We start from the raw sequence: 57,671 nt of genomic DNA on the forward strand, positions 1-57,671 counted from the left end.
CAGCGCGGCGGGGGTGGAGGCATTGCCCTTGCCGAACAGGCCGAAGTTCATCGGCAGCGATTCCAGCGCCTGCATCATGCGGCCGATGTGCCACGCACCCGGCGTGCAGGTGGTGGCGAGCGTGCCGTGCGCCGGGCCGGTGCCGCCGCCCAGCATCGTGGTGATCCCGGAATTCAGCGCCTCTTCCACCTGCTGCGGGCAGATGAAGTGGATATGCGCGTCGATCCCCCCGGCGGTGAGGATGCGCCCTTCGCCGGCGATGATCTCGGTGCCGGGGCCGATGGGAATGTCCACGCCCGGCTGCACGTCGGGGTTGCCCGCCTTGCCGATGGCGCTGATCCGCCCGTCGCGCAGGGCGACGTCGGCCTTGATGATCCCCCAGTGATCCAGGATCACCGCATTGGTGATGACGGTATCGGGCGCACCTTCGGCCCGGGTCATCTGCGACTGGCCCATGCCGTCGCGGATCACCTTGCCGCCGCCGAACTTCACTTCCTCGCCGTAGACGGTGCGGTCTTCCTCGATGCGGATCAGCAGCGAGGAATCGCCCAGCCGCACGCGGTCTCCCACGGTGGGGCCGAACATCCCGGCATAGGCGCGGCGGTTCATCGTCACCGGCATCAGAGGTCTCCCATCACGGCGGCGCGGAAGCCGAACACGCGGCGCGCGCCGGCATAGGGAACAAGCTGGACCTCGCGCGTCTGGCCCGGTTCGAAGCGGACCGCCGTGCCCGAGGCGATGTCGAGCCGATATCCGCGCGCCGCCTCGCGATCGAAGGATAGCGCGGGATTGGTCTCGGCGAAGTGATAATGGCTGCCGACCTGGATCGGCCGGTCGCCGGTATTGGCCACGGACAGGGCGATCGCCTCGCGCCCCTCGTTCAGCACGATTTCGCCCTCGGCCGGGATGATTTCGCCCGGGATCATCGGATCGGCCTGTGCACGGTGACGAGCTTGGTGCCGTCAGGGAAGGTCGCCTCGACCTGGATGTCGTGGATCATCTCGGCAATGCCGTCCATCACCTGGTCGCGGGTGAGGACATGGGCGCCGCTGGCCATGAGTTCCGCCACCGGCCGCCCGTCCCGCGCGCCTTCCACCACATGGTCGGAAATGAGGGCGATGGCCTCGGGATGGTTGAGCTTCACGCCCCGCTCAAGCCGCCTGCGGGCGACCATGGCAGCCATGGCGATGATGAGCTTGTCTTTTTCGCGACCGGTGAGGTTCATTGGCCCTAGCAGTAACAGATGGAGGGAAGGCGTGGCGAGAGGCCGAACACGGCGGACCTCAGGATTTCCGCGCAGCGAAGCGCGATATCGCGGACCCGGCGCGGATCCGGCGCCGTCATGCGCAGGATCAGCATGCCGTCGAAACAGGTTGCGCCGCCGTGCGGGGCGGGGATCAGCGTGCGGGCGCGCTCCAGATGATCGGCGGCGTCCGGGCCGACGTAGACCAGGGTGAGAACCGCACTTGCACCGCCGAAGCCGAAGGGGCGGGCGGCGGTTCCGGCCACGTCACCGCCGATGTGAAGCGTGTCCGCCCAGATCAGGCGTCCGCCCCGGCGAATGCGCCATGAATCGTGGATGAGGCCGCTCTCGAAGGTTTCGCCCATGGCGCCCCGGCCCAGCACGATCATCTCGCTGGCGAGCAGGCGCGCATCTGCCGCCATGTCCACTTCCAGCGAGCGGCGCATGTGGCTGCGGTCGAACAGGATGGCTTCCTGCGCCAGCCATTCGCAGCGGCTGGCCGCTCCAAGGGCGATGCGTGTCTCGATGCGGGTCGGCGGGTCGTCTGGCAGGGCGCGGTAGATCTTTTCCGCTGCCTGGGGGATCACCGTGGCGGCAGCATCGTCGTCCACCTTGATGTCCAGCGCGAGCCGGTCTCCCCCCGTCAGCCCGCCGCTGGTGGTGACGGTGACGGCAAGCGGGAATTCGCCCGCGTCGCCATCGGGAAACAGCAGGCGCGCCGGGGCGATCTGGCTGAGGTCGCGCAGGCCGCGAGGGCCGAAGTGGACCATCGCGGCGCCGTCCACCCGCTGCAACCGCGACCGCGCGGGCGGCGCGGCTTCTGCGGGGCGGTTAAGGAGGTTTGCGACCATGGCCTAGCTACGCTTGCGGCGGGAAAACGGGGCATGGGGCATTTGACGTATGGGCGGGAGGCCCACGTGAATCGCGCGGATCTCTGCAGGAGCGGGCCTCGTCCCGTCTCCGATCCGGGACGAGGCTTCCTGCGATCGGTTCAGATCGGTTTGCGGCGGCCGAAGTTCGGATCGACCTTCTCCGCCTTGCCGGCCTTTGCCGCGCGTTCTCCGTTACCGGGCTGGCCATGCTCGGTGGTCAGGTCGGACAGGTAGCCCACTTGCCTGATGCCTTTCCTGCGCATGGCCACGCCGGTCAGGCAGGCGTGCATGATGGTGTTGGCGTTCAGCGCGCTGCGGTATGTCGGGTCGAGCACGGGGGCCAGTTCGACGATCTCGAAGCCCACCAGTTCGTTCTCGGCGCAGAGGCGGCGCACGATGGGGATCGCCTCCCGCATGGTCAGGCCTCCCGCAACCGGGGTGCCGGTGCCGGGAATGAAGGCCGGATCCAGCACGTCCACGTCGAACGAGACGTAGAGCTTCTTGCCGCTTTCCCGCGCTTCCTTGAGCGCGCGTTCCATGACGACCTGCCAGCCGCTTTTCTCCACTTCCGGCATCGCGTGATAGCGCACGCCGTTGTCGCGCATCCATTCGAAGCCTTCCGCACCCGGCCATGACCCGCGCAGGCCGACCTGGATGTAGTTCCGGCCCAGCACGTGGCCTTCCTTGACCGCGCGGTAGACCGGGGCGCCATGCGTGATGAAGTGGACGCCGCCCTTGCCCGCATCATAGTGCGAATCGAAGTGGACCACGCCGAAACTGCCCTTGCCGTGAACGTCGGCCAGGCCGGCTACGTCGGCATATTCCAGGCTGTGGTCGCCGCCCACGATGAAGGGAATGGCGCCGGTCCGGGCGATTTCCGCCACGCGTTCGCGCACATGCTGGACGCTGCGTTCGGTGCTCATGTTGTCGATGGCGATATCGCCGTAGTCGACGATGTTCAGCTCCTTGCTGGGATCGACCATGGTGTACATGTCCACCCCGCCCGCGCCGTACTGGCTGCGCATGGCAGAGGGGCCGCCCTTGGCCCCGCGATAGCCCGAGCCCATGTCGAGCGGCGCGCCGACGATGGCTACGTCCACTTTCCCGGCGACCAGATCGTCCGGATAGATCGCCACCGGGGCGCCCGCGAAAGTGGCGATGCCGCCTGCATACATGCCCGCACCGCGCCCATTGGCGTAGTAGCTCAGTTCGAAGGGCCCCGGTTCGCGCCGGGGATCGAGCCCCTTGGGGCGCATGGCCTTCCAGCCGTTGAAATCCTCGTTCTCGGTATCGAGGGCGATTTCGCCCATGTCCTTGCCGGGATGGAACTTGGCCGCTGCCACCGAATCCATCATCGCCTCGATATAGGCGTCGATTTCCTGCGGGGTCTTGGTGGAAAGCCGCTGGAACAGCTTGTCGAACGAACCGGCGAAACCTTCGGCCTTGTCCGAGACGAGGAATTCGCGCTTTTCCTTGGTCAGTCCGCCGATCCTGGCTTCCAGCGCGGCGGGAATCTCCGGCCGGTCGGTCTGCGCGATGACCGCGCCGGAAAGGATGGCCGCAAGAGCGCATGCCCCTGCCAGCAGCTTGCGTTTCGCGTTCACTAAGTACCCCCGTCTTCTGGCCTCGTATGGGCTGGGAAGTGCGGGGAGGGGGCGCTGTGCGGCAATGGGGCGATTGACGTAGGGGGGCAGGGAAGGGGCCGGGCGCGGACAAAAAAAGGAGGTCCGGACGCGGGGTCCGAACCTCCCTTGTAGTTTCGTCAGAGTGAAAATCCGGCAAAGATGGCGAACGCCCGGTGCCCCGCGTCGTGAGGGCGAAGCGCGGGAGGACGTTCCTTTGCGAAAACCACTGACATCGTTTGTAGCGCCCGGTTTGCGGAACGCCCTACGTCAAACGGCGTATGCTGCGATTTGCTCCGCCCTCCTAGGATGGGCCGGTCATGCTAGTCGCTTTGCTGTTCCTGTTCGGGCTTGGCGTCATCCTGCTCGCGGTCGCCGTCCTGGCGATGCGGCGGCAATTGCGGCTCACCCGCCAGTCGCTCACCCCGGTAGACCGGATCTCCCTTGCCGGCGATGCGCGCGAGCGTGAAACGGCGCCGATCGTCAGCGCCCCGGCCGTCTCGGGCGAGACGCTGACGATCGGCGGCCTCAGCCGCGATCCGCGCCTGCTGCTGCTGCTGTTCATAGAGGCGGATTCCGCGCTCTGCGAGACGGTGGTGCGCGATGCGGTGGAACTGTGCGCGGACGCCGAAGTACGCCTGCTGCTGCTTGGCGACGGTCAGCGGGAGGACTACGCCGCGCTGATCGCACGCAGCGGCCTCGGCGCGGACGACATCATTCTGGACGCCGCCGTGGGAGAGGACTTCCACATCGGCCCGGTCCCTTCCGCAGCCCTGATCGATCCGAACGGGCACCTGCTTGCCCGCGGCACCGTGCAGCGCAGGGAACAGCTGGAAGCCTTGTTGGCGGCAGTAGGACAAGGCGCGGCACCGGCGGACGAGGACATTCGGCAAGTACAGGTTTCAGGGAGTATCGTGACGTGATTGCCAGCAAGATGCGGTCGATGGCGGTGGCCGCAGGTGCGCTCATGACAGGCGCAGGGATAACGGGCGCGGCGCTCCTGGCGGGGCTTGCGGCGCATCCCGCCCCGCTGCGGGCGCAGGCCGCGCCGAAGGCCTGGGCGGCCAATTGCCAGTCCTGCCACAAGGCCGACGGCAGCGGCATGCCGGGCATGTTCCCGCGCCTTTCCGGGCGGGTGGGGCCGATGGCCGGCAGCAAGGATGCGCGCCAGTGGCTGATCTCCACCGTGCTTTACGGCCAGTCCGGCGCGATCACGGTGGATGGCAAGCCGATCCGCGGGGCCATGATGCCTTTCGGCCGCCTGCCCGACGCCGATGTCGCCGCCGCGCTCAACTGGGTGGGCAAGGGAGGCAAGCCCTTTACCCCGGCCGAAGTGGCCGCCGTTCGCTCGGCGGGCGGCGGCAGCGCGGCGAAGAACGCGGAGATGCGAAAGAAGCTCGAAGGCGCGGGACAGGTAAGGTAGCGTCGCGCGCGGGCATATCGATACGGAACGACTGAGGGGGCAACGGGCACATGGCAATCCGCTTCACGCTGAACGGCGCAGCGAGGGAACTCGACACCGATCCGGAGAAACCGCTGCTCTGGGCCCTGCGTGAGGACATGGGCCTGCCGGGCACCAAGTTCGGCTGCGGCGCGGGGCTCTGCGGGGCCTGCACCGTCCATCTCGAAGGCGCCGCCATCCGTTCCTGCCTGACGCCGGTAGGCGCGGTCGAGGGGCAATCGGTCACCACTATCGAAGGCGTGGCCGCGCTTGACGCAGGACGCCGCGTGGGAGCGGCCTGGCGCGAGCTCGACGTGCCCCAGTGCGGATATTGCCAGGCGGGCCAGATCATGAGCGCCGTGGCGCTGCTTACCGAGACGCCCGATCCGGACGATGCCGCCATCGACGCGGCCATGGCCGGAAACCTCTGCCGCTGCTCGACTTATGTCCGCATCCGCGCCGGTATCAAGGCCGCCGCGAAAGCCCGGGGGGCAGCGGCATGATGGCAGCAGATATCTCACGCCGCCGCTTCGTCGGCGCCTCGCTGCTGGCCGGCGGCGGTCTCCTCCTGGATATTGCGATCCCGCTGCCGGCCCATGCCGCGCAGGCATCGGCCGGAGAACCCCGGGTCCTCACCGCCTTCATTCGCATCCTGCCCGGCAATCGCTTCGTGATCGGCGGGAAGAACGCCGAGATCGGGCAGGGCGCCAAGACCTCTCTGCCGATGATGATCGCCGAGGAATTCGACGTGGACTGGGATCAGGTCACGGTCGAGCAGACACACGCGGACCAGTCGCTGTTCGGCGCGCAGAGCGCGGGCGGAAGCCGCACCACGCCGCGCGAATGGCTGCCGATGCGGCAGGCGGGCGCGGCGGCGCGGGCCATGATGGTGGCGGCGGCGGCCCGCCAATGGAATGTCCCGGAAGACGGCCTGACAACCGGCAGCGGCATCGTCACCGACCGGCGCTCGGGCCGTTCGGTGGCCTATGTCGATCTCGCCCCGATCGCCGCGGCTCTGGCCGTTCCCGATCCCGCCTCGCTGAAGCTCAAGGATCCGGCGGACTTTCGCGTGATCGGCAAGCCGATTCCCGGTGTCGATACACCGGCCATCGTCGCGGGACAGCCCCTGTTCGGGATCGACCACCGGCAACCGGGCATGCTCCACGCGGTGCTGGAAACCAGTCCGGCGGTCGGCGGCAAGCTGAAGAGCGCCAATCTCGACGAAGTGCGCGCCTTGCCCGGCGTGCGCCACGTCGTGACCATCGCCGGAGACGGTCAGGCGGAATCGCTGTTCGACGGGGTGGCGATCCTGTCCGAGAGCTTCTGGTCCGCGAACAAGGCGCGCGAGAGCCTGAGGGCCGAGTGGGACGACAGCGCGCAGCTGGGGTTCTCCACCCAGGGCTATGCCGTTCAGGCCGCGGAAGCGCTCAAGGGGGCGGGGGCGGGCGAAGTCCTGCGCAAGGGGGATATCGATGCGGTGTTCGCCGGAGCGGCGAAAACCGTGACGGCGCGCTATGAATATCCATTCCTGGCGCACGGCACGCTGGAGCCGCAAAACTGCACGGCCCTGTTCCGCGACGGCGCCGTCGAGATATGGGCGCCCACCCAGAACCCCGAAAGCGGACGCGGGCTGGTAGCCAAGGCGCTGGGGATCGCGCCGGACAAGGTGCGCATCAACCTCACGCGGATCGGCGGCGGCTTCGGGCGGCGCTTGATGAACGACTACATGGTGCAGGCCGCCGCGATCGCCGCCAGGGTGCCGGGCACGCCGGTGAAGCTGCTCTATACCCGGCAGGACGATTTCCGGCGCGATTTCTACCGTCCGGCAGGATGGCACGCCTTTGCCGCCGCGCTTGACGGGCAGGGGCGGCTGGTGGGATTGCGCGATCATGCGGTCAGCTTCGGCAAGGACGGCACACCGACCCGCGCGGGGGAACTGCCCGCTGCGCTGGTGCCGGCAAACCTCGTGGATGCGGTGCTGCTCGAACAGACCCTGCTGGCCACCAACCTGCCCACCGGCTGGTTGCGGGCGCCGGGATCGAATGCGCTCGGCTTCGTTTCGCAGGCCTTTCTCGATGAAGTGGCGCAAGCGGCAGGGAAGGACCTGCCGTCGCTGATGCTGGAACTGCTCGGCGCGCCCCGCAGCCTTCCGGGCGAAGGGCGCGGGCCGGTGTTCCAGACGGGGCGGGCGCGCGGCGTGATCGAGAAAGTGATGGCGATGGCCGACTGGCAGGGCCGCGCGAAGCTGCCGAAAGGGCGCGGCAAGGGATTTGCCTTCTATTTCAGCCATGCCGGATACTTCGCCGAAGTGGTGGAGGTTTCCGTTTCGGAAGGCCAGGTCGCGGTTCACGAAGTGTGGGCGGCGGGCGATGTCGGCAGCCAGATCGTCAATCCCCTCAACGCGCTGCACCAGGTGCAGGGCTCGGTGATCGAGGGGCTGGGGCAGGCGCTGGCGGGGCAGAACGTCACGCAGGTCGCAGGCGTGGTGGAGCAGCAGAACTTCGATGCCCATCCCTTCCAGCGCATCGACGCGACGCCGAAGATCAACGTGGAGTTCGTCACGACCGACAATCCTCCCACCGGCCTTGGCGAACCGGCGCTGCCGCCGGTAATCCCGGCCATGGTCAACGCGATCTTCGCGGCAACCGGACGGCGGGTGCGCAGCCTGCCGGTCGATCTGTCGGCACCGGCCTGATTCCCGCGCCCGCGCACTGCCTATGCGTCATTTGACGTAGGGGGCACTGGCCCCCCGCTGGCGTAGCTTCCTGCCCAAGGATCGGCTCCGTTCCGGGGCGGGGGTAAAGGGTTTCGCAGCCAATGGGTCACATGATCGCCGCCATTCGCCAGCGGGCGCCACGCGATCCCTTCGTCGTCTTCCTGATCTCGGCGGCTGCGATCTTCGCGCTCTACTGGGCGGTCGCCGGCCGCAAGGAGACGATCGAGGTGCCGCTTTCGGTGCAGCGCAGCCTCGATGACGACTACAGCCTGATGACCGGGCACCAGCCCGATGCCCGGGCGCGGCAGAAGCTGGTGGACGATTACGTCGGCAACGAACTGCTGTTCCGCGAGGCGGTGCAGCGCGGCATGCACATGACCGACAAGACCACCAAGCAGCGCCTGATCGACCGCGTGCGCTTCATGATCAGCGGTGCGCCGCCGGAACCGAGCGAGGACCAGCTCATGACCTGGTACGCCGGCCACCAGGACCTCTACCGCGCCGAGCCATGGGTTTCGCTGAAGCACGTCTTCTTCGAACGCAAGCCCGCCGATGCCGCCGCCGTGCTGGCGAAGCTGAACGGGGGCGGCAGCGTTGCCGGCGATGAATTCTGGATGGGCCACGATCTGTCGAAATACGGGATTTCGATGCTGCGCGGCATGTTCGGGGAAAGCTTCCTGGACCGTGTGGAAAAGCAGCCCGAGGGCAAGTGGGCGGGGCCGCTGCGTTCCTCTCGCGGGTGGCACTTCGTGGAAGTGACGGCACGGGGCAAGGACCAGCTGCTGCCTTACACCGACGCCCGCGAACAAGTGAAGCAGGACTATCAGGCCGACCAGACCGGCACGGCAGTGAGCAGGGAAATCGCGCGGCTGCGGCAGGATTACGCGGTCCATGTGGAGTCCTGACGTGCTGCGCTTCCTTGCCGTTCTCCTGCTTGCCCTCGGCCTGTCGCCCGCACCGGCCATGGCGGACGTTTTCCGCGTCGGCGAGTTCACGCTCCAGCGCGGCAGCGATCCCGGCACTTACGAACTGACCGCCAGCGTGCCCAACGTGCTGGCCAGCAACGATGCGCTGGGCCTGCCGACCGACTGCGCGGAAACGGACCGCGAGCGGTTCGTGGAGGCGGTGGTGGTGCGCTATGCCATTCGTTTCACCTGCCAGGGCGGCTTCCCGCCCGAAGCGCAGATCGTCACCCCGTGGGGGGTGGACGGCGGTACGTTCACGTCGGCGCTGGGCGGGGCGATGGTGAAGATGCCGCTCCAGTCGGACGGCGACAGGCTGCTTTTGCCGCTGGCGGACACCGCTCCGCAGGCGCGGCCGCTGCCCGAAGTGGCGCGCTACTATACGGTCGAGGGCGTGGTCCACATCCTGGGCGGCTGGGACCACCTCTGTTTCGTGCTCTGCCTGTGCCTGCTGGCACGGGGGCGTTTCCTGCTGGCGCTGGTAACGACTTTCACGCTCGGCCATTCGCTCAGCCTGGCGCTGGCGTTCTTCGATGTGATCCATGTGCCGGTGCCGCCGGTGGAGGCGGTGATCGCGCTGTCCATCGCCTTCATGGCGCGCGAGGCGATCATGACCCGGCAGAACGGCGGCGAGATCGATCCGGCCCAGCGCCGCCGCCAGCTTGCCGTGGTGGCGGGGTTCGGCCTGCTTCACGGCCTCGGTTTCGCCACGGTGCTGCGCGAACTCGGCGTTGCGCCGGGTGAGCGGGCGAGCGGCCTGCTGTTCTTCAATGCCGGCGTCGAGCTGGGCCAGTTGCTGTTCGTTTCCGCCGTGCTCGGCGTGATGGCGGTGGCGGGGATCTTCGACCGGAGCGAGCCGGTGCGCCGGGCCGCGCTCTATTTTGCCGGGATCGTGGGCTGTTTCTGGGCGATCGAACGCGTGGCCGGCTTCGGCCTGGGGATCGCGTGAACGCAGCGCGGGCCGCCCTTGCTCGCGGCGACCTGCCGGGCGCGATGGCGGCGGCGCAGGCACAGGTCCAGTCGCGACCGGCCGAGGCGGAAGGCTATTTCCTTGTCGGGCTGATCGCTGCGGAGACGGGGCAGGTGGCCAGGGCCGTGCCGCTGATCGAGCAGGCGCTCGGCCGCGAGCCCGCCAATCCCGAATACCTTGCGCAATATGCGCGGCTGCTGATCCTGCTGCGCCGCGACGGCGAGGCGGCGGCAGCGGCGCGGGCCGGGCTCGCCGCGTCCGGAAGCGATGCGCGCACGCTGGATACGCTGGGCTGCGTACTGGCGCGGCTGGGCGACCACGAGGCCACTCTGGCGCCTTTTGCGGCGGCGGCGGGGCAGGAGCCGGCCAACCTCGATTATCGCTACAATCTGGCGGCCGCCTGCGGCTTTACCGGCAGGGTCGAGGAAGCGCGCGGACACTACGAGACGATCCTGCAGGCCGATCCCGGCGATGCGCGCACGCATTATGCGCTCTCGATCCTTTCGCGCCAGACCCGCAATGACAATCATGTAGCGCGGCTGGAGGCGGCCACGGCGCGCGCCAGTGCCCCGGAAGACCTGCTGCGCCTGCGTTATGCGCTGGCCAAGGAGCTGGAGGATATCGGCGAGCCCGAACGGGCTTTCGCCGCGCTTTCGGCCGCCAATGCCGGGCACAAGCGCGCCACGGGCTATCGGTTTGCGCAGGACGAGGCGATCTTCGATGCCCTTGAGGCGGCGTTCGCCGATGTGCCTGCGGCAGCATCCGGCCATTCCGATCCGGCGCCGATCTTCGTGGTCGGCATGCCGCGCACCGGGACGACGCTGGTGGACCGCATCCTCTCCTCCCACCCGGAAGTCGGCTCGGCGGGGGAATTGCAGGCCATGCCGCTGGCGATCAAGCAAGCCGCCGCCACACCTTCGCGCAAGGTTCTCGATGCCGAGACGATCGCGGCCGCCATGCGCGCCGATCCGGCGGAAATCGGCCGGCTCTATTCCGCCCGCGCGGCCCATCACCGCCCCGCCGGCAAGCCGCGCTTCGTGGACAAGCTGCCCGCCAATTTCCTCAATATCGGGCATATCCTGCGGGCGCTGCCGAATGCGCGGATCGTCTGCCTGCGCCGGGCGCCGATGGACACGGTGTGGAGCAATGTCCGCAATCTCTTCGCGGCATCCTCGCCTTATTACGCCTATTCCTACGACCTCATGGACACGGCACGCTATTATGCGCGGTTCGACCGGCTGATGGCGCTGTGGGAGCGGCACTATCCGGGGCGCGTGCTCTCGCTGGGATATGAGGCGCTGGTGGCCGGGCAGGAACGGGAGACGCGGCGCCTGCTGGAGCACTGCGGCCTGCCGTGGGACGCAGTGTGCCTGTCCTTCCACGAGAACCGCGCTGCCGTGGCGACGCCGAGCGCGGCGCAGGTCCGCCGCCGGCTCAATGCCGACGGGATCGGGCGGTGGAAGACGCATGAGGCCGGGATGGCCGAAGTGCGGGCGTTCTTCGAAGGGCTGGGGATCGAGGCAGGCTGAACCGTCCTGGCGGACCGGTTTTCCCATTCACCGCGTCATGGTTTCATCGCTTCGGGCCGGAAACGAAGAAAGCGGGACCGCATGTCGCGGCCCCGCCCTCCTGCGTTGGCGATCGGGGATGATCGTCAGAACTTCACGCGGCCCTCGATGCCGATCACGCGCGGCTGCGCGACCGAGCGGGCATAGTAGCGCGACACGATCCCGTCGTTGACGAGGCCGTAGCGGGTCAGGTCGTTGCTGACGCCGGTGACCGCGTACTTGTCGAAGATGTTGTTCGCGAACAGGCCGATCTCGTAGGCGTCGGTCTTGTAGGTCACATTGGCGCGGTGCATCACGTAGGACGGCAGACGCTCGCCGCCGCCGCGCAGGCCCGGGCGGGTGTAGATGCCGCCGGTGTAAGTCGCCGTCCAGCCCAGCACCATCGAATTGGCGCCGATCGGGAAGTCGTAAGTCACGCCCAGCGCGCCCGAGTTCTTGGCGGAGCCCGGCAGGCGGTCGCCGTCGTAGACACTCACGAGGTCTCCGCCCGCCACGGAAAGCAGGTCGGGCACGTCCTCGGTCAGGTGGGCGTCGAGGTAGGAGTAGTTGCCGCGGATGTTGAGGCCGGCGATGGGACGCGCCGTGAACGAGAAGTCCACGCCCTTCGACACCGCTGCGCCGCCGTTGGTGGTGATGCCGATGGCGCCGTTGACGGTCTGGCCGTCAAGCTGGATACCCTGCCACTTGATGTAGAAGCCGGAGAGATTGAAGGTCAGGCGGTTGTCGAGCACCTGGGCGCGGAACCCGATTTCGGCGTTCTTGACCTTGTCGGGGCCGAAGAACAGCTCGTCGGGCAGGGCGCAGAGGTTCTGGCCGGCCGGAAGCGGCACCACGCAGGGCGCCACGCGGTTGACGCCGCCGATGCGGTAGCCCTTCGAATAGGTGGCATAGACCATCATGTCGGGCGTGATGTTGTACGAGGTGTTGAATTTCCAGACGAAGCCGTCGTCCCCGGTCGAGCCGGAGCGCGAGCGGAAGTTGATCTGCGGATAGGGCTGGCCCAGCGGCAGGGCGGTGCCGCCGGTCACGTCGGCCGCGTACTCGAAGTAGCGCAGCCCGCCGGTGACCTGCCATTCCTTGGTGATGTGGAAGGTGCCTTCGCCGTAGATCGCCTTCTCGTCGGTCTTGGTATCGACGTAGGAGGCGTATTCCACTTCGTCGGGACGGTCGATACCGGCCCAGGCCGGGTAGCCGGGAACGATTTCCTGGCGATCCGAGGTCGTCTTCAGCCGGTTCCAGAACCCGCCGAGCACCCAGCTGAAGGGGCCGCCGTGCGTGGAGACGAGGCGGACTTCCTGCGTGTACTGCGACTGGGTCGCCACCGAGGGCGAATAGCTCGAGAATGCGGGGAACAGCTCGTAGCCATAGTCGAGATCGAGCAGCAGGTCGGTGTTGTCGTTCGACTGGCGCTGCTTGGTCTTGGTGTAGGACGAGGTGAACACGGCCTGCGCGATATCGGCCACGTTGCCGCTCATTTCCAGCGACAGCAGGTGCGACTGGCGCTTGGACGGTTCCTCGTAGCGCCACGGGGCCTCGTACTTGCCTTCGCCCACCACGCCGGCGCCGGTGGCCTGGCGGCCGCCCGTCTTGGTCTGCTGGAAGGCGTAAGTGAGATAGGCCTGGAAGTCCGGCGAGACGAAGCCGAGCTGGTTGCGGGTGGTGAAGGTCTTCTCGTAGTTGAGGTCCTTCTTGCCCGCGAAGTTGGCGTCCTGCTGGGCTTCCGTGCCCATCGGGTTGGAAGCGCTGCCCGGCTGCGGGATCGAGACGCCCGGCTGCTTCAGCAGGAACGGATAGTCGATGAAGCCGGGGTCGTTGTAGTAGCCGGTGACGGTGCGGAAGGCGATCGAATCCCGGACGATCGGGATGTTCAGCACGCCGTAGCCCGAATAGCCCAGGCCGCTCGAATGGGCGACGTCGTAGGCGCGGCCGTAGACTTCGCCGGAGAACGCCGTCGGGTCGGGGCGGTTGGGCATGTAGCGCATCGCGCCCGCCAGCGTGCCGAGGCCGTAAAGCGTGCCTTGCGGGCCAAGCAGGACCTCGACGCGGTTGAGGTCGATCAGCTTGAAGTCGGTGTAGAGCGGCACGTCGCCCAGGTACATGCCGATCGAGTTGTCCGTGTTGTTGCCGCCCGCGCTGGAATCGCTGGCGGAAAGACCGCGCATGACCACGGTGCCGGCGCCGCGCGGGCCGGTGTCGGTGATGGTGATGCCCGGCGTGAAGGCGCCGAGGTCGCGCATGTCGTCGATGTGCTCGCTGGCGAGTTCGGCCGAGCCGATCGCCGCGATGTTGATCGGCGTTTCCAGAAGCGTGGTGTTGCGGCGCGTGGCCGAAACGATGATGGCGCCGTCATCCGCCGTGTCTTCCGCGGCGGCGGGTGCGGTGGACTGGGCATGGGCCGGCGCGGCGGCCAGCGACGTGGACATCATTGTAGCGCAGAGCAGCCCGATCTTCAGTTTGGCGCTGTTCGACATGCAGAACCCCCTATGTTGGTTTTGTTTCCTCCCGCTTCGGGCATCCTCTCCGGGACATGGATGGCGGTGAGCGTGCCGGCCTTTGCAGCCTGGCAAGTGTTGCAACCCGAGGACCCGGCGCTTGCGCGGTTCCCTGCGTCCTTGCGGAGGACGCGACTTGTTTTTCGATGTGCCCGAAACCTATGGGTGCCTTCGCGGAGCGGTAATGGGTCATTTGACGTACCCGGCCCGAGAGGCGCGGAATTCCGCCATCTACGTCAAATGCCCCATTGGGCGGGCGGCCGATTTGCTGCCTTCTTCGCGGCGTCGATCCGACATTCCTTTTCAGATTCATTCACCAGCCCGGCGCGGGTCGCGAAGGGGCGGGAGTGATCCCGGAGACATTGGGGCCATGACGTCAATCAGCGCCGTCACAGGTTGGAGCCTGGCAGCCGCGGCAGCGGTAGCCGGAGCGCTGACCGCAGACATTCCCACGCGTAACGCGGCCACGCCCGCGCCGGTCATGCCGGCCGAGGACGACATGGGGAAACCCAAGCCGCTCGAACTGCCGGAGGACGTGGCGCAGAAGCTTTCCGTCCTCGCGCCCGAAAAGCTGGACTTCGTGAAAAGCGGCATGACCGGCCGCTATGTCGAGAAGGACAAGCTGTTCGAACGCGTGCGGGCGATGCCGGCGCAGGAACTGGTCGCCTATATCGATGCGATCTACGCACTTTCCGCCGAAGTGGAATACAAGGCCGGGCGGGACAAGCTGGCGATCCCGCTGGACACCAGTTCGCCCTGGTTCAACGCCTGGAAACTGCGTCGCCCCACCTCGCTCGATCCCAGGCGCGAAGCCGGGCCGGTGGACCTCGGGCGCTATATCGGCGGCTATGGGGGCGGCTTCGCCACATTCGCCAATGCCCCGGTCGCCTGGACGCCGGAGGACCTCAAGGCGGGCAAGGTGGACGTTGCCATCGTCGGCGCCCCGCTCGACATGGGTTCGGGCTGGCGCAATGCCATCGACGGTCCGCGCGCCCTGCGCATGACCGGCGGCGCCGGCGGCAATGACATGTATTCGATGATCAGCCCCAATGCGGAGCTGAACATCGTCGATTACGGCGACATCGCCGTGGACCAGAACTCCACCGAGCGCAGCGTCGATCACGTCCGCGAAGTCGTGGCGGAAATCGCGAAGACCGGCGCCATCCCGATCGTGATCGGCGGCGATCACAGCCTTGAATATCCCAATGTCGCCGCCGCCGCCGATGTCTACGGCAAGGGCAAGGTCGGCGTCGTCCACTTCGATTCGCACTACGATATCGGGCGCGGGCGCGTGCACCTGCTGGACCACGGCCAGCCGGTCTACCGGGTGCTGAGCGAAGGCCATGTCAACGCGAAGGACTATATCCAGGTCGGCCTGCGCGCGCGGGGGCCGGACCTCGAAACCTTCGGCTGGATGCGCAACAAGGGCATGCGCTATCACACGATGGTCGAAGTGGAGCGGGACGGCTGGGACAAGGTGATGAAGGCCGCGCTCGCCGAAGCGCGCCAGAACACCAAGAAGCTGTGGATCTCGTTCGACGTCGACGTGCTGGACCCGGCCTTCATGCCCGGCACCGGCACCCCCGTTCCCGGCGGCCTCACCGTGCGCGAGGCGCAGCCGATCATGCGCCGCCTCTGTGCCGAGAACGACATCGCCGGCATCGATATCGTCGAAGTCGCCCCCTATCTCGACACCAGCTACAAGACCGCGCTCAACAGCAATTACCTGCTGAACGCCTGTCTTTCCGGCATCGCCATGCGCCGCAAGGGCCTCAAGCCCGGCTATTTCAGCCCCGTGTCCGTGCAGGACGCGCGCGGTCGTTCGTAAGGAAGATCTGACCATGGCACGCAAGACCCTTTTCGCCGCGCTCGCGGGGACCTGCCTTCTGGCGCTTTCCGCCCCTGCTCCGGTGCAGGCACAGGCGCAGATGGCCGCACCGGCCGCCGACCCGATCGCGACGCTGCCTGCCGACCAGCGCGCCTTCGTGGCCGACGGCAGGACGCTCGCCCATCTCGGCCTCACGCCTGAAAAGCTCCGTACCGCGCTGGCGCCGCGCTCGGCCGAAGACCGCGCCGCCTATGTGAAGGCGCTGATGGACATGGTGCAGGCGGCGAAGTTCCAGCCCGGCGTCGATCCGGCGGAAATCGCGCTCAACCCCATGGCGCGCGGCTGGAATGCCACCACCACCGTTCGCCCCGCCTTCCTCGACAAGGTCCAGCGCGAGCCCGGCCCGTTCAGCCTCAAGCGCTATCAGTTCCAGAAGCCCGGCGTGCCCACTTTCGCGGATGCGCCGGTGGCGATCCGCAAGGAAGATCTGGTGGCCGGCAAGGTCGAGGTCGCCTTCGTCGGCGTGCCGCTCGACTTTTCGTCCGGCTGGCGCGATGCCAAGCATGCGCCGGTCGCGCTGCGCGGGATGGACGGTCTGGTCGGCGCCGATGCCGATGGCGGGGTCGATCCCGGACTGGTGCTGACGCTGGCCGACTATGGCGACCTTGCGATCGACTACATGGCCCCTGATCGCAGCATGGATCATGTGCGCTCGATGATCGCGGAAATGGCGGCTGCGGGCGTGAAGCCCTTCATCGTCGGCGGCGACCACACGCTCATGTACCCGGATGTGGCGGCAATGGTCGACAGCTACGGCGCGGGCAATGTCGCGGTCGTCCAGTTCGATGCCCATCCCGACGCCATGCTCGACGATCCGCACTTCATATCCGACACGCAGACGCTTTCGCGCCTGATGCAGGACAAGGTCATCAAGGGCACCGACGTGATCCACGTCGGCATGCGCGGCCGCGATGCCGACGTGGAAACGCAGGCGCGCCTCAAGGCGGCGGGCGTGCGCATCAAGCCCACCGCCGAGATCGCCGCGCGCGGATGGCAGGCGGTGACGCAGGAGATCGTCTCGGGTCTTGCCACGGGGCCGAAGAACGTCTTCGTCTCGTTCGACATGAGCGTGCTCGATCCGGGTGAAGTCTCGGCGGCGGGCCGCCCGGTGCCGGGCGGGATCTCCATGCGCGAGGCGATTCCCATGGTCCGGGAGATCTGCACGAAGAGCAATGTCGTCGGCTTCGACCTGCTGGACACCGCGCCGATCCTCGATACCACATATGTCAGCCGGTTGAGCGCGAACTACATCCTCCACGCCTGCCTTTCCGGCATTGCGCTGCGCAAGCAGGGCAAGGGGTAAGAAAGAGACACGAAAGGCCCCGTCCCGGACGATATCCGGGACGGGGCCTTTCCTGCGTCCGCGCCGCCTAGGCCGTCACGAAGCCGGCCACCCGTTCGAACATCCAGAAACTGCCCACCGCGCCCACGCCGTAAAGCGCTGCGGTTCGCGCCGGGGCTGCCAGCGAAACCGTGCGCAGCAGCGCCAGGCTGGCCAGGACCGCGCTGACGAACAGCAATTGCCCGATCTCCACGCCCAGGTTGAAGAACGCGAGGCTGGCCAGCTTCTCCCCCTCGCGCACACCGAGTTCGCCCAGTGCCGTCGCGAAGCCGAGGCCGTGGAGCAAGCCGAACAATGAGATCACGGTCAATTGCCGGGGAAACGAAAACAACTTTCCGCCGCGCGCCAGGACCAGCGCTTCGCGGGCCATGAACACGATGGAAAGCGCGATTGCCGCTTCCACCGGCGGCACCGGGGCGCGGATCACGTCGAAGAAGGCCAGGCCCAGCGAGATCGAGTGGCCCAGCGTGAAGCAGCTTACCAGCGTGACGAGCTGCCGTCCGCGCGCCAGCAGCGCGAGGCAGAGCACGAAGGCAAGGTGGTCCCACCCCATGAGGATGTGCCACAGGCCCTGATCGAGGAATTCCGCCGCCAGCGCGCCCAGCGAACGCGGTCCGGCCGCGGTCTCGCCGACCGGCACGACGATGGCGCCGCTTTCCGGGCTGAGGGCGCGGTCCACCTGCACGCCCAGCACGTTGCTGACGAAGCGGCCGCCGTCCACTTTCCACGGGGTGCGGATGGTGTCGGAGCGCCGGAATTGGCGGTTGCAGCGCAAGGTGAAGCCGAACTGCGCCCGACCGCCCGCGCTGTGGCGGGTCATCCCGGTCTGGCGGCATCCGTCCGGCCAGACGAGCGGGCTGGAAGAGGCCACGGTTTCTGGAACGGCGGCGGTGAATTCGTACTCGCCCGGCTCCTCGCCGCGGGTCAGGGCATAGTCGCCGGACAGGAAGATGTCGGCCATGGCCGCTTGCGGCGCCAGCGCCGCGCAGCCCAGCAGCAGCGCTGCGGACCTAGTCCTCCACGACATCGTATTTCTCCTTGAGCCGCGCCACCGCCCCGTCGATCGCGGTTGACGTCTGGGCGTTCATGAAGTCCTGCCGCACCTGGTCGCGGACCATGGCGTAAGAGCGGCGCCGGGCGGCCTCGCGGCTTTCCACGCGCACGAAATGCCACCCTCGCGCGCTTTGCAGCGGGCCGATCCAGCGGTCCTGCGGCGCGGCCTTCAGTGCTGTGACGAAGTCTTGCCCGAAGATGCCGCGCACCATGCTGTCACCATATCCGGGGAAGCTGCGGCCCAGCCAGAACTCGTCCGAACGGATCGTGCCGCCAAGGTTGAGCGTTTTCAGCAGCGCGGCGGGATCCTGCGGTTTTTCCGAGAGGAACAGCTGCGAGAACGTGGTGCTCGGTTCGCCCTGGTAGCGGTTCAGGTTCTCTGCGTAGAAATCCACCAGATCGGCCTCGCGCGGCTCGGCGGGGGCGCCTGCGATCAGGAAACGCTCCTTGTCGATCAGCACCTCGCGTGCCTCGGGAGAGGTCATGTGCAGGTTGCGGTCCAGCGCGTCGCGGAACAGCAGTTCGCGGGTGATGAAGTCCTTCTTCATCCGCGCGCGGTCTTCGGCGGTGGGCTGGCGGCCGGTGAGCGTGCGGAAGTCCTCCACCATGGCGGCTTCGGCTTCGGGCGTGTAGCGGATCGGTTCGCGGCGGGTGGATTCGAGAGCCAGATAACCGGCGAACAGGGCCGCTCCCGCCATGAGGAACGGCACCAGCGGATCGCGCAAGGCCTTGCGGCAGGCTTTGCGAACAGCCTGCCCCGGCATTGGCAGGGCTGTGCCGCTCGGCAAAGCTCTCGAAATCAACGAACGCGCCGCCTGCATCTGTCTGCCTTGTCCCTCACGCGCGGTGCTTGCCTGCACCCGCGAAGCCGATCCTAGGTCGGCGGCGTGGGAAGCAGCCTACGTCAAATGACGCATTCGACCGGACGGCCGGTTTCCATAGCCTTGGCAGCATCCGGTTTCTTCACAGCCCCGCCGCGAAAGGGGCCTTCCACTTGGAGATTTTCATGATCCGATCCCGGCTGGGCACGCTGGTGGTTTCGACATTCGCCCTTGCGCTGGCGTCCTGCTCGGGCTCCGGGACGGGCGGCGAAAGCGCCGTGGGCGACGGTATCGCCGTGGGCGTGCTGCATTCGCTGACCGGCACCATGGCGATCAGCGAAATCACCGTGAAGAACGCCGAAATGCTGGCGATCGAGGAGATCAACGCAGGCGGCGGCGTGCTGGGCAAGAAGATCGTGCCCATGGTGGAGGACGGCGCTTCCGATCCTTCCACTTTCGCGCAGAAGGCCTCCAAGCTGATCGAGAGCGACCACGTCGTCACCGTGTTCGGCGGCTGGACGTCTGCAAGCCGCAAGGCGATGCTGCCGGTGTTCGAGCGCACGAAGAACCTGCTGTGGTATCCGGTGCAGTTCGAAGGCAACGAATGCTCGGCCAATATCATGTATTCCGGCGCGCAGCCCAACCAGCAGGCGCTGCCCGCGCTCGAATGGGCCGCGAAGCAGGGCTACAAGTCCTACTTCCTCGTCGGGTCCGACTATGTCTACCCGCGCACCGCGAACCTGATCCTCAAGAAGCACATCGACAAAGCCGGGATGAAAGTGCTCGGCGAAAGCTATGTGCCGCTGGGCGGGACGGACTTCTCGGGCGTGATCGGCAAGATCCAGCAAGCGAAACCGGCGATCATCATCAACACGCTGAACGGCGATTCCAACGTCGCCTTCTTCAAGCAGATGCAGGCGGCGGGCCTCAGCCCCAGGACCATGCCGGTCATGTCCTTCTCCATCGGCGAGCAGGAAGCCAAAGCCATGGGCACCGCGCTGGTCGAGGGCAGCTTCGCGGCCTGGAACTACTTCCAGAGCCTGCCGGGCGATGCCAACGGCAAGTTCATCAAGGCCTACCAGAAGAAGTTCGGCGCTGACGCCGCCATCACCGATCCGATGGTCCACGCCTATCTCGACGTCTACGCCTGGAAGGCGGCCGCGGAAAAGGCCGGAAGCACCGACCCCGAGGCGGTACGCAAGGCCGCGGTTTCGCTGGGCGCTTTCGATACCCCGATGGGCAAGGTCAGCTTCGCGGGCAACCAGTCGCTGGTGCAGAAGGCCTATATCGGCAAGCTGAAGGCGGACGGCCAGTTCGAGATCGTCTCGGACTCCGGCGCCGATATCCAGCCCGAACCGTACGACGCGCTCGCCTTCCCCGGCAAGTCCTGCAAGCACTGACGAAAGGCGCCGGCGGCGATCCCCATCGCCGCCGGTGACGGCCCCGCCATGGACCTCGCACTCTTTTCCAACCAGCTGTTCAACGGCGTCTCGCTGGCCTCGCTCTACCTGCTGGCCTCGCTGGGGCTCGCGCTGTCCTTCGGGATCATGCGGGTCATCAACATGGCTCACGGCGAGATGCTGATGCTGGGCGGCTATCTTGCCTGGCTGACCCTGATGGTCGTGCCGGGCGGGGCGGGCATCCTGCTGGCGCTGCCGGTGGCCTTCGTGGGCGCGGCGGCGATGGGCGGGGTGATCCAGTCCACGGTGATCCGCCGCCTTTCCGCGCGGCCGCTCGATACCCTGCTCGCCACCTGGGGCGTCAGCCTGATCCTGCAGCAGGCCGCGCGCGACCTGTTCGGCGCCATCGGCGTGGAAGTGCGCGCGCCGGACTGGCTGAACGGCAGCTTCGTGCTGCTGGGCGTCACCATCCCTTCGGCCCGGCTCTTCATCATCGTCATGGCCGTTCTGGTGCTGGCGGGGCTGGCGCTGCTGCTGCTCAAGTCGAAGATCGGCCTCTTGACGCGCGCGGTGAACCAGGACCGCATGATGGCGTCTGCCACCGGCATCGACGTGAAGCGGGTGGATTTCATGGTCTTCTGCCTCGGCTCCGGCATCGCGGGTCTGGCGGGCGTCATGCTGGCGCTGCTCGGCCCGGTGACGCCGAACGTGGGGCAGAGCTACATCATCCCGGCTTTCCTCGTGGTCGTCATGGGCGGGCTCGGCAGTATCGTCGGCACCACCGCGGCCGCGCTGATCCTCGGCGTGTTCTCGGCGCTGGCGCAGATCTACGTGGACGTCAGCGTCTCGCAGATGCTGCTGCTGGTCTTCGTCATCCTGTTCATCCAGATCCGCCCGCAAGGCGTGGTCGCAGTAAAGTCGCGCCAGCTCGATGCCTGAAATCGCCATTCCCGAGCCGCTGAGGCGTGCACTCCCCTGGGTGCTGCTGGTCCTTGGCGCTGCCGCCCCGTTCTATCTCTCGGCCTATGACCTGAACCTGCTCGCGCGGTTCATGGCGATGGCGATCCTCGCCTGCGGGCTGGTGCTGATCTGGGGCCACGGCGGCATCCTCAGTCTGGGGCAGGGCGTGTTCTTCGGCCTCGGCGGCTATGCCATCGCCATGCACATGAAGATGGCGGACCTGCCTGCGGGCGAACTGCCGGACTTCATGGTCTGGAGCGGCCGCGAGACCCTGCCCGGCTGGTGGGCGCCCTTCGCCAGCGCCCCCTTCACGCTGGCCGCGATCCTGATCGTGCCGGCGCTGGTGGCCGGGCTGTTTTCCTGGGCGGTGTTCCATCGCCGGGTCGGCGGCACGTATTTCGCGCTCATCACGCAGGCCCTGGCGCTGGCGTTCTCGACGCTGATCATCAGCCGCCAGGACGTGACCGGCGGGTTCAACGGTTTGACCGATTTCACCTCGGTCTTCGGCTTCTATCTGTCCAGCCCCGGCACCGCCAACGGGCTTTACTGGCTGACGCTGGCGATCCTCTGCGCGGTCTATACGGGCCTGCGCTTCCTGCTCGCCTCGCGCTTCGGCATCCTGCTGCGCGCCGTGCGCGACGGGGAGAACCGCGTGCGCTTCCTCGGCTATGCCACCACCCCGTTCAAGACCGTGGCCTTCGCGCTGGCCGCGCTGCTGGCGGGCGTGGCGGGGGCACTGTTCACGCTTCACGCCGGCGTCGTCTCGCCCGCGCTGATCGGCGTGGTGCCTTCGATCGAGATGGTGATCTGGGTCGCGGTGGGCGGTCGCTACTCGCTGGCAGGCGCCATCGTCGGCGCGCTGACGGTGAACCTTGCGCGTGATGCGGTGTCGAGCGCTTTCCCGGAAATCTGGCTCTACTGCATGGGCGCGCTGTTCATTCTCGTCGTCACCCTGCTGCCCAACGGTTTCGCCGGACTGGTCAGGGTCGGTCTCGTCAAGGAGCGCAAGGCATGAGCGCGGTTGCCGACCTTCTGCTCGCCATCGACGGCGTGACCGTGGACTACAGCGGCTTCAAGGCGCTCGACGGGTTCAGCATGACGCTGAACAAGGGCGAGATCCGCGTGGTGATCGGCCCCAACGGCGCGGGCAAGTCCACCTTGTGCGATACGATCATCGGCCGTGTCCGCCCCACCGAAGGCCGCATCGTGTTCAGGGGGGAGGACATCAGCCGCCTGCCCGAACAGGCCATCGTCGGGCGCGGGATCTGCCGCAAGTTCCAGGCGCCCGGTGTGCTGCCGATGCTGACGGTGCGGGAGAACATGGCGCTGGCCGCGCGGCAGGACCGGCGCTGGTGGAAGAGCTTCGGACTGGGCATTCCCGCCGCCGACCGCGCGGTGATCGAGGACACGCTGGAACGCGTCGGCCTGATCGGCCGGGCCGAAGTACCCGGCGGCCAGCTTGCCCACGGCGAGAAGCAGTGGCTGGAGATCGGCATGGTGCTGGCCACCGGCGCGCAGCTTCTGCTGCTGGACGAACCCACCGCCGGCATGGGGCCTGCCGAAACCGCGCGCACCGCCGAACTGATCCTGAGCCTGGGCGGGGACAAGTCCGTCCTCGTCATCGACCACGACATGAGCTTCGTCGAACAACTGGGAGCGCCCGTTACCGTCATGCACCAGGGCAAGTTCCTGAAACAGGGCTCGATCGCCGAAGTCCGCGCCGATCCGCAAGTCGCGGCGGTCTATCTGGGGCACGCGGCATGAGCGAGGACCTGCTGACCATCAAGGGCCTTTGCGCCGGCTACGACCAGAGCCAGGTTCTCTGGGACCTCGATCTGGAACTGCGGCGCGGCGAGGTCATGGCGCTGATCGGGCGCAATGGCGTGGGCAAGACCACGTTGCTCCACGCGATCATGGGCACGCGCCCGGTCACCGGCGGCGCGCTGACTTTCGACGGCGCGGAGGTGACGGCCAGCCCTTCGCATCACCGGGCGCGGGCGGGGATCGGTTTCGTGCCGCAGGGCCGCCATATCTTCCCGCACCTCACGGTGATGGAGAACCTCGAAACCGGGCTCTGCGCCGCCGGGCCGCGTGCGGCGCAGGACGGGGGCAAGGTGCCGCAGCACATCTTCGACCTGTTCCCCAAGCTCTACGATATCCGGGCCCGCGCGGGCGGCTTCCTGTCGGGCGGGGAGCAGCAGCAGCTTGCCATCGGCCGGGCGCTGGCGGGGCGGCCGTCTCTGCTCCTGCTCGATGAGCCGACCGAGGGCATCCAGCCCAATGTCGTCCAGCAGATCGAAGCCGCGCTGGCCCATGTGCGGGACGAACTGGGCATGACGATCCTGGTGGTGGAACAGTACCTCGATTTCGTCTGGCGCTTTGCGGATCGCTACGCCGCGATGCAGGGCGGGCGCATCACGCACCGCGGCAACGTGGCCGAACAGAGCGCGCAGGACGTGGCGCACCTCGTGCAGATCTAGGGTCAGGACTCATTAATCACGCCTGTGAGGTTTGAATCAAAATGGCTCAGAGCGAGGAAGGAAGGCGTGGTAATATGTCTATATTTCAAGCCTTTCTGACGCTGCACTGGGCCATTTTGATCAAATCCCTCCGGGACGCCGGAATGGCTTCCATCTCGGGCCAAAGCGGCTTTGGACGGGCAACCAGCCCGCCCGGCAGCCGCTTTGGCCCGATATGTTCGCCATTCCGGTGCCTCGCAGGCGTGATTAATGGGTCCTGACCCTAAGGCGCCTCCGCGCTTTCCTCCAGTTCGGCGATCTCGAAGACGTAGCTTTTCCAGCCGCGTATCCGCACCGCGTCCTGCGTTGCGGCCTTGCGCTTCTTCGCTTCGGCGAGCGAGCGCGTGTGGCCCCAGAACACCTCGGTCTTGCCGTTTTCCTGCACGGCGACGATGCGCCAGTAATGGGTGAAGGGGTCGGCGGTCGGCCCGATCGTCTTCACATAGCCGTCCGGCATCCGGGCCGTCAGGTATCGCTTTTTCCTGGCCATGGAGCGCACCTAGAACGTTTTCCCATCCGGTGGAATCACCTGATTGGAAAATGCGCATGACCGGGATTGCCGGGGCGGCCGATCCGGCAATCGGATCGGCCGCCCCGGCGCGGGTGCGTTTCCTTACGGCCGGTAAGGCGCTTCGGTGGGCAGCACCACGCCATTGGCCTTGGCGTAGTCCTGCCAGTCGGCGGTGAGTTCGCGCAGCTTCTCCGGGTTGGCGGCCGAAAGGTCGTCAGTCTCGCCGGGGTCCTTGGCGATGTTGAACAGGCGCCACTGGCCGTCGCCGATATCGGTGACCTTCCAGTCTCCCTTGCGCAGCGCCCGGGAGCCGAACAGCTCGGTGCCGAGCGGTTCGTCCGCGGCGTGGACGAAGGCCGCCTTGCCTTCCAGCCACGAACGCGCGCTCTTGCCCGTGATCGGCAGGACGGTGCGGCCCTGGAATGTGGTGCCGGTCGCGGGAACGCCCGCGTAGTCCAGCAGGGTGGGCGCGATGTCGGCCACGCTGACGTAGGCATTGTTCACGCTCCGGGGATGGGCCAGCCCCTTGCCGCTGACGAAGGCGACGGTGCGGGTGCCGCCCTCGGAGGCGTAGGCCTTGGTCAGCCAGGACGGCGCCGTGCCGGCCTGCGCCCATTCGGGGCCGTAAGTGATATAGGAGTTGGGCTTGCCCCGGTTGCCGAAGGAATTGTCCGCTTCGGCCACGCGGCTGCCGAGCATCTTGGCGCCGGTGGTCCGGTAATCCAGCCCTTCGGCGCCGTTGTCCGCCAGGAACACGATCACCGTGTTGTCCAGTTCGCCGCTGGCGCGCAGTTCATCGATCACCCGCCCGACATTGCTGTCCATCCGCTCCACCATCGCGGCGTAGATCTCCATGTCGCGGGCGGCTTCGCGCTTGTCGGCCACGGAGAGCGAGTCCCAGCCGCCGCGCGGCGCGCGCACGCTGTGGGCCACGGTGCCCCTGGGCACGATCCCGAGCTGCTCCTGCCGGGCGATGCGGCGGCGGCGGATCTCGTCGAAGCCGACGTCGTACCTGCCGCTCTGGCGGGCGACATCTTCCTGCGGCGCCTGCAGCGGCCAGTGCGGCGCGGTGAAGGCAAGGTAGGCGAAGAACGGCTTGTCCGGGCTTTCCTGGCGGCTCTGCTTCAGCTCGGCGATGAGGTTGGTCGCATAGGCGTCCGACGAATAGAAATCCTTGTCGAGCGAGGCGAGCACTTTGCCGTCGCGCGTATAGGTGGTGTTCTTGACCGGGTCCGGTCCCTGATCGCGGCCGTAGTGATTGCCGCCGCCCTGCAGCAGCGCGAAGCTATGCTGGAAGCCGCGCGCATGGGGGTCGAGGTCGGGCGTCAGCCCGAGGTGCCACTTGCCCGAAAGCAGCGTGCGATAGCCCCCGGCGGCAAGGCGTTCGGCAAGGCTGGCCACGTCGCGGCTCAGATAGCCCTCGTAGCCGGGCTGGCCTTTCTGGTTGGGCGCGGTGAGTTCCGCCATGCTGCCCAGTCCGGCGCGGTGATTGTCCGTGCCGGAAAGCAGCATGGAGCGCGTGGGCGAGCAGGTGGGCGCGGTGTGGAAGCCGGTCAGCCGCAGCCCGTTCAGGGCCAGCCGGTCGAGATTGGGCGTGGCGATCTCGCTGCCGAAGGCCCCGACATCGGAAAAGCCGAGATCGTCGGCGATGATGACGAGGAAGTTCGGGCGGGCCTGCCGGGCAGGGGTTTCGGACGGCGCACCGGCGGGAGCAGGCGCCCGCGCGGCGGCCGGGGCGGCGGTGGAGGCAAGCAGAGCCGCGCCGAAAGCGGCGGCAAACGCGAAACGCGTGGTTTTCATCAGGTGGTCCTTGGTAGAAAAAGTCCCGCGCCGCGACTGGAGACGCGGCGCGGGAAGTGACGGCCTATGCAGGTATGAGGGATCAGGCCGGTTCGTAGGTGGTCGCCTTTTCCTTGCGGATGGTGCGGCTGTGGCGGCCGTCGATCGAGACAGGCACCGATCCGGCGATCGTCGCGCGGCGCAGGGTGCGGCGCTGGAGGCCGAAGTCCGCCACGGCGCGGTGCTGGGTGGCCTGGTTGTCCCAGAACGCCACGTCGCCCGGCTGCCAGCGCCAGCGCACGACGTTTTCGGGGCGGGTGATGTGTTCCTGAAGGATCGAGAAGAGCCGCGCCGAATCCGCCTGGTTCAGGCCGACGATCCGCTTTACGAAGTGGCCAAGCAGCAGGCTGCGCTGGCCCGAGACCGGGTGGATGCGGACGAGCGGGTGCTCGGTCTCGTAGACGGTGGAGGCAAAGACGCTCTTGTGGAACTTGACCCGATCCTCGGCGGCGTCGTCGGCCTTGGGCGCATTGGCGAGAACCTGGGCGTAGTCGTAATCGTTCGAGTGGACGGCCCAGAGGTTGTTCACCAACTGGCGCAGGCTTTCCGGCAGCCCTTCGTAAGCGGTTTCGCCATTGGCCCAGACGGTGTCGCCGCCCGCTTCGGGAATGGTGATGGCGCGCAGGATCGAGCCGGCCGGATAGGCGTCCGTGAAGGTCACGTCGGTATGCCAGCTCGATGCGGCGTAGCCTTCCTTGCTGTCCAGTTCGAGCAGGTAGCGCGAACCTTCGGCCACCGGCACGGTCGGGTGAGCGACGGGATCGCCGAACAGCGAGGCGAAGGCTTCGTGGCGCTGGTCGTCCAGTTCGTGCTGGCCGCGGAAGAAGATCACCTTGTGGCGTACGAGTGCATCCTTGATGGCCTGCACGGTGCCCCCGTCGAGCTCTCCCGAAAGGGTGACGCCGCGAATCTCGGCGCCGATGGTGCCGGTGATCGGGGCCACGTCAAGCGGCGATGCAGGGTCCTTGGCGTTGGCGTAAGTGGCAATCGAAGTCATGGCATTCATTCCTTCTGCTTGGTCTGGAAACGGGGACGGTCGGTGTTCAAGGTCATTCGGCGGGGACGAGCGCGGCGGCGTAGACATCGTCGCGGGCCTTGAGCTGGCGGCGGACCTCTGCGTGGCGCGCCGCGTCGAGCGGGAACCCGGCCACCAGCGCGGCGGCGAGCGTGTGCGCCAGCGCGGGACCGATGGCGAAGACCAGCAGCAGCGCGTGAAGCGCGTCGGGCGTGTTGGTGGCGGCCTTGGGGTCGAAGCCGAAGGCGGTGACGAGCGGCAGGGCAATGCCGAAGGCGAGGGCGCCGCCGAGCTTCATCGAGACGCTGAAGACCGAATAGTAGAGGCCGACACGGTCCTCGCCGGTCTCGGCGCGGTGAAGGTCTGCCACGTCGGCGACCATCGAGCGCAGCATGAGGTTGCCCGACCCTTGCGAGAGGCCCTGCGCCACCGCCAGCGCCATCATCAGGCCGAACCGGTCGGGGGTGAGGAAGACGAGCCCGAGGTTGATCGCGGCCTGGGTGAGTTCGGCGGCGACGGCGGCCCGGCCCTTGCCGAGATGCAGTCCGATGCGCCGCCAGATCGGCCCGGCCAGCACGCCGAACGAATATTGCAGCAGGAAGAACCCGGCCGCCCATTCGGGGCGCTGGAAGTAGATCGTGACGATGAACAGCAGCAGCGCGGTGCGCACGCCCTGCCCGGCGGTGACGGCGGCGTCGGCGGCCAGCACGCGCAGCAGCAGCGGATTGCCGAACACGGCCTTCAGCGTCCTGCCCAGCGCGAACGGTTCCCCGCCCACCGGCGCGCTGCGATCGGGAACGGCGGTCAGCGTCAGCAGCAGGCCGGGGACGGCGGTGAACAGCACCAGCGTGCCGAACAGGGTCAGGCGCAGCGGGCCGTCGTCAGGGCGAAGCTGGTCCGCCAGCGTGGGCAGCAGCAGGGTGAGCACCAGCGCGGCGGACGACAGCAGGGTGAACTGCGAGGCGATCCGCGTGCGCTGGTCGTAGTCTCCGCTGATCTCGCCCGACCAGGCCAGCAGCGTGGTCTGGGTGGCGGAGGCGCCGGTGTAGTAGCACAGGACGCCGATACCGACCCAGGTGAGCCCCACGCCTTCGGGCGGGAAGAACAGCATGGCGCTGCCGATGATGAACAGCAGGCCGCCTGCCGCGATCCACGGGCGGCGCCGGCCGAAGCGGCTGACGGTACGGTCGCTCAGCGAACCGATCACCGGGTCCAGCAGCGAATTCACCACCTGGCCGATCAGGTAGACCAGCCCCAGCCCGGCCAGCGGGATGGCGTAGTGGCGCGACAGGATCGCCGGTACGAAGGCCATCACCGGCTGGGCCGCCGCGTAGACCGGCACCGCCAGGGCGGTGAAGCGCAGGAGGCGCCAGCCATCGAGCCGTTCCTGTCCCGGCGAAGATGAAGGATATGTCTCGTAAGTCATGGCTGGCGCTTCCGGTCTGGAGGGTCAGAACTTGGTACGAAGGGTCGCGCCGAAGGTGCGCGGTTCGCCGAGCTGGGCGGTGACGACGCCGGTGTTGGCGGCGCCCAGGCTCACGAAGTAGTCCTTGTCGAACAGGTTCTTGGCCCAGATCGAGAAGTCCCAGAGCCCGTCGTCGGTCTTCACGCCGATGCGGCCGTTGACGAGGCCGAAGCCGGGCACTCTGGCCCAGGCCGAATTGGAGGCCGACGTGTTGAAGTTCGAACGGTAGGCGTAGTCCGCGTGGGCGTAGAGGCCGAGATCGCGATCGCCCAGCGTGCCGAGCGGCTGGCTGAAGTCCGCGCCCACGTTCCAGGCGAATTTGGGCACGCCCGGCAGGCGCTCGCCCGAAAGGTCCTGCACCGCGCCGAGGTTCAGCCGTTCGATCGCCTGCGGGGCATTGGTGTAGCTGACGTACTTCGCGTCGGTCCAGGTGCCCGAGGCGTTGAAGCTCAGGTTGTCCGTCGGCGCGATGTTGAACTCCGCCTCGATCCCGCGCGAGCGGACCTTGGGAATGTTGGCGATGTACTGGCGGCTGACCAGCGGGTTGGCCGGGTCGAAGTCGGTGATGGCGGTCTGGTAATCGCTGATCTCGGTCCAGAAACCGGCGGCGTTGAAGGTGGCGCGGCGGTCGAGGAACTGGGATTTCACGCCCACTTCGAAGGCGTCCACCTTCTCGGGCTTCACCGTTGGATCGGTCACGCTGGCGGGAAGCTGCGTGAGGTTGAGCCCGCCCGACTTGTTGCCGCGCGAATAGCTGCCGTAGAGGAGCACGTCCGGCGCCACCTTCCAGCTCAGCGAGATCAGGCCCGAGAGGCTGTTGTCGCTGAAGCTGGTGCTGTAGAGCGGCACCACCTTGTTGAAGCTGGCGCGGATGGCGAGGATCTGCGCCTGGACGGCGTCCGAATAGCCCGAGATGTCGGCCGCCTGCGCCACCCACTGCTGGTAGACGCCCTTCTTCTCCTCATGCGTGAAGCGAAGGCCGGTGGTGAGGGTGAGGGAGGGCGTGATGTGCCAGTCCGTCTGCCCGAACGCGGCGAGCGTCTTGGTCTGCGGCTCGGAATAGGAGTTCACCTCGTAGCCGTTCAGCGCGGCGTCGGTCACCGCGTTGGAGGCGCCGAGGAACCACAGCGGCGCGGCCGAACCGTAGCCGGTGGCGCCGTAGCCGCGAACCGTCTGCCAGAAGTAATAGCCGCCGATCACGTAGTCGAAGCTGCCGCCGCTTTTCGAGGCAAGGCGCAGTTCCTGGCTGAACTGGCGCTGGCGGTTGGCCTGCTGGGCCTTGACCACCACCGGAAGCGAGGTGCTGTCACCGTCGTTGGCCGGGTCCCAGTCCCACCAGCGATAGGCGGTGATCGAGGTCAGCGTCGGCCCGCCGAGGTTCCAGTTGACCTCGCCCGAGACGCCGTAGCCCGCCATGTAGGACTGGTAGTGGCTGTCCGCCTCGCCCACGCGGTCGAAGGCGTCGAAGCTGGGCAGCGTGTACCCCGGGAAACGGGCGGCGCGCTGGGCGAAGTTGCCGGCGATCGTGGTGCCGTCGGCATAAGTGGTGTGGAGGCCGGCGAAGACGTTGAGGACGTGGTTCTGCTTCTGGCGCGCATAGTCGCCGATGATGCGGACCTCGAAGTCCGGATCGGGCGTGAGGAGGATCTGGCCGCGGATGCTCTTGTTCAGGTAGTCCTGCGCGCGGCGGTTGGTGGTCTTGTTCCAGAGGAACCCGTCGTTCTCGCTGATCGCGCCGGACAGGCGCACTGCCAGCAGGTCCTTGAAGATACCGGCCGAGCCCGAGGCGCGGACCTGGTAGTAGCCGTAGTTGCCGATGCTGGCCTCGGCCGAAAGCTCGGGATCGAAGGTGGGCTTCTTCGAGGTGACGTTGATGACGCCTGAAGTGGTGTTCTTGCCGAACAGCGTGCCCTGCGGTCCGCGCAGCACTTCGATGCCCTGAAGGTCCACGAGGTCGAACTGGGCAAGGCCGACGCGGCCGTAGTAGACGTTGTCGATATAGAAGCCGACGCCGTTCTCCAGCCCGTCATTGGTGAGCGAGACGTTGGAGCCGAGGCCGCGGATGTTGATGTTGGTGTTGCGCGGGTTGAAGGTGATGACCTGGAGGCTGGGCACCTGCTGCTGGATCGAGCCCAGCGTATAGTCCCCGCGCTTTTCGAGGCTGGCGGCGCTGATCACGCTGATGGCGACCGGCACGTCCTGCACGTTTTCATCGCGGCGGCGCGAGGCGGTGACGACGATGGCCTCGCCGCTGCCGCTGTCCGCCAGGGTGTCTGCAAGGGCTGAGCTTTCGGCGGCGGCTTCGGGCGCGGCGCCGGGAACCCCGTTTTCCTCGGCGGCGAGCGCGGGCGCGGCGGCAAGAAGCGTCGCTGCGAGCGCGAGTGGACTGGTAGCGATGGCGAACTTGAGAAGCATTAAGGTCGATCCCTGTTTTCGATGTGCTCGCCCGATCGATCGTCGGGCATGAAATTCGGTATTTCGAATGTGTTAGGGTGCCGGGCGCGGCTTTTCGGGCGCCCGCGTGCCTTCAGGGCGCAAGCCGTCGCCGCGGGACCTGCGATCAGGCCCGGCAAGGTCCGGCGGACGCACGGCTCCAGACGCGAAACCTGCGGTTCCGGCGGGAGACAGGCGAAATCTGTGACGGAGGGCGCAGTTTTCCGTCCCGACGCCGTGGTCGGCTGGCGGTTCAGGTCCTGCGGTTCAGCCCGTTGGGCGCGTCAGTCGCGCTGGATGGTCGTCTGCATCGTATCACCTCATCATTGGCGTGAGGGGAACACGATGCCTGGCGCTGTCGCCTGAGCATCGCGCGCTTTAGCGGTTGGTAACGCGGAGCAAGCTGCTTCCCGATCAAATGCCGCGGACCAGGAAACCTTGGAAATGCACGGTGGGCCTGGTCAACCATGCCGTGCGGTGTGCTTGTCTACCTATTTGGTTGAGAATTGAGCGTCAAGCGCAAGGTTTTCTATTGCGGCCAATGGCTGGGATTTTGGGATCGGTTGAAAAGTGGCGCCATGCGACCCTGTAACCCAAGGAAATAGCGCGATTTTTCCGGGATGGGCACAAGCCCGGATAATCCCTTGGTAGGGGACTTTTCTCTAAAGAGAGGGCGTTGTAACGCAAGTGGATGGACACGCGCTTTTCCGGTTTTCCCGCGCTCGCATGGGCGCACCGCTCGCCGTACAATGCCGAAAAAGGCGGATTCTCATGATCTTGGAAGGCAGGACGGCGCTGGTCACGGGGGCTTCCGGCGGATTCGGCCGCGAGATCGCGCTCGGCCTCGCACGGGAAGGCGCGCGGGTGGTTCTTCATGGCCGCCGGGCCGGTCAGCTTGGCGCTCTGGCGCTGGAGATCGAGGCATTGGGCGGCGAAACGGCGATCGCCGCCTTCGACCTTGAGGACGGAGCCGCCTTGCCCGCCGCGCTGGCGCAAGTGGGGCGCATCGATATCCTCGTCAACAATGCCGGCCATCGCGACCGGCGGACGATGGATGCGCTGGACCGCGAGGCGGTGCGGCGGATGCTGGAAGTGAACCTGGTGGCGCCGTTCGATCTGGCCCGTGCGATCGCGCCCGGCATGGAGCAGGGCGGCCGCATCATCAACGTGACTTCGATCGCGGGGCAGATCGCGCGGGCCGGGGATGCCTCCTACACCATGTCGAAAGGCGGCCTCGATGCCCTGACGCGCGCCCTGGCGGCGGAACTGGGGGCGCGGGGGATCACGGTGAATGCGGTGGCTCCGGGCTATTTCGCCACCGAAGCGAATGCGGCGATGGTTGCCGATCCCGAAATCGCGGATCATCTCGCGCGGCGGACATCGCTGGGGCGCTGGGGCAGGCCGGAGGAGATCGCCGGGCCTGTCGTTTTCCTGGCATCGGCGGCGGCGAGTTATGTGACCGGGCAGGTCATCGGGGTGGATGGCGGTTATCTCGCGCATTTCTGACGATGCGGCCGCTCCGCTTGCAAATCATGCGGGTGTTTTTCACCGCGCGTAACGGCGGTGCAACGGTGTCAAAGCATCTTGAACAGCCCGGGCTGAAGCTTTGAAAATCATTTAATCATATGAAAAATAATGATTTATTGCGGGGCTTCTGCGTGAGTTGACGTACCTGTGTTGCGATTGCAAGACATGCACCTGCAATCGAGCGTCGCGCCCCTGCAATCGCAGCGGAGGTACCGGATTTTCGTGATGATTGCGTGATATGCAACTACCGCTCGATTTTCCTCATTTGCCGAATCTCTCGGTTTGGATCATTCGGAACGGGCCTTTCAGGCATCCTCTCCCAAAAACTTTCCAAGGCCGGTCCTCGCGACCGGCCTTTTTTTTGGCCTACTCCAGCCCGCGCAGCCAGTGTTCGTAGAGCGTGAGCGGGTGAAGGTGCAGCCCCGCCTCGTCGAGGATGCCCGCGCACCGTTCGATGCTGGCGGCAAGGCACCTGTCATCCGGCCTGAAGCGCCTCGATACCTGGCGCTGCGCGGCGGCGATCCAGCCCAGCAGTGTCAGTTCGTCATCGCCGAGGTACAGCGTTCCGGGTTGCAGGACCGTCAGCGCCCGGCGTGTCGCCAGTGTTCGCAGGCGAACGAAGCAGGCCGCATGCTCGGCGAGCGTCTCCTCCCCGCGCAGGAGCGACAGGACGCGCCGCTCGACGCGGGGGCGGCGGCGCAGGGAGCGGTTGCTGTAGGCCATCGTCGTGCCTCAGCGCATGGCGGGATCGGCAGGCGGAACGGAGGAGGCAGGTATCGGCACACGGGCCGGCGGTTTCGCCGATGCCGGCCGTGTCTCCGGGGCGCTCGTCACGATATTTCTGCTAGTGATTGTCATCTGCATAATACTATGACGTTCGGCGCGGCCGAGATTCATCATTTTTTTTCGTATTCGCGGCCGGACGGCGGTTTCTGGCCGGTTTTTTGCGCCATCCGGCCGGCCTCAGGCCGGTCTCAGGTGGCGGCCTCGCTGGCCTGCGGGGCGAAGCGGTCCACCAGGATCGCACTGGCACGGTTGAGGCCGATCACGTCCACCGCGATGCCGTGGCGCTGCATTTTCGCCACCACTTCTTCCAGGGCGCCCACTGCCGTGACATCCCAGAGGTGTGCCGCGGTCAGGTCTATCCGCACATGGCGGGCGGTGTCGCGCAAGTCGAACCGGTCGGCGAAGATATCGGCGCTGGCGAAGAAGACCTGCCCGGAGACGGTGTAGGTCCGGGTGTCGGTGGCGGGATCGTGATCGACGCGGATGTCCATCATCCGCGTGACCTTGAAGGCGAAGAACACCCCGCTGAGCAGCACGCCCACGGCGACCCCGGCGGAAAGGTCGTGCGTGGCGACGGTGACCGCGACGGTCGCCAGCATGACGACGCCGGAGACCTTGGGGTGGCGGCCCAGATCGCGGAGCGACTTCCACGAAAACGTGCTGATCGAGACCATGATCATGATCGCCACCAGCGCGGCGACCGGCACTTGCGCCACCCATGGCCGCAGCGGCACCATGACGACGAGCAGGAACACGCCGGCGACCAGCGTGGAGAGCCGCCCGCGTCCGCCGTAGCGCACGTTGCCCACCGTCTGCCCGATCATGCCGCAGCCGGCGATGCCGCCGAACAGCCCGGCCGCCACGTTGGCAAGGCCGAGGCCGGTGCATTCCCGTGCCTTCGAACTGGTGGTCTCGGTCAGGTCGTCCACCACGCTGGCGGTCATCATCGATTCCAGCAGACCCACGGCGGCCATGGCAAGGGCATAGGGCGCGACGATGCGCAGCGTGTCCCAGTCCAGCGGAACGGCGGGCAGGCCGAAGGAAGGCAGCGAGGAAGGCAGGCGGCCGAGATCGGCCACCGTTCGCACCGGCATCGGGAACACCGCGCAGATCCCGGTCAGCACGACGATGCAGATCAGCGGAGAGGGAATGGCGGTGGTGATCCGGGGAAGCAGGTAGATGATCGCAAGGCCCCCGGCGATCAGGGCATAAGTGTGCCAGGTCACGCCCAGCATCTGGGGCACCTGCGCCGAGAAGATCAGGATCGCCAGCGCGTTCACGAAGCCGGTGCGGACCGACCGCGAGACGAACCGCAGCAGCACGTCGAGCTTCACCAGCCCGAAGACGATCTGCAGCAGTCCGGCCATGATGGTGGCGACGAGGAGATAGGACAGACCGTGGCTGCTCACCAGCGCTGCCGCGACCAGGGCGACCGAGCCGGCCGCGCCGGAGATCATCGCCGGCCGTCCACCGGCGAAGGCGATCACGATCCCGATCACGAACGAGGCGAACAGGCCGACTTCGGGGTCGATGCCGGCCACGAAGGAAAAGGCGATCACTTCGGGGATCAGCGCGAAAGTGCCGACCATGCCGGCCAGGATGTCGCGCCGGGCATCGGCGCCGCCGCTGAACCATTCGCTGCGATATCGGGCAAGGGACTGGGTATTCATCGATAGGGGTTTCCGCAGGAATCGCATCGGCGCCGTTCGCCCGGTGGGCTGGCCATGGGTCTGGCCGGGGGTCTGACGGGCGGGGCAGGGATTGCGAATTGCGTTGTCCGGCGGATCGGCGGCCGGAATAGCCACCCGGGATTGCACCGGGTCCAGGTGAGTGACGTTCGCCTAGCCTCAAGCCGGGGCGGGCGCAATATCGGGCTGCGACGCAAAAATGGACGTTCACGGGCTTACCGCCTAGGCTGCGGGGATGCGCAAGATTTTTGAACCGGATGCAAAGGCGCCGCTGGGCGCGGACAGGGCGCGGGCGCTTGAGGTCTTTGCGACGGTGGCGGCCGAAGGCAGTTTTTCCGCTGCCGGGCGCGTGCTTGGCCTCACGCCCTCGGCGGTGAGCCGCACGGTCGATCGCATCGAGGCGCGGCTTGGCGTGCGGCTGTTGCTGCGGACCACGCGGGCCCTGTCGCTGACGGCGGAAGGGCAGGCCTATCTTGGCGCGGCGCGCCGGATTCTCGCCGATCTCGACGATGCCGAGCAGGCCATCGCCGATCGCGGCACGCCGCGCGGGCGGCTGCGGATCAGCGCTGCCCATGCGCACGGACGGCTGACCATTGTTCCCCTGCTGGGCGAATTCGCGCGGCTCTATCCGCACATTCTGGTCGATATCAGCCTGAGCGACCGCCTGGTCGATGTCGCGGCGGGCGATGCCGACGTGGCGATCCGTTTCGGCCCGCTTGCCGACAGTCCGCTGACCGCGCGCAAGCTGGGGGAGAACCGCCGGGTAATCGTCGCCTCGCCGGAATATCTCGCACGGCGGGGGACGCCGCGCGTTCCCGAGGACCTGCTCCACCATAACTGCCTGAACTTCAACTTCCGCCGGGCCGAGCCGGTCTGGCCGTTTCGCCGGGACGGGCAGGACCATGCGCTGAGCGTGCGCGGCAGCATCGAGGCGAACAACGGCGAGACCCTGGGCCAGCTCGCGGCGGATGGTGTGGGGATCACCCGCGTCGGCCGGTTCAGCGTGGTGGAGGAGATCGCCTCGGGCCGGCTGGTGCCCTTGCTGGAGGACTACAACCCCGGCGACGTCGAACTGGTCCACGCGGTATTCGTGGGCGGACCGAACATGCCGGCCCGGGTCAGGGTCTTCGTGGATTTCCTGAGCGAGCGGCTGCGCTAGGCAGCGTGTGCAGATCGTCGGAGGAAGCGGACATGGTCCCATGGGCCGTGATCACGATTTGGGGGGCGGCTGCGGAATGACAAGTTGCGTGCAATAGACTCAAGATAGCTGATGGGGTGGACGCCCCCGACAGCCTTTATGGCAAAGTGGAGGTGTTGAAGCACCACTGAGGAGGCGTCCGTGTCACAGGTTACCACAATCGGTCTGGATATCGCCAAGAACGTTTTCCATGCGCATGGCGCTGACGAGCGGGGTGCGATGGTTTTCAGCCGCAAGCTGACGAGAGCAAAGCTGCTCGAGTTCTTCGCAGGTCAGCCGGTATGCATAGTAGCGCTCGAGGCGTGCGGTGGCGCCCATCATTGGGCGCGTCAGCTACAGACGATGGGGCACGATGTGCGGTTGATCCCGCCATCTTACGTGAAGCCATTCGTGAAGCGGAACAAGAACGATGCGATTGATGCTGAAGCGATTGCCGAGGCTGCGCAGCGCCCAGGCATGCGCTTCGTGGCGGTGAAAAGCGAAGAGCAACAGGCCGCAGGGCTCGTGTTCCGCACACGTGACCTAGCGGTGCGGCAGCGCACTCAGTTGATCAACGCCATTCGCGGGCACCTAGCGGAGTATGGTTGGGTAGCACCGCGCGGCACAGCGCATATGACAATGCTCGCCGACCTGCTCGAGGATGAGGAAATGACTTCAAGTCTGCCTGCAGCGGCACGGCCCATGTTCAAGCTCATGGTCGACATGCTGGCCGATCTCGACAAGCAGGTTGCCGTGCTGGACCGTGAGATCGCACAGCGTGCCAAGGAGGATGAAGCAGCCAGGCGGCTAATGACCATTCCAGGGATCGGTCCTATCGCTGCGACCGCCATCATCGCGCTGGCCCCGCCGGTCGAGACGTTCCGTAAGGGTCGCGACTTCGCGGCTTGGCTTGGCCTCGCCCCCCGTCAGCACTCGACCGGCGGCAAACAGCGGCTCGGCAGCATATCGAAGATGGGCGAGCGGACGATCAGACGACTACTGATCATCGGCGGCAGCTCAATGGTACGCCAGGCATGCCGGTTTGGCGCGCCTGCCGGCTCGTGGCTTGAGCGGATGCTGGAGCGCAAGCCGCGCATGCTCGTCTCGGTAGCGCTCGCCAACAAGATGGCGCGCATGGTCTGGGCGTTGCTCACAAAGAACGAAGATTACAGAGCTCCGGCAGCGGTCGCGACGTAAGTCAAGGCAGCGGCCAGAGGCGTCGGGGACGTAGGCGGTCGAAGGAGGGTATGGCACAACAGTCGGCGAGACGGGGCTGGAAGAACCAGGGAATGGCAGAGCGCTAGCCAAGCGCGCATAGCTGAAATGGATCCGGTCCGCGAACTCCCATACTGGCCCGCAGCATATGGCGCTGCTCATCGAGGCCGGACAGATGACAGCATCCGACTACGTGCCAACAAACCCCGATCTACTGCTTGCATCCGAAGGGGCGTCCACAGATGCCGTTCCCGACCGTGAAACGGCGGGGGCGGCAACTACCAGACCTTATTGACGGGTCGTGGGACTTTCGGTCGTTCTCGCGAGATGTGATCGATTTAGGCTTTCGCCACATCGGGGTGGAGAAGTGAAGAGAGGCAAACGGTTTGGCCCAGCTTGTCAGCCTGTTGACGGACCTGATCGACGAGCGGCGAAGGCAATGAGGAAACAAAGCCATTGAGCAGAACAAGTGACATGCGATCATTCGTCCCTTCACTTTCGTCGTCTGCGCCCTCCTCTTCCTCAAAGGACTTGCGTTGACTGTAGCGTAGTCCCATCAGGAACAAATACTTATCGATTACGCGCTCGGCCAAGATCTCAGGAAACGGTGAAGCGATGGCCTGGCGCACCTCGGCAAGCTTCTTGGCAAAATCACGCTTATCCAGCGCATCAAAGAACTGCGCCATTCCTGCGACAGATGACTGATGTGACCCTAGCACAGCGATCGAAACGAACCGATCGAACATGGTCCAACCTTTAGGACGCAGAAACCAGTTCACCTTGCTTGCCGCCGAAGCAGGTGTTCCAGCAATAGCTGAGTGATTTTCTGCCAAAGCCTCTGCAAGAGCCTTTCCCCTCTGGCTTAGGCTAGCATTCTCCTCATAATTCAACTCGTTGATCATTTTAGAAAAAGCTAGCGCGTGAGGGTCCGTGGGGTCGCGAACCTGCTTTGCCTGCCCTTCACGTTTCCCCTTCGTGAAAATTTGTGTGGGATGGTCTAACTTCGCCACCCGAATGTTTCTATTCACACGATAGGGCTGGCCAACTGCACGCACAAACGCGACATCCACGCACTTTCGCTTTTGTGCCTCTGACCAGAATGCGTGATCGCAAGTCAACCACCAACGCCATGCATCCACGAATGCCAACTTTTCTGGCTTGTCGCTGGCCTTGCAGCCGATCTCGCTCACTAGAACCTCGCTCAAGCGTCCTCTCCACCAGATCATCCAGCTAAGCCAGAAAAGTTGGCACGGCGATCCAAAGCGTCTTCATCGTCTTGGCCCAGTCAAGTTCGATGGGCGGACTTATGACTTTTAACCACCGAGCCCTGCCCGACGACGAATTTCACCTGAAAGCTGTCCATCCTAACGTCAAGTGCTAGCGGCAGAAATGTCCCAGCCTAGCCATTTCGGATGTACGACGATCACGACTTTCTGAACGGCAGGTTCGGGAGAGGCATCTGGAAGCTTGTGCGACTGGAATGGCGCAAGGTTGCCGTTCCGGCTCGATCCGGCGTCCGTAACGGGCTGAAAGCGCCGCACTTGATCGGACGACCGGAACGGCGGGCAGTGGAACTTGTCTACGCTCCCCTAGGGTATCCAGCGATAGGCCGGTTTTGCGGTGACTTCGGGAACAGGGGCGGTCAGTTCGGCGCCGTGGCCCGGGTCCTTGACGGTGTCCGCATCGACGAAGCCGTAGAACACGCCGGTCGATGCGGAGCCGCCGCGCTGTTCGACGTCGCCGATGTTTTGCGCCGTTCCCGAAAGAACGATGCCTTTCTCGTACTCACCTATGCCGAGCATGGACGTGGCGGCGCGGGCCTTGCCCTTCAGGACGGTGTCGCCGCGCAGTACGGTGAGGCCGGAGATCACCGCCTCGTCCAGGACCTGCGCGTTATCGAGCACGACGGCGTGATCCTCGATCCGCGCCTTGCCGGAAACGGTGCCGGAGATCACCCGCGCATAAGGGCCGACATAGGCGCTTGCGGCCACGCTGGCCTGCGGTCCGACCCAGCCCCCGCCGTTGCCGTGGCGGTGCCCGCCGGGGATCGGCCCGGGCGCGCCGTCCTGCCAGCGGTCGGGCATGGCGCCGTCGAGCTGGACCATCCACGGATAGCGGTAGATCGAATACCAGGGCTGGTCCCAGCGGATCTTCTGCATCTGCGACGGGGTGGCCATGACCACGAGGTATAGGCCGGTGTCTCCGGGCCGGACCGCGATCGAGGCTGCGGCCTTGTCGCCGCGCTGAAGCGGGGTGTAGCGGCTCCTGCCATCCGCCCCGACGGCGACGACGCCCCAGCGCCAGTCGGATGCGGGCGGCGGGATCGTTTCCGGCTCATCGGCAAGACCGGGCAGCGAGACGACGGCGCTGGCCTGCTGGACTACGCCCCGGAAGGTCACGGTCACATGGTCGCGGCCGGCATCGGGATGCAGCTTGACCACGTTGTAGCCCCAGCGCTGGGGTGCCCACATCTCCGGCACGGCGAAGCGGCGATGCTCGAGGTCGATGGGGTCCAGCACGGTGGCGGAGAGGATATCGGGGCCGGTGGACTGGTCGTAGGAACCATAGTTGCGGCGGAAGACCGCGCCCTGATCGCTGCCGTCCGGGTTGGTGTAGTCCCAGTTGGCGTTGTGCAGCGCCCAGTCGCCGTAGGTGTCGTTCAACTGGCTTTGTGTCCAGTTCTGGTTGTCACGCAGAACGGTGAAGGGATCGGTCGTCAGGTGGGCCGGATCGTCCTTGCCGGGGGCCTTGCGCCAGATGTCGTTCACGGCGTCGAAGCCGCGGGTGTCCTTGAGGAATTCGAGGAACTGCCAGTTGCAGTAGCGGCTGCGGGTCGAGCCGTAGTAAAGGTGCGGGTACTGTTTCAGCAGCACGGAACAATGCGTATTCTCGCGGAATTCCGGGAGTTGCACGGTCATCCAGTTGGCGTGGCTCTCGAACATCCAGCCGGTATAGGGCGAGTCCATGAGATGCCCGGTCGCGGTCTGGAGGGCATGGGTCAGTTCATGGGCAAGGCCGAAACGGTCCCTTAGCGCGCCGGGGCCGATCCACATGCCCATGTGCCCGAGCGAGTCCGCTCCGCCGGTCAATCCGTAGTCGGTGCCGATATAGGCGTTGACCTTGAACTTGGCCGCCGAACCGCAATGCGGCTCGGGGAAGTGCAGCGTTGCGATGAAGTAGTCCCAGACATATTCGAGATGCTTCACCGCCGCCTGCGCATCGGCCGGGGCCACGGTGCCGGGCTTCCAGTGCAGGGCCAAATGCTCGCTCTGCATCTGCAAAGGGAGGGCGGAATTCACCGTGTCCGAAGGGTCGGTTTCCGCGATGGCCCAGGCCCCGGCCACGCAAGCCTCACGCGGGGCGGGGCTGGCGGCCGGGGCGGCAAGCGCCGGTGCTGACGGAATGGCGGCTCCTGAAAGCAGGACTGCCAGCACCGATGCCTGAAAAAGGGCCCTCATGTCAGCGCGGGCTGAGCGTGACGGTGGTGGCACCCGTGCCCAGCGGGATGGCGTAACCGCCGCGATCGGCGGTGCCGGTGTCGGCGGTGTAAGGCTTGCCGCCCGCCGTCGTGGTCTCGAACAGCAGGCGTGCTGCGGGGGTCTCCGCCGTCGCGGGATCGAGCGTGAGCACGACCTTGCCGGTCCTGGCGTCATAGTCGGCGCTCTTGATGCGGCCCGCTTCCAGCGTGACCCAGAGGCCGGCGGGGGCGATGAAGAGCCGGCGGCGGGCGCCGTCCTTCGGTTCGACATGGACCCTGGTGCCCTTCGCGGTCAGGTCGCCGCCGAAGCCCAGCCACCCGAACTGCGCGTCATCGACCATGTAGGTCGCCGAGGTGATGGCGTGGCCGTAGAAGCCCATGCCGTAGTCGCCGGTGATGGCGTCCCACTTCATCATGTCGGGCCAGGAGTGGAACGCGGCCGAGCCGAAGCCCTGCTGGTCGATATTGGTGATCCCGCCCATCATGCCGCCGTAGGCCACGCGCAGCAGGTGCAGGTCGGTGGGGTTCTGGCGATAGGCGTCGAACAGCGGCACCGCGTTCAGCGCCGAGCCGTAGTGGTGGATCTGCCGCTCGATACGCGAGACCTTGCCGCCGTAGAGGAAGTCCCAGTAGCGGCGGGCATTGCCGTTGTAGCCCCAGCTCGGGATCGTGGGGTCATAGGCCAGGATGACCTCGCGCGTCTCGTCCGCCTGCGGCTGGTAGCCGAAGTAGCGCATCCATGCGTAGACTTCGGGCTGGCCGGTGGAATCCCAGGCCATCTCGCTGCCGAACGGGAACTTGAGCGTGCGCCAGTGATCGGCGCGGCCCTTCATCAGGCCCTCCATCTCGGTGGCTTCGGCGGTCAGGCCCTCACGCTTCAGGTCCTTGAGGATGTCGAGGAAGACATCGCCTTCCATCTGGCCGAACTGCGCATAGTAAGGCGCATCGCGCATCATCGCGACGGAAGTGCGGTAGGCCCAATCGAGGTAGAACTTCCAGTCATGCTGCTTGACCAGCCCCTGGCTGTCGCGTGCGAGGCGGTAGAGCACCCAGTGGCCGATGGCGACGTGCGGGTAGTTGTAGGAACGGCCAAGATCGTCCGAATCCTTCTTCGACCAGGCGGTCCAGTTCTTCCAGTTGATCTTGGGGTCGTAGTAGTTCGGGAACTCGACCGGATCGTAGTAGAAGATGCTCTTCTTGACTGCGCCGGCCTGCGGGCCGTCCTTGACCTGAAGGGTGCCGAGCACGGTTTCGTTGACGAGGCGCTCGAGCTTGGCGACTTCTTCAGGGCTCGGATTGTCGAGCTGCTTCATCATCGCCGCAACCCACGAACCGGCGCCGCCTTCGTCGCTCATGCCTGCCACCCAGACGCGGCCGTCCTGCGTGAGGATCTTGTTGTCCTCGCGGTCGTAGGAGAGGATCGCGGGGCTGCGATGGAACGGGTCATTCTTGCCTTCGAACCACTGGTTCGTCGTGGTGAAGTGGCCGATATCGGCCATGACCTGATCGAGCGGCTTGGTGATGTAGTAGCTGACGGTCTGCTTCTGGCCGTCCGCATAAGTCACCGTCAGGCGGGCCTGACCCCATTCCGAGGCCTTGACCCGATAGCGTGCCCAGCCGGTTCCGCTCTTCTCGGAGGTGGCGGTAAGGGCGCCTGCGGGGAAGGATTCGATCTTCGCGACCTTGCTCGGGGTCTTGAGGAAGAGGCTGGCGGTCTGGTCGGTGGGCACCACGTAGCCGGGAATGCCCACGGCCACCGGGCGCTTGTTCGCGACCAGCGTATCCTCGATCTTGCGGATATCGGGCGCGGTCACGAAGCGCAGGCCGATGGTGCGGCTCTCGCCCGGTGCAAGCGTGATGCTGGTCGGCTCGTTCCACTGCTGGCCAGCCTTGGCCCATTCCTTCTCGGCGAAGCCCTTGCTGGCGACGGTCCAGTCGTAGAACCCTTCCGAGACCTGGCTGCGCTGGCTCTTGTCAGTGAAGATGTCGCCGTCCTTGGCGGCGCGCGCTTCGATGATCGGGCGATAGGCTTCGAGCGGCGTGCCCTTTTCCGGCAGGACGAGCAGGGCCGGGCCCTGACCGTTGAGGCGGGTGACCTGGAGATAGCCCGCATCCCGGCCGATATAGGGGTCGACGAAGCTCGCTTCGGCATGGGCCTGGTCGAGATCGCGGTCGAGGATGATGTTGTCGAACACCATGGGCATGCCGAGGCCGCCGATCTCGACGGGGGCGCTGCTGGTATTGACGAGCGTGAAGCGCATGGCCAGCACGCCGGCCTCGTTCACCCAGCGGCGCTCGACGCGCAGGGGTATGCCCGCTCCCATCGAGGCGGTGATATCGGCGGCGGCAAGCACGCCATTGCCGCCCGCGAGCGCGGCGATCTGCTTGCGGGCATGGGCGGAAGAGAAGTCCTGCCAGTCCGATCCGGCGGTCTTCAGGCGGATGTGGATGTCGCCGATGTGCACGTAGCCGTCGCCCGCGCGCTCGGGCTCGCGGGCTGCGGGTACGAAGTCGAACGCGGTATTGCCCTTGGGCGAGAGGTGAGCGAGCGTCTGCGTGTCGGCCCGCAGGGCAAGGTCGAAGGCCGTGGTCTGCATCTCGGTCTTGCCGATCGGCGGATAGACCGGCTTCGGCTTCTGAACTTCGCCTTCTTCGGCATAGGCCGCGGTCGTCGGCAGCATGGCCGGGAGAGTGCCGAGCACCAGGGCGACGAGCGGCAAGGGCTTCAGGAGACGCTTCATTTCAGGTCCTCGCAGGAATTACTTGGTGGCTGCTTGAGCAGCAGGAGCGGCCGCCTTCACGGGACCGAGGGCAGGCGGCGTTTCGCCAAGCAGATACTGGGTGAAGTAGTCGCGCAGCTTCTTCCAGAAAAAGGGCCGGTAGACGTTGTGCGTGGCATTGGGCATCACGATCAGGTCGACATCGCGCCCGGCATCCATCAGTGCCTTGGCAAGCCGATAGCTTTCCGTGACGGGAACGTTGTCGTCGATGTCGCCGTGAACGAGCAGCAGATGACCCTTGAGCTGCCCCGCGACCGACATGTTGGAGTTGCGCTCCCAGGTCGCCTCATCGGCATAACCCATCGAGACTTCCGGCCACCAGGTCTTGTCGAGACGGAGATCGTGGTTGCCCGAGGACGAGACGCCGACCTTGAAGAAGTCCGGGCGGCGCAGCACGAAGCGCGCGGTGTCGTAGCCGCCCGCCGAACCGCCGAACACGCCTACACGGGTGACGTCCATGTAGGGGTACCTCGCGGCCATCTGGCGGATCAGGGCAATGTGATCGTCCAGCCCGACTTCGCCGAGGTTCTGGAAGGCTGGCAGGCGGAAAGCCTGGCCGCGCCGCGATGTGCCGGTGCCGTCGATCATAACGACGATCGCGCCGATCTGCGCCACGCTGTTGCCGGCGACCCGGCGCGCTTCGCTCCATGTCGCGGGAACGTCGGTCGTGGTCGGGCCGGTGTAGACGTTGTCGATCACTGGATAGCTGCGCTTCGGATCGAAGTGCGCGGGGCGGTAGATCATGCCGTAGATCGGCGTCTTGCCGTCCGCTGCCAGTCCCTTGAACGGTTCGGGCGGGGTGTAGCCCCGGGCGAGCAGGCGGCTGTCATCGGCCCTGGCCAGTTCCTTGACGATGCGTCCGCTCGCACCGTCGCGCAGCACTGCGCGGGTGGGTGAGGTCGGGTTCGACATCTGGTCGACGATCCACTTGCCATCGGGTGAGACCGAGGCGTTGTGGTCGAGCGGTTCCGGGGTCAGTTCGGTGAGCGCGCCGCCTTTGGCGGGAACGCGGTAAAGCGCGCGCCAATAAGGGTTGCGTGTGGCCTCGCGGCCGACGCCGGTGACGATGAGCGAGGACTTGTCCTCGGCCACGTTGTCCACCGTGAGGACTTCCCATTCGCCGGTGGTCAGCGCCTTGCCGCCGTCGGGTGCATCGGGCGTGACGAGATAGAGCTGGGCCCAGCCCGTCCGCTCGGAGATCGAGAGTTCGCCGCCGAGTTCGGGCGAGGGGAAGATCATGCTTGAGGTGACGGTGACGACCGGCTTCACCGCCTCATGCGCGATGACCTTCGCGGCGCCGGTCTCAGGATCGGCGAGGTAGACGGCCTGCTGCTTGTAACCGCGCTCGGTCCAGAGCATGCGGACCTTGCCGTCCAGCCAGCCCATGTCCGGCGGGGACGGGTAGAGGATGGATTCCGAAGGCACCTGCATCGGCACGATCCGTGCCTTGCCCTTCTTCATCGCATCCCTGACGTCGATCACCAGGCGCGCCGCCTGCGGCAGCTTCTCGGCGCCGGCGAGCGGGTAGATGTAGGAGAAGCTGCGCGGATAGAAGCTGCCCGGCGGGTTCTGCTGGGTGATCGACAGCTTCTTCACATCGCGCGTGTCGAGACGCCATGTCAGCAGGTAACGGCCATCCGGCGACCACTGGCCGGAAACCGGCATGGCCGGTTCCTCGGTGCCTTCGCGCAGGATATCCGAGAGTTCCGGGATCGAACGGCCATAGGGCTGCTCGCGCGTGCCGTCGGCGGTGAGGGCCACTTCGCGGCCCGTGGCGACATCGACCGCGTAGAGGTTATAGCTGCGCGCGACGATCTTCGTCTTGCCGTCGGGCGAGAGGAGATCGAACACCTTGTGGTCGGCCTTCTCGACCTCGGTCGCCCTGCCGGCGGCATCCATGCTCCAGAGCGCACCGTCGAAAGCGCGGAACCGGACCTCGTTCCGGGCGGGATCGAAGTCCACCTCGGCGATACGCGCATCGTCGGCTGTTACCGGAGCGCCCTTCGCTGTGGTCAGCGCGGCAAGCAGCGCCGCGGTCGTGGTGACCTGCCGGGTCTGCTGCGAAGCCAGATCGAGGAACTGGTAACGCTGGTCGAGCCGGTTGCCCGTGCGATAGAACAGCCCGCCTTCGACAAAGCGCGGGGCAACGTCGGCATTGTCGATCAGGTCGCCGAGCGCGGAACCCATGAAGCTGTCGGCCGCGGCATAGCGCTGGTCGATGCCGGGCTGCGCTGCTGCGCTGCGGGTCGGCGCTTCTCGCGCGTCGGCGGCTGCCGGTATCGCTGCTGCGGTTACGGCCCAGGCAAGGGCGAGCAGGCTGATGGATTTCGACACGGAGGAATGCGAAGCGCTCACGGCTGCGGCCCATCGGTTATTTCGGGGAGAACCTCATCGTCATGACGCCCACTGGCGTAAGCGTCAAGAAAAATATACGATATATGATCTGCGCTTTTCTGGGCTAGCCAGAGCGTTATTCTTAATACAGACCTGACGCGATGACGAAAGAGAACACAATGACCGGTAATGGTTCGGGTGAAGGTTCCGAGGCGCTTCCCTTGATGAGCGGCCGTTTGCACCATGCAGTGGCGCAGCGGCTGGCGACTCAGATCGTGAGCGGGGAGTATCTGACCGGCCATGTCTTCCCGGCCGAGGTAGAGCATGCGGAAATACTCGGAGTATCCAGATCGGTGCTGCGCGAGGCGTTCCGGATGCTCACCGCCAAGGGGTTGGTAAGCAGCCGGCCGAAGGCGGGAACGCGCGTGAACGAGCGCCGCAAGTGGAATCTTCTCGATCCTGATGTGCTCGCCTGGCAGATTCAGTGCGGCGCCAGCGATGAATTCCTGCGCGACCTGTTCGAACTGCGCATGGTAGTGGAACCGCAGGCCGCGGAAATGGCTGCGCTGCGCCGCGACGACGGCCAGCTTCTCGACATGGCCAACGCGCTCGACACGATGGAGCATTATACGCTCACCAGCCCCAAGGGGCGGGCGGCGGATATCCGTTTTCACGAACTCCTGATGGAGGCGACGCACAACGAGATGCTGCTCGCGCTTTCCAACTCGATCTCCACTGCCATTGCTTCGACCACCGCGATCAAGCATGGCAAGCAGGACAGTCCGCGCGACCCGATGCCCGAGCATCATGCACTCTATGCGCAGATCGCCGATCGAAATCCGGCCAAGGCGCGCAAGGCGATGATTACTCTCATCGAACTGGCCCATGCCGATACGCAGGTTGCGCTTCGCCGCTGAAGCCGGGTGACCATGCCGCAAGCGGCTGCCTTACAAACAGGGGATTGACTTCGAGGGCCCGACTTCTATCAATACAGTATACGATATTCGATAGGAGTTATTGGAATGCAGGCCAATCGGCGCGAATGGATGGCTGGCGTGGCGGCGCTCGCCATTTGCTCTGTCCCCCTCAAGGGCTTCGCAGCCGTGATTGCACCCAAGCTTCCGATCAAGGCGAAGCCGCTGCCGCTGACCGACGTGCGTCTTGCGCCTTCGGACTATGCGCGGGCCGTCGAAGTCAATGTCGATTACCTGATGTCGCTCAGCCCCGACCGCTTCCTGCACAACTTCCGCAAGTACGCGGGGCTGGAGCCGAAGGCCGCGATCTACGGCGGCTGGGAATCCGATACGATCGCCGGGCATACCCTCGGCCACTACATGACCGCGCTGGTGCTGGCCTGGCAGCAGACTGGCAACCCCGAATGCCGCCGCCGTGCAGACTATATCGTCGACGAGTTGGCGCTTTGCCAGCAGCAGCGCACGGATGGCTACATCGGTGCGCTGGGCCGCAAGACCAAGGACGGCAAGGTCGTCGACGGGCAGGAAATCTTCCCCGAAGTCATGCGCGGAGAGATCAAGTCGGGCGGGTTCGACCTCAACGGGTCGTGGTCGCCGCTCTATACCGTGCACAAGTACTTCCAGGGCCTGCTCGACATCAATGCCGCCTGGGGCAATGCCAAGGCGCTTCAGGTCGTCATCGGCCTCGGCGGCTACTTCGAGAAGGTTTTCGCCGCGCTTGACGACAAGCAGATGCAGGAACTGCTGGGCTGCGAATATGGCGGCCTGAACGAGAGCTATGCCGATCTCTACGCCCAGACCGGCGATCTGCGCTGGCTCAAGGTGGCGGAGCGCATCTACGACAAGAAGGTGCTCGACCCGCTGGTGGCGCAGGAGGACAAGCTCTCCAACTTCCACGCCAATACCCAGGTGCCCAAGCTGATCGGCCTGGCGCGCATCCATGAGCTGACCGGCAAGGACGAACCGGGCCGTGCCGCCCGCTTCTTCTGGGAGCGCGTGACCCAGCATCACAGCTACGTGATCGGCGGCAATGCCGACCGCGAATACTTCTTCGAGCCTGATAATATCGCGCTGCACCTCACGGAATCCACCTGTGAGCATTGCAACACCTACAACATGCTGAAGCTGACCCGTCAGCTCTACTCGTGGCAGCCGGACGGCGCGCTGTTCGACTATTACGAGCGTGCGCACCTCAATCACGTCATGTCGGCGCAGAATCCGGAAACCGGGGGCTTCACTTACATGACTCCGATGATGAGCGGCGCCCCGCGCGGCTATTCCGGTCCGGGAGAGGAAGCCTTCTGGTGCTGCGTCGGCTCGGGCATGGAAAGCCATTCCAAGCACGGCGACTCCATCTTCTGGGAAGGCGGCGATACGTTCTTCGTCAACCTCTACATCCCCTCGACCGGGCAGTGGAAGGCCAAGGGCGCTGCCTTCACCATCGCCACCGAGTATCCGTTCAAGTCGGACGTGAAGATCACGCTCGACGCGGTGAAACAGGGCAAGTTCGCGGTGGCGCTGCGCATTCCCGGCTGGTCGAACGGCAAGGCGACCGTCGCCGTCAACGGCGCGCCGGTGCCTTCGACCCCGGTCGGCGGCTACGTGGTGATCGACCGCCGCTGGAAGAAGGGCGACGTGATCGCGCTTAACCTGCCGCTCGAACTGCGCCTTGAAAACGCGCAAGGTTCGCAGGACGTGGTGGCCGTGGTGCGCGGACCGATGGTCATGGCCGCCGATCTCGGCCCGGCCGAAATGGAGTTCACCGGCGTCGAGCCGGCGATGGTCGGCGACAACCCGCTGGCCGCCTTCGCGCCGATGGTCTCTGACCGCCCGCGCTACCAGACCACCGGCATCATCCGTCCGGGCGACCGCATGTTCGCGCCGTTCTACAGCCAGTACGACCGCCGCAGCGCCGTCTACTTCAAGCGCTTCACGGAAAGCGGCTGGAAGAGCGAGGAAGCCGCCTTCCTTGCCGAACAGGCCCGCCAGAAGGACCTGGCAGCCCGTTCGATCGACGTCATGCACCTTGGCGAAATGCAGCCGGAGCGCGACCATGAACTGACCTCGGAAATCTCCTATCCGGTCTCCTATCGCGGCCGCAACGGGCGCGATGCCCGCTCGGGCGGTTACTTCGAGTTCAAGATGAAGGTGAAGTCCGGTCCGCTGCTGCTGCAGGCCAGTTATTGGGGCAGCGAGCGTTCGCGCGTATTCGACATCCTCGTCGACAACGTGCTGGTGGCAACCCAGAAGCTCGACAACGACGCGCCCGGCAAGTTCTTCGACGTCGATTATCCGCTGCCCGAGGCGCTGACCAAGGGCAAGAGCAGCGTGAAGGTGCGCTTCGTGCCGCATGATCGCACTTCGGCCGGCCCGGTCTTCGGCGTGCGTCTGTTTACCGCCAGGAAGTGAGCATTGCCTTGAGTGAAGACGTTGCCCTGACGATTGCCGAAGCGGACGAACTCGCCCGCACGGTGCTCGAAGCCTGGGGCCTCGCGCCCGACCATGCCGCCGCCGTCGCCCACACCATGGTGTCGGGCGAGCGGGACGGTTGCACCTCGCACGGGCTCTACCGCCTCCTCGTTGCGGCCAATTCGGTCGAGCGCGGGGTGGTGGTGCCCGATGCGGTGCCCGAAGTGAGCGAGCCGGCGCAGGCGCTGGTGCGCGTCGACGGCAAGGGCGGCTTCGCCCAACTGCCGTTCGAGCGCGGCATGCCGCTGCTGGTCGAGAAGGCGCGCAAGTTCGGCATTGCCGCCATGGCGTTGAACAATGTGGTCCATTTCGCCGCGCTCTGGCCCGAGGTCGAGGCGCTGGCAGAGCAGGGGCTTGTCGCCTTCGCCTTCACGCCCAGCCATTCGTGGGTCGCGCCTGCCGGCGGCACCAAGCCGGTGTTCGGCACCAATCCGATCGCCTTCGGCTGGCCGCGTCCTGACCGCGCGCCGTTCGTGTTCGACTTCGCCACCAGCGCGGTCGCGCGCGGCGAGATCGAACTGCATCGCCGTGCTGGCAAGTCGATCCCGCTCGACTGGGGCTACGATGCCGATGGCAATCCGTCGAGCGATGCCAAGGCCGTGCTCGACGGCGCGATGCGCACATTCGGCGGACACAAGGGTTCCGCACTCGCCGCCATGGTCGAACTGCTTGCAGGGCCGCTGATCGGCGACATGACCAGCGCGGAATCGATGGCCGCCGACCAGGATCGCGGCGGCTCGCCCATCGGCGGCGAATTTATTATCGCCATCGATCCGGCGGGCTTTCTCGGGGCGGGCGTGGAAGAGCATCTGCGCCGCGCGGAAGCCATGTTCGACATGATCGAAGGGCAGGGCGCTCGCCTGCCGGGATCGCGCCGTCTGATCGCGCGGGCGCGCTCCGACAAGGAGGGGCTGCGCATTCCGGCGAAGCTCCACCAGGACATTCTCGAGGTTCTCGAAAGGGGAAATGACGTGAAGAATTCGGTTGGCCGCGCCATGATGCTGGCCGGCGCCGCACTGGTCGCCACGCCTGCGGTTTCGGCCGCCGCCGCTCCCGCTGCTCAAGTTTCCAAGAAGCAGACGGCCGATCAGGCTTTCGAGGCGATCACCACCGCCGAATACGAATGGCGCCAGAAGCAGGTCGGCCCTTGCGAGGATACGCCGAAGGACAGCAAGATCGTCCTGCCCGACCTCGGCCCCAAGGCCCAGGCAGATCGCCTCGCCTGCTGGACCAAGGTGGAAGGCCAGCTTGCTGCCATCGACCAGAAGCAGCTCTCGCCCGCCAATCGCGTGAACTTCGCGGTCTACAAGGGCCAGATCGATGCGCTCCTCGCCTCGCAGCGCTTCCGCGACTACGAAAAGCCCTTCAACGCCGACACCAGCTTCTGGGGCGACCTGGCCGACTGGGCGCGCAATCCGCTGAAGGACAAGGCTGCGGCCGACAACTATCTTGAAATGCTGCGCGAGGTTCCGCGCTACTACGACCAGCAGATCGACAACATGCGCGCGGGCCTCAAGCGCGGCTTCACCGGCCCGCAAGTGACGCTTGCCGGACGCGACAAGGGCATCGAACTGGTCGTTCAGGCCAAGACGGCGGAAGCCTCGCCGTTCTATGAGCCGTTCCGCAAACTGCCTTCGACGATCCCCGCCGCCGAGCAGGAGAAGCTGCGCGCCGAAGCCCGCAAGCTCATCTCCGATGGTGTCGTGCCGGCCCATGCCAAGCTGCTGACCTTCATGCGCAGCGAATACGAAACCGGTGCGCGCAAGTCGCTGGCGGCCTATGACCTGCCGGACGGAAAGGCCTATTACCAGTCGAAGATCGCCGAGTTCGTCACGCTCGACAAGACGCCGGAGGAGATCCACGAGATCGGCCTCAGCGAGATGGCCCGCATCCGCTCGCAGATGGCCGAGGTGATGAGCCAGGTCGAGTTCAAGGGAGACCTCAAGTCCTTCCTGCACTTCCTGCGCACCGATCCGCAGTTCTATCCCAAGACCCCGAACGAGCTGCTTTACCGCGCGGCCTGGATCGCCAAGCAGTTCGACGGCAAGGCGGACCAGTTCTTCGGCCACATGCCGCGCAGCCGCTTCGCCATCAAGCCGGTGCCGGACGACATCGCGCCGTTCTACACCGGCGGTCGCGGCGGTCCGGGCATCTATCTCGTCAACACCTACGATCTGCCGAGCCGTCCGTTCTACTCGCAGGTCGCGCTGACCTTGCACGAATCCGCGCCGGGCCATGCCATGCAGATGCCGCTGGCCATGGAGAACAAGGACCTGCCGGCCTTCCGCCGCGACACTTACCTGTCTGCCTACGGAGAGGGCTGGGCGCTCTACTGCGAGGCACTGGGCGAGGACATGGGCATGTATGAGACGCCCTACGACCGGTTCGGCATGCTCAGCTACCAAGCCTGGCGCGCGTCGCGCCTCGTCGTCGATACCGGTGTCCATGCCATGGGCTGGAGCCGCGAGCAGGCACAGCAGTACCTGCGCGACAATACCGCGCTGTCCGATCACGAGATCGAGACAGAAGTCGATCGCTACATCTCCTGGCCGGGACAGGCGCTGTCCTACTACATGGGCCAACTCGCCTTCGTCGATGCGCGCAAGAAGGCGGAAACGGCGCTGGGTTCCAAGTTCAACATCCGCGCCTTCCACGATGCAGTGCTGGAACTGGGCGGCGTGCCGCTGCCGCTGATCGACCAGCGCGTCGATCAGCTCATCAAGGACGGCGGCAAGGGCCCCTATCCCGATGAGGAATAAGCTCGCATTGGTGCTTGCGGCCGGCGCTTTCGCGTCGGCCGTTTCGGCGCAGCAGGCCTCCGCGCCGATCGCGCGGGAACTGACGGTTCCGGGTAATCCGATCCTGGCGGATGGGGACTATTACTCCACCGATCCTGCGCCTTTCGTTGCCGATGGACAGCTCTGGATTCTCGCCGGGCGCGATGAAGCGGCCAGCGACGTCAACGACTTCATCATGCCCGAATGGCAACTGCTCAAGACCGCCGATCCGGCCTCGGGCAAGTGGACCCATTATCCGGCGATCATCAAGCCGGAGAACGTCTTCGCCTGGGCCGAGGAGGCCCGGGCCTATGCCGGGCAGATCATCCAGGGCCCGGATAAGCGCTATTACCTCTACGCCCCGGTACTGGAGAAGAACAGCAGCGCCGAGGACCGCTTTGCGATCGGCGTGGCGGTTGCCGACAGCCCGCTCGGGCCGTGGCGCGATGCCCACCCTTCTGGGCCGATCATCTCGCAGAGAGTGCCTGTCGCCAACAAGATCCAGAACATCGACCCCACGATCCTGATTGATGACGATGGCCGGGTCTATATCTACTGGGGCACGTTCGGCCAGCTTCGCGGCATGGAACTGGCGCGTGACATGATTACGCCCAAGGGGCCGGAGCAGACCATTTCCGGTCTCACCGGCTTCTTCGAGGCGCCGTGGATCATGAAACGCAAGGGCACCTATTACATGCTCTATGCGGGTAACAAGGCGGGGCCGACTTCGGACTGCACGCCCGCCGTCTATTACGCCTGCATCGCTTACGGCAGCGCGCCTTCGCCGATGGGGCCCTGGACCTACCGCGGCGTGGCGTTGAAGCCGGTCTCCTCCACCACGTCCCATCCGGGCGCGGTCGAGTTCAAGGGGCAGTGGTATCTTGCCTATCACACGGCGGATGCCAGGGGTGGCGGGCACTTCCGCCGCAGCGTCGCCCTGGACAAGATGGAGTGGGACGACAGCGTCACCCCGGCGCGCATCCGCACCGTCGTGCCCACGCTACGCCCGCAACCGCCGCTGGCACCGAGCCGCAACATCGCGCGTTCGGCCTGGGCGACCGCCTCGAACGATCCGGTGCCGGTGCAGTTCTGGATCAAGGCGCTCAACAACGGCGCGGTGAAAGAGGCCCCGCTGCCCCCCGACATGTGGGGAAGCTGGTCTGCGAACAATCCGCCGCGCCAGTGGATCGAGTATCGCTGGGACAAGCCGGTGACGATCGACGGCTCGCGCATCTGGTTCTGGAACGACCAGCCCGCAGGTTCGGGCGTCGGCGTCGCTCCGCCGGCGAAGTGGCATCTCGAATACTGGAACCCGGTGGGCAAGGGCAATTGGAAGGCGGTTCCGCGCGCCAGTTCCTATGGGACGGGGACGGGTTCATTCCAGGATGTGTCGTTTGCAAAGGTGAACACGCGATGCCTGCGCGCGGTGATGGACGCTTCCACGGATGGGAAGACGCATGCCGCTCTCGCCGTGCAGGAATGGGAAGTGCTGGCGCCGGCCGCGGAGCCTGTCGCTATCCGCGGAGACGGATCGCCGCCAGCAGCATGTCAGTAACCTGCTGACCCATGCCGCATGGGCGGCTGTGGGTAGATAATCTTGAAAGGGCGCAGGTCATCAACCTGCGCCCTTTTTGGCATGCGCTTTCCAGATGTTTCCCGAAACAGGAATTACTCAGACAAAAATGTTTCCGAACCGTCACAAATACCTTGACTCGATTCAGATATCGTAAGACGTATACGATATAAACAACAGGTGTCATGGCGGAGGCACCGCGAGCCAAACAGGGGGTTTTGCGATGATTTCTCTCAAAATTTTGAAGCTTTCGACTGCATTGAGTTCGCTGGTCGCCATGGGGGCGGCCGCTCCTGCCTGGGCGCAGGATTCCTCTGCCAGCGAATCTTCTGACCAGAGTATTGTCGTCACGGGCGTTCGCGGGAGTGTAGAGGCTGCCGCGACGAAGAAGCGCAAGTCCAAGCAGATCGTGGACTCCATCGTTGCTGAAGACGTCGGTAAGCTTCCTGACAACAACGTCCCCGAGGCGATTGCCCGTGTCACCGGTGTTCAGATTTCTCGCGAACACGGCGAAGGCGCCGAGATTTCTATTCGCGGCATGACTGACATCTCTACCACCATCAACGGAAATGACGCAGCCAGCGGCGTCGATCGTTCGATGAACCTGTCAGACATTCCTGCGGAATTGCTGAAGTCTGTCGAAGTCTACAAGACCCGCACCCCTGACCAGATTGAAGGCGGTATTGCGGGAACCGTGAACGTCGAACTGCGGCGGCCGCTCGATCTTGACAGGGGCCTGACCGTCGCGGGAAGCTTCCGTGAAGTATTTTCCAGCATCGGTAATACCAAGAGCCCTTACGGAAGCTTGCTGGTCGGAGATCGCTTCGACACCGGTCTTGGCGAGATGGGCTTCCTGGTCAACGCTTCCTACACACGCAATCATTACAATGAGACGTTCCTGGAAAGCGAGACACCTGGCGTCTTTGCAGGCACGGATCTGAACAGCCTTCCTGCAGATCAACGGACGACGACGATCGTTCCTTACGCGGTTAACTACGGTGTCGAAGAAGGCCGCATTTCTCGTCCTTCAGTCAACGCAGTCTGGCAATGGCGCGCTAGTGACCAACTCGATTTCGTGCTGGAAGGTAATTATTTCAGCAGCCGTGAGAAGCGTAGCAGGGACCGCCTTCATCTGGTCGCCCGTAACGGAACCTATAACCTTTCCGATATAACCTACGCCGACAACGGAAATGCCGACTATCAGACCGTTCAAGGCCTGACTGTCACGCCTGCAACGGGAATTCTGGCTGGTGGTCCGGAGGCGTACTACGAGAAGGTAAAGTCCGAAAACTACGGCGGCAATTTCGAGACGCACTGGCACAACGATCAGACGCAGATCAATTTCACGGCGCAGTACAATAAGTCGCGTCGTGAAAACTACGGCATCCTCAGCGTCTACCGGTTCTCCACTGCTCAGAGCGCCACCTTGGACATGGATACGGATGTGGGCTCCGGTCGGGGGCCGTACATGGTCTTCAATGGTGTCGACCTGACCGACCCCAGCGAGTATCTGTTAAGCAACCTGCATGACGAGCGCAGTGTCGAGACGAGCCGCAGTCTCTCAAGCCAGGTGGACCTGACGCAAAAGCTGACCGAGACGGGGCTGTTGCGCAGTTTCCAGATGGGGGCTCGCTACAGCAATAGGAAAATCCGCTTCACGAACGGCTACCGGGACAGTTCGCCTCGCGTTGCTGGTTCGTCGCCGACGCTGGACGACCTGGGCTACGATTACACCTCCACGACTGCCCATGTTTCGGGCTTTGATGGCCCGACCTGGTTCAATCTTGACGGCGCCAGCCTGCTGAACAATTTCGATGCCGTTCGCTCATGGCTCCAGTCGACGAGCACGACCGGCGCCGATTGGTCGACAAGATACCCCGATCTCTCGGTTGGTAACGGTTACGGTTCGAGGGAGCAGACGTTTGCTGTCTATGGCCAGTTCAATTATGCCTTCGATGCCGGTGTCCCTGTCGATGGCGTGTTCGGCGCGCGTGTCGTCAACACGTGGGGGATTAGCGACAGCGTTCAGACCCGTTTTGATGCCAACTGGAATCCAACCGTTACGACCTCGTCCGGTCGCGGTAATTTCGTAGACGTGTTGCCGAGCTTCAATGCCATTGCGCACTTTACCCCGAAGCTTCAATTGCGACTGGCCTGGACGAAGAACGTGCAGCGCGTCGGCTTCTATGAACTCCGCCCAAGCCGCGTCATTGAGCTCAACAATCTTACTGTCTACGCGGGCAACCCGGATCTCAAAGCTTATACCGAAAATAGCTTCGACGCTTCTCTTGAGTATTATTTCGGCCGTGCAGGATCAATTTCGGTCGCGGCCTATCTCAAGAAGCCGAAGGGCTATATCTATTACAGTGTGGCGCAGGAATACGTTCCGGAGTTCCCGGGTGCCGTGGGCGTCCCCAACGGAAGTGTCTGGACCAATCGCAATGCAGGTGGCGGCACTTTCCAAGGATATGAGATCGCCGGCCAGACCTTCTTCGATTTCCTGCCTGGCATCCTTCGTAACTTCGGGGCATCCGCAAACCTGACGTACCTTGCAAAAGGTAATATCGATTATCCCGATGGATCAGACAATAATGCCATTGGCATGTCCAAGATTACCTATAATCTTGCACTTTACTATGACACTCCTGAGTTCAGCGCGCGCGTGGCTTGGAACTATCGGTCGCGTTATCGTACCGGTGTGTTCTCCGATTATCCCGAATTTTCGCCGTACATGGATGCGACGTCGCGCCTTGATGCTGCGATCAATTACACTCCGGTCAAGTTTCTCACGCTTAGCGTTGAAGGCACCAACCTCCTCAAGAACAATGCGCAGATGTGGTGGGGCAAGGACCGTCTCTTGCCGTATGGCGTCCGCCTTCAGGCACGAACAATTCAGACCAGCGCTCGCTTCCGCTTCTGATTCGTGCAGTTCATGTATTAGGATGGAAAGCCGCCCCGGAGGACCGGGGCGGCTTTTTATTTGGAAAGGCTGCCTGATCTGCGCTGATGCTGCGCTTCTGACCGTGCCGGAAAAGACTGCCACGATGCAAAGATTGCAATTGTCGAGCGTTTCGTAATATCGTATACGATATTTCAATTCAGAGAGAGTAGGAAGAACTTACATGGCAATTGGTTGGAAGGGCGTGTTCCCGGCGGTCACCACGCAGCTCCGTGAGGACCTGTCGATCGACCTCGCCGACACCCAGCGCGTCGTCGACGATCTCATCAACGACGGCGTGACCGGTGTGATCGCGCTCGGCACCGTGGGTGAGAACAACTCGCTTGAGTATGACGAGAAGGTCCAGGTTCTTTCGGCCATCGTCGAGGCGGTGAACGGCCGCGTTCCCGTCGTCACCGGCGTTTCCGAATTCGATACGCGCCGCGCCGTGCGTTACGCTCAGGCCGCCGAAAAGGCCGGCGCCGATGGCCTCATGCTGCTGCCGCCGATGGTCTACGTGCCCAAGGCGCACGAACTCGTCGCGCACTTCAAGGGTGTTGCCGAGCAGACCGCCCTGCCGATCATGCTCTATAACAACCCTCCGGCTTACCGCACCGTGATCGACAAGGACGTCCTTGCCGCTCTGGTCGACGTGAAGAACATCGTCGCGGTCAAGGAATCGGCGCCGGACACCCGCCGCTTCACCGATTTCAAGAACATCTTCGGCGATCGCTACACGCTGTTCGCGGGCCTCGACGACGTGGCTCTCGAAGGTCTCTACCTCGGCGCGCAGGGCTGGGTTTCGGGTCTTACCAACGCTTTC

The 57,671-nt window shown here is 65.5% G+C and carries 42 protein-coding genes and 1 other annotated feature (2 of these 43 running past the window's edge); of the genes, 23 read left to right on the plus strand and 19 right to left on the minus strand.

Features of this window, described 5'->3' with window-relative positions; all coding sequences use genetic code 11:
• From ureC to ACLIMP_RS17320, 5 genes are all read right to left on the minus strand, one after another.
• Positions 1–621: the beginning of an urease subunit alpha gene (gene ureC, locus ACLIMP_RS17300; RefSeq protein WP_132469654.1), read on the minus strand. The gene continues 1,092 nt to the left of window position 1, outside the view; only the first 621 of its 1,713 coding nucleotides appear in the window; the start codon lies at positions 619–621; its stop codon lies off the left edge, out of view.
• Positions 621–926, minus strand: a complete 306-nt coding sequence (locus tag ACLIMP_RS17305) for an urease subunit beta (RefSeq protein ID WP_185999070.1) — start codon at positions 924–926, stop codon at positions 621–623. Before ACLIMP_RS17305 ends, ureC begins: the two co-directional genes overlap by 1 nt.
• Positions 923–1,225, minus strand: a complete 303-nt coding sequence (locus tag ACLIMP_RS17310; RefSeq protein ID WP_054438565.1) for an urease subunit gamma — start codon at positions 1,223–1,225, stop codon at positions 923–925. The genes ACLIMP_RS17305 and ACLIMP_RS17310 overlap by 4 nt, the downstream gene beginning before the upstream one ends.
• Positions 1,226–1,230: 5 nt before the next feature.
• Entirely contained in the window at positions 1,231–2,094 is an 864-nt protein-coding gene (locus tag ACLIMP_RS17315) for an urease accessory protein UreD (protein ID WP_443478652.1), read from the minus strand.
• A 140-nt stretch (positions 2,095–2,234) separates the two neighbouring features.
• Positions 2,235–3,719: an agmatinase family protein gene (locus ACLIMP_RS17320; RefSeq protein ID WP_443478653.1), complete on the minus strand. Its 1,485-nt coding sequence runs from the start codon at positions 3,717–3,719 to the stop codon at positions 2,235–2,237.
• 338 nt (positions 3,720–4,057) lie between these two features.
• Between ACLIMP_RS17320 and ACLIMP_RS17325 the strand changes: the two genes are divergently transcribed.
• The 7 genes from ACLIMP_RS17325 to ACLIMP_RS17355 all read left to right on the plus strand — a co-directional run bounded on the left by ACLIMP_RS17325 (position 4,058) and on the right by ACLIMP_RS17355 (position 11,355).
• Positions 4,058–4,660: a thioredoxin domain-containing protein gene (locus ACLIMP_RS17325; RefSeq protein ID WP_443478654.1), complete on the plus strand. Its 603-nt coding sequence runs from the start codon at positions 4,058–4,060 to the stop codon at positions 4,658–4,660.
• Positions 4,657–5,160, plus strand: coding sequence for a c-type cytochrome (locus tag ACLIMP_RS17330; RefSeq protein WP_443478655.1), 504 nt, complete (start codon positions 4,657–4,659; stop codon positions 5,158–5,160). Before ACLIMP_RS17325 ends, ACLIMP_RS17330 begins: the two co-directional genes overlap by 4 nt.
• A gap of 50 nt (positions 5,161–5,210) precedes the next feature.
• Positions 5,211–5,681 (plus strand): (2Fe-2S)-binding protein, encoded by a 471-nt coding sequence (locus tag ACLIMP_RS17335; RefSeq protein WP_443478656.1) that lies wholly within the window; start codon positions 5,211–5,213, stop codon positions 5,679–5,681.
• Positions 5,678–7,873, plus strand: a complete 2,196-nt coding sequence (locus tag ACLIMP_RS17340) for a xanthine dehydrogenase family protein molybdopterin-binding subunit (RefSeq protein WP_443478657.1) — start codon at positions 5,678–5,680, stop codon at positions 7,871–7,873. The genes ACLIMP_RS17335 and ACLIMP_RS17340 overlap by 4 nt, the downstream gene beginning before the upstream one ends.
• Positions 7,874–7,995: 122 nt before the next feature.
• The gene (locus ACLIMP_RS17345) at positions 7,996–8,799 is read left to right on the plus strand and encodes a peptidyl-prolyl cis-trans isomerase (protein WP_443478658.1); all 804 of its coding nucleotides are present in this window, start codon (positions 7,996–7,998) and stop codon (positions 8,797–8,799) included.
• Positions 8,786–9,805, plus strand: coding sequence for a HupE/UreJ family protein (locus ACLIMP_RS17350; protein ID WP_443478659.1), 1,020 nt, complete (start codon positions 8,786–8,788; stop codon positions 9,803–9,805). Before ACLIMP_RS17345 ends, ACLIMP_RS17350 begins: the two co-directional genes overlap by 14 nt.
• A gap of 44 nt (positions 9,806–9,849) precedes the next feature.
• Positions 9,850–11,355 carry a sulfotransferase family protein gene (locus tag ACLIMP_RS17355; protein ID WP_443478898.1) on the plus strand — a complete coding sequence of 502 codons (1,506 nt, stop codon included), beginning with the start codon at positions 9,850–9,852 and terminating at the stop codon, positions 11,353–11,355.
• 125 nt (positions 11,356–11,480) lie between these two features.
• Here ACLIMP_RS17355 and ACLIMP_RS17360 read toward each other — a convergent pair whose 3' ends face one another.
• The gene (locus tag ACLIMP_RS17360) at positions 11,481–13,865 is read right to left on the minus strand and encodes a TonB-dependent receptor (RefSeq protein WP_443478660.1); all 2,385 of its coding nucleotides are present in this window, start codon (positions 13,863–13,865) and stop codon (positions 11,481–11,483) included.
• Between the two features lie 391 nt (positions 13,866–14,256).
• Here ACLIMP_RS17360 and ACLIMP_RS17365 point away from each other — a divergent pair, with 391 nt between their 5' ends.
• Positions 14,257–15,714, plus strand: coding sequence for an agmatinase family protein (locus ACLIMP_RS17365; RefSeq protein ID WP_185999063.1), 1,458 nt, complete (start codon positions 14,257–14,259; stop codon positions 15,712–15,714).
• A gap of 13 nt (positions 15,715–15,727) precedes the next feature.
• Positions 15,728–17,077 carry an agmatinase family protein gene (locus ACLIMP_RS17370; RefSeq protein ID WP_443478661.1) on the plus strand — a complete coding sequence of 450 codons (1,350 nt, stop codon included), beginning with the start codon at positions 15,728–15,730 and terminating at the stop codon, positions 17,075–17,077.
• A 67-nt stretch (positions 17,078–17,144) separates the two neighbouring features.
• Here ACLIMP_RS17370 and ACLIMP_RS17375 read toward each other — a convergent pair whose 3' ends face one another.
• Both ACLIMP_RS17375 and ACLIMP_RS17380 read right to left on the minus strand, forming a co-directional pair.
• Positions 17,145–18,143 carry a HupE/UreJ family protein gene (locus tag ACLIMP_RS17375; RefSeq protein ID WP_443478662.1) on the minus strand — a complete coding sequence of 333 codons (999 nt, stop codon included), beginning with the start codon at positions 18,141–18,143 and terminating at the stop codon, positions 17,145–17,147.
• Entirely contained in the window at positions 18,127–18,933 is an 807-nt protein-coding gene (locus ACLIMP_RS17380) for a peptidyl-prolyl cis-trans isomerase (protein ID WP_443478663.1), read from the minus strand. The genes ACLIMP_RS17375 and ACLIMP_RS17380 overlap by 17 nt, the downstream gene beginning before the upstream one ends.
• A 242-nt stretch (positions 18,934–19,175) precedes the next feature.
• Here ACLIMP_RS17380 and urtA point away from each other — a divergent pair, with 242 nt between their 5' ends.
• From urtA to urtE, 5 genes are read left to right on the plus strand one after another with little or no spacing between them, the layout of a single operon-like run.
• Positions 19,176–20,390 carry an urea ABC transporter substrate-binding protein gene (gene urtA / locus ACLIMP_RS17385; RefSeq protein ID WP_054434507.1) on the plus strand — a complete coding sequence of 405 codons (1,215 nt, stop codon included), beginning with the start codon at positions 19,176–19,178 and terminating at the stop codon, positions 20,388–20,390.
• A 48-nt stretch (positions 20,391–20,438) separates the two neighbouring features.
• On the plus strand, positions 20,439–21,329 hold the full coding sequence (gene urtB / locus ACLIMP_RS17390; RefSeq protein WP_054434487.1) for an urea ABC transporter permease subunit UrtB: 891 nt from the start codon (positions 20,439–20,441) through the stop codon (positions 21,327–21,329).
• Entirely contained in the window at positions 21,322–22,365 is a 1,044-nt protein-coding gene (urtC, locus tag ACLIMP_RS17395; RefSeq protein ID WP_443478664.1) for an urea ABC transporter permease subunit UrtC, read from the plus strand. The genes urtB and urtC overlap by 8 nt, the downstream gene beginning before the upstream one ends.
• Entirely contained in the window at positions 22,362–23,114 is a 753-nt protein-coding gene (locus tag ACLIMP_RS17400; RefSeq protein WP_443478665.1) for an ABC transporter ATP-binding protein, read from the plus strand. The genes urtC and ACLIMP_RS17400 overlap by 4 nt, the downstream gene beginning before the upstream one ends.
• Entirely contained in the window at positions 23,111–23,830 is a 720-nt protein-coding gene (gene urtE, locus ACLIMP_RS17405) for an urea ABC transporter ATP-binding subunit UrtE (RefSeq protein WP_185999057.1), read from the plus strand. The genes ACLIMP_RS17400 and urtE overlap by 4 nt, the downstream gene beginning before the upstream one ends.
• Positions 23,831–24,092: 262 nt before the next feature.
• Here urtE and ACLIMP_RS17410 read toward each other — a convergent pair whose 3' ends face one another.
• From ACLIMP_RS17410 to ACLIMP_RS17430, 5 genes are all read right to left on the minus strand, one after another.
• Entirely contained in the window at positions 24,093–24,359 is a 267-nt protein-coding gene (locus ACLIMP_RS17410; protein ID WP_132470255.1) for a hypothetical protein, read from the minus strand.
• 123 nt (positions 24,360–24,482) lie between these two features.
• Complete coding sequence (locus tag ACLIMP_RS17415) at positions 24,483–26,180, minus strand: arylsulfatase (protein ID WP_185999056.1); 1,698 nt, start codon at positions 26,178–26,180, stop codon at positions 24,483–24,485.
• 82 nt (positions 26,181–26,262) lie between these two features.
• Complete coding sequence (locus ACLIMP_RS17420; protein ID WP_054434423.1) at positions 26,263–27,216, minus strand: TauD/TfdA dioxygenase family protein; 954 nt, start codon at positions 27,214–27,216, stop codon at positions 26,263–26,265.
• 52 nt (positions 27,217–27,268) lie between these two features.
• A complete protein-coding gene (locus ACLIMP_RS17425) occupies positions 27,269–28,660 on the minus strand; it encodes an MFS transporter (RefSeq protein ID WP_054434410.1) in 1,392 nt (463 codons plus the stop codon).
• A gap of 24 nt (positions 28,661–28,684) precedes the next feature.
• Positions 28,685–31,114 (minus strand): TonB-dependent receptor, encoded by a 2,430-nt coding sequence (locus ACLIMP_RS17430; RefSeq protein WP_054434412.1) that lies wholly within the window; start codon positions 31,112–31,114, stop codon positions 28,685–28,687.
• A 792-nt stretch (positions 31,115–31,906) separates the two neighbouring features.
• On the opposite strand from ACLIMP_RS17430, the gene ACLIMP_RS17435 reads away from it, so the two are divergent.
• Positions 31,907–32,638 carry an SDR family oxidoreductase gene (locus tag ACLIMP_RS17435; protein WP_443478899.1) on the plus strand — a complete coding sequence of 244 codons (732 nt, stop codon included), beginning with the start codon at positions 31,907–31,909 and terminating at the stop codon, positions 32,636–32,638.
• Positions 32,639–33,025: 387 nt separating this feature from the next.
• Here ACLIMP_RS17435 and ACLIMP_RS17440 read toward each other — a convergent pair whose 3' ends face one another.
• Together ACLIMP_RS17440 and ACLIMP_RS17445 are read right to left on the minus strand one after the other, a co-directional pair.
• Positions 33,026–33,382: a hypothetical protein gene (locus tag ACLIMP_RS17440; RefSeq protein WP_185999055.1), complete on the minus strand. Its 357-nt coding sequence runs from the start codon at positions 33,380–33,382 to the stop codon at positions 33,026–33,028.
• A gap of 251 nt (positions 33,383–33,633) precedes the next feature.
• Positions 33,634–35,115 (minus strand): SulP family inorganic anion transporter, encoded by a 1,482-nt coding sequence (locus ACLIMP_RS17445; RefSeq protein WP_054434418.1) that lies wholly within the window; start codon positions 35,113–35,115, stop codon positions 33,634–33,636.
• A gap of 101 nt (positions 35,116–35,216) precedes the next feature.
• Positions 35,217–35,272, minus strand: a sequence feature (sul1 is cis-regulatory element that is thought to sense ions involved in sulfur or methionine metabolism; They are found in Alphaproteobacteria).
• Positions 35,273–35,368: 96 nt separating this feature from the next.
• Between ACLIMP_RS17445 and ACLIMP_RS17450 the strand changes: the two genes are divergently transcribed.
• Positions 35,369–36,292: a LysR family transcriptional regulator gene (locus ACLIMP_RS17450; RefSeq protein WP_054434420.1), complete on the plus strand. Its 924-nt coding sequence runs from the start codon at positions 35,369–35,371 to the stop codon at positions 36,290–36,292.
• A 180-nt stretch (positions 36,293–36,472) separates the two neighbouring features.
• The gene (locus ACLIMP_RS17455; protein ID WP_054434091.1) at positions 36,473–37,507 is read left to right on the plus strand and encodes an IS110 family RNA-guided transposase; all 1,035 of its coding nucleotides are present in this window, start codon (positions 36,473–36,475) and stop codon (positions 37,505–37,507) included.
• A gap of 356 nt (positions 37,508–37,863) precedes the next feature.
• Here the strand turns inward: ACLIMP_RS17455 and ACLIMP_RS17460 are convergent, their stop codons facing one another.
• The 4 genes from ACLIMP_RS17460 to ACLIMP_RS17475 all read right to left on the minus strand — a co-directional run bounded on the left by ACLIMP_RS17460 (position 37,864) and on the right by ACLIMP_RS17475 (position 46,117).
• Positions 37,864–38,730, minus strand: a complete 867-nt coding sequence (locus ACLIMP_RS17460; RefSeq protein WP_132470320.1) for a hypothetical protein — start codon at positions 38,728–38,730, stop codon at positions 37,864–37,866.
• A gap of 384 nt (positions 38,731–39,114) precedes the next feature.
• On the minus strand, positions 39,115–40,983 hold the full coding sequence (locus ACLIMP_RS17465; RefSeq protein WP_443478666.1) for an Svx/AvrXca family virulence/avirulence protein: 1,869 nt from the start codon (positions 40,981–40,983) through the stop codon (positions 39,115–39,117).
• 1 nt (position 40,984) lies between these two features.
• The gene (locus tag ACLIMP_RS17470) at positions 40,985–43,744 is read right to left on the minus strand and encodes a DUF5695 domain-containing protein (protein WP_443478667.1); all 2,760 of its coding nucleotides are present in this window, start codon (positions 43,742–43,744) and stop codon (positions 40,985–40,987) included.
• A gap of 18 nt (positions 43,745–43,762) precedes the next feature.
• A complete protein-coding gene (locus ACLIMP_RS17475) occupies positions 43,763–46,117 on the minus strand; it encodes a S9 family peptidase (protein WP_054434980.1) in 2,355 nt (784 codons plus the stop codon).
• A gap of 179 nt (positions 46,118–46,296) precedes the next feature.
• Here ACLIMP_RS17475 and ACLIMP_RS17480 point away from each other — a divergent pair, with 179 nt between their 5' ends.
• The 6 genes from ACLIMP_RS17480 to ACLIMP_RS17505 all read left to right on the plus strand — a co-directional run.
• Positions 46,297–47,034: a FadR/GntR family transcriptional regulator gene (locus ACLIMP_RS17480; protein WP_082370128.1), complete on the plus strand. Its 738-nt coding sequence runs from the start codon at positions 46,297–46,299 to the stop codon at positions 47,032–47,034.
• A 105-nt stretch (positions 47,035–47,139) separates the two neighbouring features.
• Positions 47,140–49,500: a glycoside hydrolase family 127 protein gene (locus ACLIMP_RS17485; RefSeq protein WP_324699825.1), complete on the plus strand. Its 2,361-nt coding sequence runs from the start codon at positions 47,140–47,142 to the stop codon at positions 49,498–49,500.
• Between the two features lie 8 nt (positions 49,501–49,508).
• On the plus strand, positions 49,509–52,319 hold the full coding sequence (locus ACLIMP_RS17490) for a DUF885 family protein (protein ID WP_185999053.1): 2,811 nt from the start codon (positions 49,509–49,511) through the stop codon (positions 52,317–52,319).
• Positions 52,309–53,892, plus strand: coding sequence for a family 43 glycosylhydrolase (locus tag ACLIMP_RS17495; protein WP_132470311.1), 1,584 nt, complete (start codon positions 52,309–52,311; stop codon positions 53,890–53,892). Before ACLIMP_RS17490 ends, ACLIMP_RS17495 begins: the two co-directional genes overlap by 11 nt.
• Positions 53,893–54,133: 241 nt before the next feature.
• Positions 54,134–56,830 carry a TonB-dependent receptor gene (locus ACLIMP_RS17500; RefSeq protein ID WP_054434984.1) on the plus strand — a complete coding sequence of 899 codons (2,697 nt, stop codon included), beginning with the start codon at positions 54,134–54,136 and terminating at the stop codon, positions 56,828–56,830.
• 202 nt (positions 56,831–57,032) lie between these two features.
• On the plus strand, positions 57,033–57,671 hold the 5' portion of the coding sequence (locus tag ACLIMP_RS17505; RefSeq protein ID WP_054434986.1) for a dihydrodipicolinate synthase family protein. It continues 276 nt past the right edge of the window; the window shows 639 of its 915 coding nt (coding positions 1–639); the start codon lies at positions 57,033–57,035; its stop codon lies off the right edge, out of view.

The organism is Novosphingobium aeonii (genome assembly GCF_052279045.1).
Classification (GTDB): Bacteria; Pseudomonadota; Alphaproteobacteria; order Sphingomonadales; family Sphingomonadaceae; genus Novosphingobium.

Excerpts from the sequence above, each read along its gene's own strand:
- urtE (WP_185999057.1), top strand. The coding sequence starts at position 23,111 with ATGAGCGAGGACCTGCTGACCATCAAGGGCCTTTGCGCCGGCTACGAC.
- ACLIMP_RS17360 (WP_443478660.1), bottom strand. The coding sequence starts at position 13,865 with ATGTCGAACAGCGCCAAACTGAAGATCGGGCTGCTCTGCGCTACAATG.
- urtC (WP_443478664.1), top strand. The coding sequence starts at position 21,322 with ATGCCTGAAATCGCCATTCCCGAGCCGCTGAGGCGTGCACTCCCCTGG.
- ACLIMP_RS17340 (WP_443478657.1), top strand. The coding sequence starts at position 5,678 with ATGATGGCAGCAGATATCTCACGCCGCCGCTTCGTCGGCGCCTCGCTG.
- ACLIMP_RS17365 (WP_185999063.1), top strand. The coding sequence starts at position 14,257 with ATGACGTCAATCAGCGCCGTCACAGGTTGGAGCCTGGCAGCCGCGGCA.
- ACLIMP_RS17495 (WP_132470311.1), top strand. The coding sequence starts at position 52,309 with ATGAGGAATAAGCTCGCATTGGTGCTTGCGGCCGGCGCTTTCGCGTCG.
- ACLIMP_RS17430 (WP_054434412.1), bottom strand. The coding sequence starts at position 31,114 with ATGCTTCTCAAGTTCGCCATCGCTACCAGTCCACTCGCGCTCGCAGCG.
- ACLIMP_RS17470 (WP_443478667.1), bottom strand. The coding sequence starts at position 43,744 with ATGAAGCGTCTCCTGAAGCCCTTGCCGCTCGTCGCCCTGGTGCTCGGC.
- ACLIMP_RS17420 (WP_054434423.1), bottom strand. The coding sequence starts at position 27,216 with ATGACTTCGATTGCCACTTACGCCAACGCCAAGGACCCTGCATCGCCG.
- ACLIMP_RS17350 (WP_443478659.1), top strand. The coding sequence starts at position 8,786 with ATGTGGAGTCCTGACGTGCTGCGCTTCCTTGCCGTTCTCCTGCTTGCC.
- ACLIMP_RS17370 (WP_443478661.1), top strand. The coding sequence starts at position 15,728 with ATGGCACGCAAGACCCTTTTCGCCGCGCTCGCGGGGACCTGCCTTCTG.
- ACLIMP_RS17315 (WP_443478652.1), bottom strand. The coding sequence starts at position 2,094 with ATGGTCGCAAACCTCCTTAACCGCCCCGCAGAAGCCGCGCCGCCCGCG.
- ACLIMP_RS17335 (WP_443478656.1), top strand. The coding sequence starts at position 5,211 with ATGGCAATCCGCTTCACGCTGAACGGCGCAGCGAGGGAACTCGACACC.
- ACLIMP_RS17485 (WP_324699825.1), top strand. The coding sequence starts at position 47,140 with ATGCAGGCCAATCGGCGCGAATGGATGGCTGGCGTGGCGGCGCTCGCC.
- ACLIMP_RS17380 (WP_443478663.1), bottom strand. The coding sequence starts at position 18,933 with ATGCCGGGGCAGGCTGTTCGCAAAGCCTGCCGCAAGGCCTTGCGCGAT.
- ACLIMP_RS17310 (WP_054438565.1), bottom strand. The coding sequence starts at position 1,225 with ATGAACCTCACCGGTCGCGAAAAAGACAAGCTCATCATCGCCATGGCT.
- ACLIMP_RS17355 (WP_443478898.1), top strand. The coding sequence starts at position 9,850 with ATGGCGGCGGCGCAGGCACAGGTCCAGTCGCGACCGGCCGAGGCGGAA.
- ACLIMP_RS17415 (WP_185999056.1), bottom strand. The coding sequence starts at position 26,180 with ATGAAAACCACGCGTTTCGCGTTTGCCGCCGCTTTCGGCGCGGCTCTG.
- urtA (WP_054434507.1), top strand. The coding sequence starts at position 19,176 with ATGATCCGATCCCGGCTGGGCACGCTGGTGGTTTCGACATTCGCCCTT.
- ACLIMP_RS17480 (WP_082370128.1), top strand. The coding sequence starts at position 46,297 with ATGACCGGTAATGGTTCGGGTGAAGGTTCCGAGGCGCTTCCCTTGATG.
- ACLIMP_RS17375 (WP_443478662.1), bottom strand. The coding sequence starts at position 18,143 with ATGTCGTGGAGGACTAGGTCCGCAGCGCTGCTGCTGGGCTGCGCGGCG.
- ACLIMP_RS17425 (WP_054434410.1), bottom strand. The coding sequence starts at position 28,660 with ATGACTTACGAGACATATCCTTCATCTTCGCCGGGACAGGAACGGCTC.
- ACLIMP_RS17410 (WP_132470255.1), bottom strand. The coding sequence starts at position 24,359 with ATGGCCAGGAAAAAGCGATACCTGACGGCCCGGATGCCGGACGGCTAT.
- ACLIMP_RS17440 (WP_185999055.1), bottom strand. The coding sequence starts at position 33,382 with ATGGCCTACAGCAACCGCTCCCTGCGCCGCCGCCCCCGCGTCGAGCGG.
- ACLIMP_RS17325 (WP_443478654.1), top strand. The coding sequence starts at position 4,058 with ATGCTAGTCGCTTTGCTGTTCCTGTTCGGGCTTGGCGTCATCCTGCTC.
- ACLIMP_RS17400 (WP_443478665.1), top strand. The coding sequence starts at position 22,362 with ATGAGCGCGGTTGCCGACCTTCTGCTCGCCATCGACGGCGTGACCGTG.
- ACLIMP_RS17465 (WP_443478666.1), bottom strand. The coding sequence starts at position 40,983 with ATGAGGGCCCTTTTTCAGGCATCGGTGCTGGCAGTCCTGCTTTCAGGA.
- ACLIMP_RS17305 (WP_185999070.1), bottom strand. The coding sequence starts at position 926 with ATGATCCCGGGCGAAATCATCCCGGCCGAGGGCGAAATCGTGCTGAAC.
- ACLIMP_RS17450 (WP_054434420.1), top strand. The coding sequence starts at position 35,369 with ATGCGCAAGATTTTTGAACCGGATGCAAAGGCGCCGCTGGGCGCGGAC.
- ACLIMP_RS17445 (WP_054434418.1), bottom strand. The coding sequence starts at position 35,115 with ATGAATACCCAGTCCCTTGCCCGATATCGCAGCGAATGGTTCAGCGGC.
- urtB (WP_054434487.1), top strand. The coding sequence starts at position 20,439 with ATGGACCTCGCACTCTTTTCCAACCAGCTGTTCAACGGCGTCTCGCTG.
- ACLIMP_RS17500 (WP_054434984.1), top strand. The coding sequence starts at position 54,134 with ATGATTTCTCTCAAAATTTTGAAGCTTTCGACTGCATTGAGTTCGCTG.
- ACLIMP_RS17345 (WP_443478658.1), top strand. The coding sequence starts at position 7,996 with ATGGGTCACATGATCGCCGCCATTCGCCAGCGGGCGCCACGCGATCCC.